Source organism: Acinetobacter sp. YH12112 (assembly GCF_013418945.1).
GTDB lineage: Bacteria > Pseudomonadota > Gammaproteobacteria > Pseudomonadales > Moraxellaceae > Acinetobacter > Acinetobacter indicus.
Genome location: NZ_VPBA01000023.1, coordinates 1 through 55,664, shown reverse-complemented (window position 1 = coordinate 55,664; position 55,664 = coordinate 1). Strand labels below are relative to the sequence as shown.

The 55,664-nt window shown below is 48.2% G+C and carries 50 protein-coding genes, 1 pseudogene and 1 riboswitch; of the genes and pseudogenes, 28 read left to right on the top strand and 23 right to left on the bottom strand.

The window, feature by feature from the left end:
• Positions 1 to 170 precede the first annotated feature (170 nt).
• Positions 171 to 791, bottom strand: coding sequence for a TIGR00730 family Rossman fold protein (locus FTU50_RS09890; RefSeq protein WP_005181508.1), 621 nt, complete (start codon positions 789 to 791; stop codon positions 171 to 173).
• Between the two features lie 337 nt (positions 792 to 1,128).
• Here FTU50_RS09890 and FTU50_RS09885 point away from each other — a divergent pair, with 337 nt between their 5' ends.
• The 6 genes and pseudogenes from FTU50_RS09885 (at position 1,129) to FTU50_RS09860 (ending at position 9,726) form a co-directional block, all read left to right on the top strand.
• A complete protein-coding gene (locus FTU50_RS09885) occupies positions 1,129 to 2,706 on the top strand; it encodes a TerC family protein (RefSeq protein WP_180062689.1) in 1,578 nt (525 codons plus the stop codon).
• Positions 2,707 to 2,785: 79 nt separating this feature from the next.
• A pseudogene (locus FTU50_RS09880) lies at positions 2,786 to 3,251 on the top strand (YchJ family protein).
• 63 nt (positions 3,252 to 3,314) lie between these two features.
• Positions 3,315 to 3,959, top strand: a complete 645-nt coding sequence (locus FTU50_RS09875; RefSeq protein WP_005181518.1) for a trimeric intracellular cation channel family protein — start codon at positions 3,315 to 3,317, stop codon at positions 3,957 to 3,959.
• Between the two features lie 144 nt (positions 3,960 to 4,103).
• Positions 4,104 to 5,423, top strand: coding sequence for an MFS transporter (locus tag FTU50_RS09870; RefSeq protein WP_104505595.1), 1,320 nt, complete (start codon positions 4,104 to 4,106; stop codon positions 5,421 to 5,423).
• Positions 5,424 to 5,680: 257 nt separating this feature from the next.
• Positions 5,681 to 7,900, top strand: coding sequence for a DNA topoisomerase IV subunit A (parC, locus tag FTU50_RS09865; protein ID WP_180062690.1), 2,220 nt, complete (start codon positions 5,681 to 5,683; stop codon positions 7,898 to 7,900).
• 149 nt (positions 7,901 to 8,049) lie between these two features.
• Positions 8,050 to 9,726, top strand: a complete 1,677-nt coding sequence (locus FTU50_RS09860) for an AMP-binding protein (RefSeq protein ID WP_180054870.1) — start codon at positions 8,050 to 8,052, stop codon at positions 9,724 to 9,726.
• A 36-nt stretch (positions 9,727 to 9,762) separates the two neighbouring features.
• Here the strand turns inward: FTU50_RS09860 and FTU50_RS09855 are convergent, their stop codons facing one another.
• On the bottom strand, positions 9,763 to 10,149 hold the full coding sequence (locus FTU50_RS09855) for a hypothetical protein (protein ID WP_016659719.1): 387 nt from the start codon (positions 10,147 to 10,149) through the stop codon (positions 9,763 to 9,765).
• 103 nt (positions 10,150 to 10,252) lie between these two features.
• On the opposite strand from FTU50_RS09855, the gene FTU50_RS09850 reads away from it, so the two are divergent.
• Both FTU50_RS09850 and ppa read left to right on the top strand, forming a co-directional pair.
• Positions 10,253 to 10,654, top strand: a complete 402-nt coding sequence (locus FTU50_RS09850; protein ID WP_005181530.1) for an MAPEG family protein — start codon at positions 10,253 to 10,255, stop codon at positions 10,652 to 10,654.
• 117 nt (positions 10,655 to 10,771) lie between these two features.
• Positions 10,772 to 11,296 carry an inorganic diphosphatase gene (ppa, locus tag FTU50_RS09845; RefSeq protein WP_005181532.1) on the top strand — a complete coding sequence of 175 codons (525 nt, stop codon included), beginning with the start codon at positions 10,772 to 10,774 and terminating at the stop codon, positions 11,294 to 11,296.
• A 107-nt stretch (positions 11,297 to 11,403) separates the two neighbouring features.
• On the opposite strand, the gene FTU50_RS09840 is transcribed toward ppa, so the two are convergent.
• On the bottom strand, positions 11,404 to 12,744 hold the full coding sequence (locus tag FTU50_RS09840) for an OprD family outer membrane porin (RefSeq protein ID WP_163143147.1): 1,341 nt from the start codon (positions 12,742 to 12,744) through the stop codon (positions 11,404 to 11,406).
• A gap of 758 nt (positions 12,745 to 13,502) precedes the next feature.
• Between FTU50_RS09840 and FTU50_RS09835 the strand changes: the two genes are divergently transcribed.
• A complete protein-coding gene (locus tag FTU50_RS09835; protein ID WP_180054872.1) occupies positions 13,503 to 14,264 on the top strand; it encodes a TorF family putative porin in 762 nt (253 codons plus the stop codon).
• A gap of 73 nt (positions 14,265 to 14,337) precedes the next feature.
• Here the strand turns inward: FTU50_RS09835 and FTU50_RS09830 are convergent, their stop codons facing one another.
• Together FTU50_RS09830 and FTU50_RS09825 are read right to left on the bottom strand one after the other, a co-directional pair.
• Positions 14,338 to 15,828 carry a YifB family Mg chelatase-like AAA ATPase gene (locus tag FTU50_RS09830; protein WP_127801552.1) on the bottom strand — a complete coding sequence of 497 codons (1,491 nt, stop codon included), beginning with the start codon at positions 15,826 to 15,828 and terminating at the stop codon, positions 14,338 to 14,340.
• A gap of 69 nt (positions 15,829 to 15,897) precedes the next feature.
• Positions 15,898 to 16,125, bottom strand: a complete 228-nt coding sequence (locus FTU50_RS09825) for an accessory factor UbiK family protein (RefSeq protein WP_005181545.1) — start codon at positions 16,123 to 16,125, stop codon at positions 15,898 to 15,900.
• 276 nt (positions 16,126 to 16,401) lie between these two features.
• On the opposite strand from FTU50_RS09825, the gene glnK reads away from it, so the two are divergent.
• From glnK to FTU50_RS09790, 7 genes are all read left to right on the top strand, one after another.
• Positions 16,402 to 16,740, top strand: a complete 339-nt coding sequence (glnK, locus tag FTU50_RS09820; protein WP_004650081.1) for a P-II family nitrogen regulator — start codon at positions 16,402 to 16,404, stop codon at positions 16,738 to 16,740.
• A 62-nt stretch (positions 16,741 to 16,802) separates the two neighbouring features.
• Positions 16,803 to 18,206: an ammonium transporter gene (locus FTU50_RS09815; RefSeq protein WP_180054874.1), complete on the top strand. Its 1,404-nt coding sequence runs from the start codon at positions 16,803 to 16,805 to the stop codon at positions 18,204 to 18,206.
• A gap of 139 nt (positions 18,207 to 18,345) precedes the next feature.
• Positions 18,346 to 18,804 carry a transcriptional regulator NrdR gene (nrdR, locus tag FTU50_RS09810; protein WP_005181550.1) on the top strand — a complete coding sequence of 153 codons (459 nt, stop codon included), beginning with the start codon at positions 18,346 to 18,348 and terminating at the stop codon, positions 18,802 to 18,804.
• Between the two features lie 23 nt (positions 18,805 to 18,827).
• The gene (gene ribD / locus FTU50_RS09805; protein WP_180046561.1) at positions 18,828 to 19,916 is read left to right on the top strand and encodes a bifunctional diaminohydroxyphosphoribosylaminopyrimidine deaminase/5-amino-6-(5-phosphoribosylamino)uracil reductase RibD; all 1,089 of its coding nucleotides are present in this window, start codon (positions 18,828 to 18,830) and stop codon (positions 19,914 to 19,916) included.
• Entirely contained in the window at positions 19,913 to 21,202 is a 1,290-nt protein-coding gene (locus tag FTU50_RS09800) for a DNA adenine methylase (RefSeq protein WP_005181555.1), read from the top strand. The genes ribD and FTU50_RS09800 overlap by 4 nt, the downstream gene beginning before the upstream one ends.
• 27 nt (positions 21,203 to 21,229) lie before the next feature.
• Positions 21,230 to 21,889 (top strand): riboflavin synthase, encoded by a 660-nt coding sequence (locus FTU50_RS09795; protein ID WP_104489123.1) that lies wholly within the window; start codon positions 21,230 to 21,232, stop codon positions 21,887 to 21,889.
• A gap of 112 nt (positions 21,890 to 22,001) precedes the next feature.
• Positions 22,002 to 22,547: a VTT domain-containing protein gene (locus FTU50_RS09790; protein ID WP_168384664.1), complete on the top strand. Its 546-nt coding sequence runs from the start codon at positions 22,002 to 22,004 to the stop codon at positions 22,545 to 22,547.
• 82 nt (positions 22,548 to 22,629) lie between these two features.
• On the opposite strand, the gene FTU50_RS09785 is transcribed toward FTU50_RS09790, so the two are convergent.
• From FTU50_RS09785 to FTU50_RS09770, 4 genes are all read right to left on the bottom strand, one after another.
• Positions 22,630 to 22,848 carry a hypothetical protein gene (locus FTU50_RS09785; protein ID WP_005181560.1) on the bottom strand — a complete coding sequence of 73 codons (219 nt, stop codon included), beginning with the start codon at positions 22,846 to 22,848 and terminating at the stop codon, positions 22,630 to 22,632.
• 208 nt (positions 22,849 to 23,056) lie between these two features.
• Positions 23,057 to 23,677 (bottom strand): hypothetical protein, encoded by a 621-nt coding sequence (locus FTU50_RS09780; protein ID WP_005181562.1) that lies wholly within the window; start codon positions 23,675 to 23,677, stop codon positions 23,057 to 23,059.
• 23 nt (positions 23,678 to 23,700) lie between these two features.
• Positions 23,701 to 24,108: a DNA polymerase III subunit chi gene (locus FTU50_RS09775; protein WP_075167829.1), complete on the bottom strand. Its 408-nt coding sequence runs from the start codon at positions 24,106 to 24,108 to the stop codon at positions 23,701 to 23,703.
• Positions 24,101 to 25,549: a leucyl aminopeptidase gene (locus FTU50_RS09770; RefSeq protein ID WP_168400144.1), complete on the bottom strand. Its 1,449-nt coding sequence runs from the start codon at positions 25,547 to 25,549 to the stop codon at positions 24,101 to 24,103. Before FTU50_RS09770 ends, FTU50_RS09775 begins: the two co-directional genes overlap by 8 nt.
• Before the next feature lie 158 nt (positions 25,550 to 25,707).
• On the opposite strand from FTU50_RS09770, the gene lptF reads away from it, so the two are divergent.
• The 4 genes from lptF (at position 25,708) to FTU50_RS09750 (ending at position 30,739) form a co-directional block, all read left to right on the top strand.
• Positions 25,708 to 26,808, top strand: a complete 1,101-nt coding sequence (gene lptF, locus FTU50_RS09765; protein WP_180062691.1) for an LPS export ABC transporter permease LptF — start codon at positions 25,708 to 25,710, stop codon at positions 26,806 to 26,808.
• A gap of 1 nt (position 26,809) precedes the next feature.
• Positions 26,810 to 27,880: an LPS export ABC transporter permease LptG gene (gene lptG, locus FTU50_RS09760; protein WP_005181568.1), complete on the top strand. Its 1,071-nt coding sequence runs from the start codon at positions 26,810 to 26,812 to the stop codon at positions 27,878 to 27,880.
• A gap of 118 nt (positions 27,881 to 27,998) precedes the next feature.
• On the top strand, positions 27,999 to 29,546 hold the full coding sequence (gpmI, locus tag FTU50_RS09755; protein ID WP_005181570.1) for a 2,3-bisphosphoglycerate-independent phosphoglycerate mutase: 1,548 nt from the start codon (positions 27,999 to 28,001) through the stop codon (positions 29,544 to 29,546).
• Between the two features lie 23 nt (positions 29,547 to 29,569).
• Entirely contained in the window at positions 29,570 to 30,739 is a 1,170-nt protein-coding gene (locus tag FTU50_RS09750; RefSeq protein ID WP_180054879.1) for a S41 family peptidase, read from the top strand.
• A 16-nt stretch (positions 30,740 to 30,755) separates the two neighbouring features.
• Here the strand turns inward: FTU50_RS09750 and FTU50_RS09745 are convergent, their stop codons facing one another.
• The 3 genes from FTU50_RS09745 to FTU50_RS09735 all read right to left on the bottom strand — a co-directional run bounded on the left by FTU50_RS09745 (position 30,756) and on the right by FTU50_RS09735 (position 34,401).
• Positions 30,756 to 32,111 (bottom strand): sigma-54 dependent transcriptional regulator, encoded by a 1,356-nt coding sequence (locus FTU50_RS09745; RefSeq protein ID WP_171526345.1) that lies wholly within the window; start codon positions 32,109 to 32,111, stop codon positions 30,756 to 30,758.
• A 71-nt stretch (positions 32,112 to 32,182) separates the two neighbouring features.
• Entirely contained in the window at positions 32,183 to 33,751 is a 1,569-nt protein-coding gene (locus tag FTU50_RS09740) for a PAS domain-containing sensor histidine kinase (RefSeq protein WP_104489117.1), read from the bottom strand.
• 14 nt (positions 33,752 to 33,765) lie between these two features.
• Positions 33,766 to 34,401 carry a response regulator gene (locus FTU50_RS09735; RefSeq protein ID WP_005181577.1) on the bottom strand — a complete coding sequence of 212 codons (636 nt, stop codon included), beginning with the start codon at positions 34,399 to 34,401 and terminating at the stop codon, positions 33,766 to 33,768.
• A 222-nt stretch (positions 34,402 to 34,623) separates the two neighbouring features.
• Here FTU50_RS09735 and FTU50_RS09730 point away from each other — a divergent pair, with 222 nt between their 5' ends.
• Positions 34,624 to 35,706, top strand: a complete 1,083-nt coding sequence (locus tag FTU50_RS09730) for a serine hydrolase (protein WP_180062692.1) — start codon at positions 34,624 to 34,626, stop codon at positions 35,704 to 35,706.
• A gap of 92 nt (positions 35,707 to 35,798) precedes the next feature.
• On the opposite strand, the gene thrC is transcribed toward FTU50_RS09730, so the two are convergent.
• From thrC to xerD, 4 genes are all read right to left on the bottom strand, one after another.
• Positions 35,799 to 36,944, bottom strand: a complete 1,146-nt coding sequence (thrC, locus tag FTU50_RS09725; protein ID WP_005181581.1) for a threonine synthase — start codon at positions 36,942 to 36,944, stop codon at positions 35,799 to 35,801.
• A 57-nt stretch (positions 36,945 to 37,001) separates the two neighbouring features.
• Positions 37,002 to 38,306, bottom strand: a complete 1,305-nt coding sequence (locus tag FTU50_RS09720) for a homoserine dehydrogenase (RefSeq protein ID WP_171499819.1) — start codon at positions 38,304 to 38,306, stop codon at positions 37,002 to 37,004.
• Between the two features lie 122 nt (positions 38,307 to 38,428).
• On the bottom strand, positions 38,429 to 39,241 hold the full coding sequence (locus FTU50_RS09715) for a DsbC family protein (protein WP_005181584.1): 813 nt from the start codon (positions 39,239 to 39,241) through the stop codon (positions 38,429 to 38,431).
• Positions 39,242 to 39,338: 97 nt separating this feature from the next.
• Positions 39,339 to 40,256 (bottom strand): site-specific tyrosine recombinase XerD, encoded by a 918-nt coding sequence (gene xerD, locus FTU50_RS09710; protein ID WP_005181586.1) that lies wholly within the window; start codon positions 40,254 to 40,256, stop codon positions 39,339 to 39,341.
• 168 nt (positions 40,257 to 40,424) lie between these two features.
• Between xerD and FTU50_RS09705 the strand changes: the two genes are divergently transcribed.
• The 5 genes from FTU50_RS09705 (at position 40,425) to ftsW (ending at position 45,527) form a co-directional block, all read left to right on the top strand.
• Positions 40,425 to 40,685, top strand: a complete 261-nt coding sequence (locus FTU50_RS09705) for a FeoA family protein (protein WP_005181588.1) — start codon at positions 40,425 to 40,427, stop codon at positions 40,683 to 40,685.
• Entirely contained in the window at positions 40,682 to 42,535 is a 1,854-nt protein-coding gene (locus FTU50_RS09700) for a ferrous iron transporter B (protein WP_104487721.1), read from the top strand. Before FTU50_RS09705 ends, FTU50_RS09700 begins: the two co-directional genes overlap by 4 nt.
• A gap of 25 nt (positions 42,536 to 42,560) precedes the next feature.
• Positions 42,561 to 42,809, top strand: a complete 249-nt coding sequence (locus FTU50_RS09695) for a DUF6587 family protein (protein ID WP_016659699.1) — start codon at positions 42,561 to 42,563, stop codon at positions 42,807 to 42,809.
• A gap of 154 nt (positions 42,810 to 42,963) precedes the next feature.
• Complete coding sequence (gene murD, locus FTU50_RS09690; protein ID WP_180062693.1) at positions 42,964 to 44,316, top strand: UDP-N-acetylmuramoyl-L-alanine--D-glutamate ligase; 1,353 nt, start codon at positions 42,964 to 42,966, stop codon at positions 44,314 to 44,316.
• A gap of 14 nt (positions 44,317 to 44,330) precedes the next feature.
• Complete coding sequence (gene ftsW / locus FTU50_RS09685) at positions 44,331 to 45,527, top strand: putative lipid II flippase FtsW (protein WP_180062694.1); 1,197 nt, start codon at positions 44,331 to 44,333, stop codon at positions 45,525 to 45,527.
• Here ftsW and FTU50_RS09680 read toward each other — a convergent pair.
• The 7 genes from FTU50_RS09680 to FTU50_RS09650 form a co-directional block, all read right to left on the bottom strand.
• Positions 45,516 to 45,776, bottom strand: coding sequence for a zinc-ribbon domain-containing protein (locus FTU50_RS09680; RefSeq protein ID WP_005181597.1), 261 nt, complete (start codon positions 45,774 to 45,776; stop codon positions 45,516 to 45,518). The genes ftsW and FTU50_RS09680 overlap by 12 nt on opposite strands.
• Positions 45,777 to 45,827: 51 nt before the next feature.
• Positions 45,828 to 46,748, bottom strand: a complete 921-nt coding sequence (gene gluQRS / locus FTU50_RS09675; RefSeq protein ID WP_163143125.1) for a tRNA glutamyl-Q(34) synthetase GluQRS — start codon at positions 46,746 to 46,748, stop codon at positions 45,828 to 45,830.
• Between the two features lie 2 nt (positions 46,749 to 46,750).
• Complete coding sequence (gene dksA / locus FTU50_RS09670; protein ID WP_016659695.1) at positions 46,751 to 47,278, bottom strand: RNA polymerase-binding protein DksA; 528 nt, start codon at positions 47,276 to 47,278, stop codon at positions 46,751 to 46,753.
• A gap of 214 nt (positions 47,279 to 47,492) precedes the next feature.
• Complete coding sequence (locus tag FTU50_RS09665; RefSeq protein WP_180046573.1) at positions 47,493 to 48,296, bottom strand: metallophosphoesterase; 804 nt, start codon at positions 48,294 to 48,296, stop codon at positions 47,493 to 47,495.
• A gap of 21 nt (positions 48,297 to 48,317) precedes the next feature.
• Positions 48,318 to 48,926, bottom strand: coding sequence for an NUDIX domain-containing protein (locus FTU50_RS09660; protein ID WP_005181612.1), 609 nt, complete (start codon positions 48,924 to 48,926; stop codon positions 48,318 to 48,320).
• A gap of 77 nt (positions 48,927 to 49,003) precedes the next feature.
• On the bottom strand, positions 49,004 to 50,899 hold the full coding sequence (gene thiC / locus FTU50_RS09655; protein ID WP_005181616.1) for a phosphomethylpyrimidine synthase ThiC: 1,896 nt from the start codon (positions 50,897 to 50,899) through the stop codon (positions 49,004 to 49,006).
• Between the two features lie 84 nt (positions 50,900 to 50,983).
• A riboswitch (TPP riboswitch) is annotated at positions 50,984 to 51,114 on the bottom strand.
• Positions 51,115 to 51,174: 60 nt separating this feature from the next.
• Positions 51,175 to 52,197, bottom strand: coding sequence for a hypothetical protein (locus FTU50_RS09650; RefSeq protein ID WP_218949220.1), 1,023 nt, complete (start codon positions 52,195 to 52,197; stop codon positions 51,175 to 51,177).
• Between the two features lie 348 nt (positions 52,198 to 52,545).
• Between FTU50_RS09650 and FTU50_RS09645 the strand changes: the two genes are divergently transcribed.
• Positions 52,546 to 53,886: a TolC family outer membrane protein gene (locus FTU50_RS09645; RefSeq protein WP_160241695.1), complete on the top strand. Its 1,341-nt coding sequence runs from the start codon at positions 52,546 to 52,548 to the stop codon at positions 53,884 to 53,886.
• A 124-nt stretch (positions 53,887 to 54,010) separates the two neighbouring features.
• Positions 54,011 to 54,733 (top strand): phosphate signaling complex protein PhoU, encoded by a 723-nt coding sequence (phoU, locus tag FTU50_RS09640; RefSeq protein ID WP_005181619.1) that lies wholly within the window; start codon positions 54,011 to 54,013, stop codon positions 54,731 to 54,733.
• Positions 54,734 to 55,664 lie beyond the last annotated feature (931 nt).

Below are 55,664 nucleotides of genomic sequence, written 5' to 3'. Positions count from 1 at the left end.
CATGAAATACGGTATTCTGATGTGACAAAACCTGAATCCTGGTCGTTAAAGTGTTTGTTTACACTCATATTTTAACTGTTAGGACTCAGGTTTTTTTATTTAAAGCAAACTATGGGACAGCAGTGGCTTCGGCTCGCTTTTTTCTTTCTGGACTTTTGGGTTCAAGCGCTTTAAATGGCAACGTGCTGTGGGGCATCCAGATTATGTAATGCAGTCAGGATTTCATCGGCATGATTGCAGATAATCAGCTTGGCGCGGTGCTGCGGCGGCAGGAAGCCTTCAGTCACGGCATGGTCAAGTTGGGCAATTAGCGCATTATAGAAGCCATTGACGTTATACAGCATCATCGGTTTTTGATGCTGGTTCAACTGGCCCCAGGTGGCAATTTCCAGAATTTCCTCAAAGGTGCCCAGTCCGCCCGGCAAGGCCACAAAGGCGCTGGCACGTTCGGCCATGAGGGCTTTACGTTCATGCATGCTGTGTACAATATGCAACTCGGTCAGACGATGATGGGCAATTTCATAATCCAGCATAAATTCCGGAATCACGCCTACAGTTTCACCACCGTGATCAACCACGGCATCGGCGACCTGACCCATTAAACCGATACTGGCGCCGCCATAGACCAGACCAAAGCCATTTTCCGCCAGACGGCGTGCCAGTGCCACGGCCTTTTCCTGATACACTGGTTTATTTCCAGAACGTGAGCCGCAATATAAAGCAATTAAAGGTTGTGTTGTTTTAGGAGAGGGGTGTTTTAAATTATCAGTCATTTTTACTACGCTATTCATGATTCTTGTTTCACCTTAACATGTTCTTTTTGTCTGCTCTAGCTTATGCAAAAAATATGACAAACAATGCCAGCGCCGTGCAGTGTGATTGCAAAGAATTGTTAAAGCATGCAGCACAACCGTGACCAGGCCAAAAAAAGAGTGATTCTGGCGCCAATCTTTTCTATACTGAAATTGTGTTTGACAACAATAGAACCGTCATGGGTAGTGGACACTATCGCACCATACAACAACAGCCGCTTTTAATCTCTTTTCTTTTTCCCTTTCATTCCCCAGGTTTTGAAACAGCCGGTCTTGGCTGTCGCACAGCCAAAACGATACTCGTGGAGCATCGCCCATGATTTTTGAATGGATGTCTGATCCAGCCGCATGGGTGGGTTTGCTGACCCTGATTATTCTGGAAATTGTGCTAGGTATTGATAACCTGGTGTTTATTGCTATTCTGGCTGAAAAATTACCACCGGAACAGCGTAACGCCGCACGGGTGGTCGGGCTGATTCTGGCTTTGGGCATGCGCCTGATTCTGCTGGCGTCAATTGCCTGGGTGGTGACCCTGACCAATCCGCTGTTCCATATTTTTGATCATCCCTTCTCCGGTCGTGATCTGATCTTGCTGTTTGGTGGGGTGTTCCTGCTGTTTAAAGGCACCATGGAGCTGCGTGAGCGTATTGAAGGCAAGCCGCAACTGAAAGAAGAAAATCCGGTACACGCCACTTTCTGGATGGTGATTGTGCAGATTGTGGTACTGGATGCGGTGTTCTCGCTCGACAGTGTGATTACCGCGGTGGGTATGGTCAAAGAGCTGTCGGTGATGATGATCGCGGTGATCATTGCCATTGGTATTATGCTCTGGGCCTCTAAACCGCTGATGGACTTTGTTAACAAACATCCAACTGTGGTGATTCTGTGCCTGTGTTTCCTGATGATGATCGGTTTCTCGCTGGTGGTGGAAGGTTTCGGTTATCACATTCCAAAAGGCTATTTATATGCCGCGATTGGTTTCTCGGTGATGATCGAGTTCCTGAACCAAGCCATGCGCAAAAACCAGGAAAAAATGGTCACCACCACTGACCTGCGTTATCGCACTGCTTCCGCGGTAATGCGGATGCTCGGCGGCAAACCGAACGGGCCGGAACCGGAACATCCAAGTCCGGAAGAAGTGCTGGCCACGCGTGCTTTTGCTGATGAAGTCTTTGCCGAAGAGAACAGCGTTTACCATACCGTGATGGTGCAGGGTGTACTCAGTCTGGCCGAGCGTCCGGTAAAATCGGTGATGACCCCGCGACCGGAACTGGAATGGCTGGATTTAGATGAAGACCAGGACAGCATTCAAGCCCAGCTGATGAATACCTCGCATTCACGTTCAATTGTGGTGCATGGCGAGCTGGACAATATTGCCGGGGTGGTGCTGACCCATAAGGTCATGAATGAATTTATTGAAACCGGTGTGCTGGATTTTGAAAAACATCTGCGCGAACCGGTGATTGTGCATGAAAATGCGCAGGTATTGATGGTGATGGAACAGCTGCGTCAGGCGCCGCTGCAAATGGCAATTGTACTGAATGAATATGGCTCGATTGAAGGTGTGGTCACCCCGATTGATGTACTGGAAGCCATTGCCGGTGAATTCCCGGATGAAGATACCCTCGACGCGGTTGCAGAAACCCTGGAAGATGGCAGCCTGATGCTGGATGGCTCGACTGATATCCGCCATGTCTCGTTATTGCTCGGTCGTGATCTGGTCAATGAGCTGGAAGAATATTCGACCCTGTCGGGTTATATCCTGTTCCATCTCGGCCGTTTGCCGGAAAATGGCCAACGTCTGTTGGCTGATGATCATATTTTTGAAGTGGTCACCATGGACGGGCATAAAATCGAGAAGGTGCATGTGCTGCCACAGCCGCCAGCCGAGTAGCACTCAGAATATTCCTGTTTTCCGATTCAGTTCCGTTAAAATAGCCTGCATTGTCAGGCTATTTTTTTGGAAAATATTTATGTCAGAACAGCCTTGTCCTTGTGGCGCTGGGTTTTATCACAGTTGTTGCCAGCCTTTGCATTTAGGTCAGCAGCAGGCCCAAACTGCCGCTCAGTTAATGCGTTCACGCTATAGTGCCTTTGCCTTGCAGCAGATTGATTATATTGTCAAAACCACCGCACTTGGTCAGCAGCAGGCTCTGGATGTGGCCGCTATTCGGGACTGGAGCAGCGCCAACCAGTGGTTAAAACTGGAAATCGTAAGTGCTCAGGAAAAGCTGGACAAAAGCCATGCCCAGGTCGAATTCAAGGCCTATTATCAGGATGGCAACCAGCCGCAGATACATCATGAAGTGTCGCATTTCGTCAAACATCAGGGTGTGGTATTTTCTTGATCCGACTACCGATCAGCAGATCACCATGAAACAGCCCTGTATCTGCGGTTCGGGCAAGAAATTTAAGCAATGTTGTGCGCAATTTTTATAACATTTGCCGTATTTTCGCTTATGATAACGCGCATCAATTCCCCTAGTGAAAGAAGGGCAGTTCATGTTGCTGTTGGTCATTTATATTATTGCCATTACTGCAGAAGCAATGACAGGTGCATTGTCGGCAGGACGGCGAAGCATGGACTGGTTCGGGGTGACCCTGATTGCCTGTGTCACCGCACTGGGCGGCGGCTCGGTACGTGATGTATTGCTGGGCCATTATCCTTTAACCTGGGTCAAGCATCCGGAATATCTGGTGCTGACCTGCGCGGCAGCCTTTGTCACCATTTTAATTGCCAAATGGATGCGCCATCTGCGTTCCATCTTCCTGGTGCTGGATGCTTTGGGCCTGATTGGCTTTACCATTATTGGCTGCCAGATTGCGCTGGAAATGGGCCACGGTTTTGTGGTGTCGGCAGTGGCTGGTGTGCTGACCGGCGTCTCGGGCGGGATTCTGCGTGATATTCTGTGTAATGATGTGCCGCTGGTGTTCCGCCGTGAGCTGTATGCCAGTATCTCTTTTGTATCGGTAATCTGCTATTGGGTCTGTATTGAAATTGGCCTGTCGCTAGAACTAACCGTTATCGCCACGCTGATTTTTGGTTTTACCTTACGTTTAATTGCGATCTATTTTGGTCTGGAAATGCCAAAATTCATTTATAAGGATGATGATGAGCAGTCGGCCTCATCCAAAGATGCCTCCTAGCCACAAATCTCCTATAAATTAAACGGCATGACCGCTATCCAGATAGCGGTCATTGTCTTTAAAATCAAAGCTGATTGCTGTTGTCATAACAATAACCAGGCGCGCCATCCGCGTTTTCCTCTCCACCCTGTCAGAGCGTTTATTATGGATCTAGTTTCTCGTGTACAACGCTTACCGATTGGTAAGTTTCACTATACCTTGCTATGGGTCATCGGACTGGGCTGGATGTTTGATGCCATGGATACCGGTTTAATCTCCTTTATTCTGGCCAAAATGGCGGAAGACTGGCAAATGAGCCCGGCAGAAAAAGGCTGGGTGGTGTCAATTGGTTTTGTTGGCATGGCCATTGGTGCGGTGTTCTCCGGTGGTCTGGCTGACCGGATTGGACGTAAAACTGTATTTGCCACGACCCTGGTGATTTATAGTCTGGCCACAGCGGCCTGTGCCTTTGCCCCAAATTTAAGCTGGTTACTGTTTTTCCGTTTTATTGTCGGTTTAGGGCTGGGCGGGCAGTTGCCGGTTGCGGTGACTTTGGTCAGTGAATATATTCCGGCGCATGTGCGGGGCCGCTTTATTGTGCTACTGGAAAGCTTCTGGGGGCTGGGCTGGCTCTGCGCGGCGCTGGTGTCTTATTTTGTGATTCCGACCTTTGACTGGCATATGGCCTTTTTAATTGGTGGCTTACCGGCGCTCTATGCCTGGGTCATCTGGAAAAAAGTACCGGAATCGGTGCCGTATTTAATTAACCGCGGCCGGGTCGAAGAAGCGCACAAACTAGTACAAAGTTTGGAACGTCGCTGCGGCGTCGAGGTGATTGAACAGCTGGAAGTGAAACCGGTGGCAGCCAAACAGAATATTTCCTTTGCCCAGCTGTGGTCGGGGCCATTTGCACGCCGTACCCTCATGCTGTGGCTGATCTGGTTCGGCATTGTCTATTCCTACTATGGCATTTTTACCTGGCTGCCAAGCCTGCTGGTCAAGGAAGGCTATACCATTGTGCAGTCCTTTGAATATGTGCTGATCATGATTCTGGCGCAGTTGCCGGGTTATATTGCGGCGGCCTGGCTGGTGGAAAAACTCGGCCGCAAAGCCACACTGGCCGGCTTTATTGGGCTGTGTGCGGTATCGGCTTACTTCTTTGGACAGGCCAGCAGCGTCGGCATGATCGTGTTCTGGGGTTGCCTGATGTCCTTCTTTAACCTAGGCGCCTGGGGTGTGCTGTATACCTATACGCCGGAACAGTATCCAACCAATATCCGTGCCTTTGGTTCCGGCTGGGCTTCGGCGGTGGGCCGTATGGGCGGTATTGTTGCACCTTTGGTGGTGACCCAGATGATGGTGATGCGCAACGGCTTTAGCTATGTATTTATGATGTTTACCGCGGTGCTGCTGGCCGTGGCACTGGTGATTGTGCTGCTGGGTGAGGAAACCCGCGGCAAGACCCTGGAGTCGATTGGTTTATAAGCAGCCGCTCATACAGACAATGCAAGATGCGCTGGCTATTGTGCCGGCGCATCTTTTTTATTTCTGGAATATGTTTTTCAACGTGCAGTCAGACTTGTGTATTTTTCAGTTGATTGACGCGCCTAAAATGGATATTTTTACGCCATAAGACATAAATTGTCGCAGAGTGTGATCGGCTACCCTTGTGCTGGCCGCGGCTGCGGCATAGCATAAGAACGTCAAAACTATAACGCATTAATTTAGGATTACAGGTTGTTATGACAAGCCTCGCGCATCATGCGACAGAAAACCGTTCCGTAGCAGAATTTACTGAACAAGCATATCTCAGCTATGCCATGTACGTGATTATGGACCGTGCATTGCCTCATATCAGCGATGGCCTGAAACCGGTACAGCGCCGTATCGTCTATGCCATGAGCGAGCTGGGTCTCAAGCCAAGCAGTAAACCAAAGAAATCTGCACGTACGGTCGGTGATGTGCTGGGTAAGTACCATCCGCATGGTGACTTGGCCTGTTATGAAGCCATGGTGTTAATGGCGCAGCCGTTTAGCTATCGTTATCCATTTATTGAAGGGCAGGGCAACTGGGGTTCACCGGATGATCCGAAATCCTTTGCCGCAATGCGTTATACCGAAGCCAAATTATCCGCATATAGTGACCTGTTACTGTCTGAACTCGGTCAGGGCACCTGCGACTGGCAGGACAACTTTGATGGTTCCCTAAAAGAGCCAGTGACCTTGCCGGCACGGGTTCCAAATATCCTGCTCAATGGCACCACCGGCATTGCCGTGGGTATGGCCACCGATATTCCGCCGCACAACTTGCGTGAAATCATTAAAGGCACCATCGCCCTGATCCGTAATCCGAATTTAAGCGATAGCAAGGTTGCAGAATATATTCCTGGCCCGGATTTACCGACCCGGGCTGAAGTAATTACCCCGCCAGATGAACTGTTAAAGATTCAGACCACTGGACGCGGCAGTTATCGCATGCGTGCGGTGTATACCATTGAAAAAAATGAAATTATTATCAGTGATTTACCGTATCAGGTCTCTGGCTCAAAAGTCATTACCCAGATTGCTGACCAGATGCAGGCCAAAAAGCTACCACTGGTGACCGATGTACGGGATGAGTCGGACCATAAAAATCCGACCCGTCTGGTGATTGTGCTGCGTTCCAACCGGATTGATGCCGATGCGGTGATGAGCCATCTGTTTGCAACCACCGATCTGGAATCAAGCTATCGGGTCAACATGAACATGATTGGTGCCGATGGTCGTCCACAGGTGAAATCGATTCGCCAGATTTTATTGGAATGGATCGAGATTCGTAAACATACCGTCACACGCCGCCTGCAATATCATCTGAACAAGATTGAAAAACGCCTGCATATTCTGGCCGGCTTGCTGATTGCCTATTTAGACATTGATACCGTGATCCGCATTATCCGCGAAGAAGATCATCCCAAAGCAGAGCTGATGGCGCACTTTGGTATTGATGAGATTCAGGCTGAAGCCATTTTGGAACTCAAGTTGCGCCATCTGGCCCGACTGGAAGAAATGGAAATCCGTCGCGAACAGGAAGAACTCGAGGCCAAAGCTGCCACAATTCGTGAACAGTTGGCCAATCCGGAATCATTAAAAAACCTGATTATTACGGAGTTAAAAGACGACGCCAAAAAGTTTGGTGATGACCGCCGTTCACCAATCGTGCAGCGCGCTGAAGCCACTGCCATTAATGAACAGGACATGCTGCCGGCTGATCCGGTAACCGTGGTGCTGTCTGAAGCTGGCTGGATTCGCTGTGCCAAAGGCCATGATGTCGATGCCGAAAACCTGAATTTCCGCGCTGGTGACCAGTATTTAAGTCACGCCCAAGGCAAATCCAACCAGCGTGCCTATGTGCTGGATGACACCGGACGCAGTTATGGTGTAGCCATTAACAGCCTGCCATCGGCACGTGGTTTGGGTGAACCGCTCAGTTCACGTTTATCACCGGCCAGCGGGGTCGGCTTTAAACAGGTGTTTGTGGCAGAAGATCAGGCTGAAATTCTGGTCATGAGCAGCAAAGGTTATGGCTTTAAAACCCAAGCCAAACAGCTGGATACCAATGCCAAAGCCGGTAAGGCTTTCCTGAGCCTGTCTGAAGGCGCCAGCGTGATGAATCTGCAAACTATTGAGCAGTTCAGTCATGTTGCGCTACTCAGTTCTGCCGGCCGTTTACTGATTGTTGATCTGGCAGAATTACCGGTGCTGAACAAAGGTAAAGGTAATAAATTGATACAACTTGAACCGAAAGATCAGATTGTATCCATGACAATGCTAAATTTAGATGAAATAATTCAAGTGTTTGCAGGACAACAGCAGTTAAAATTAAAAGGTGATGACTTGCAGAAGTATATCGGTAAGAGAGGAACCAAGGGACAGCTTTTACCACGGGGATATCAAAAAGCAAATAAACTGTTGATTCAGAGATAAGACTAGCGTTGTTTACATAAAATACGTTATATATGAATCGAATTCGTGAAAATGGATCCACTGCTGTACATAAACAAGCCAAAAAATGAAGTGCGGCAGTGTATAAAACAGTTGAATACTAAGGATTACTGATTGGAGAGATTGGCATTATGGAAAAAATTTGGTTTGAAGAATACCGAAAGACAGGGATTCCAGAAACTGTAGAGTTGCCACCGGAGAATACGTCACTGGTTGATATCTTTGAACGTAATTTCCAGAAGTTTGGTTCACGTGATGCCTTTATCTTTATGGATAAAGTGCTGACCTTTGCTGAACTGGAAGAAGCAAGCCGCAAATTTGCAAGCTATTTGCAAGGTCTGGGCTTGGCCAAAGGCACACGTGTTGCAGTGATGATGCCAAACGTTCTTCAATATCCAGTGGTGGCGTTGGGTGTATTCCGTGCCGGTCTGGTGCTGGTGAATGTAAACCCGCTGTATACCTCACGTGAACTTGAGCATCAGTTAAATGACTCTGGCGCAGAAGTGCTGGTGATTATTGAAAACTTCGCTTCAGTATATCAGGCGATTCTGGGTAAAACCCCAGTCAAGCACGTCGTGGTTGCCTCTGTGGGTGACATGCTAGGCACCTTAAAAGGTACGTTGGTGAACTTTGTCTTACGTTCAGTGCGTAAACAGATTCCGGCGTGGGACCTTCCGGGTCATGTCAAGTTTAATGCGGCCATGTCGAAAGCCAATATCAGCAACTACAAGCGTCCAAGCCTGACCCTAAGTGATACGGCAGTACTGCAATATACCGGTGGTACGACAGGGGTATCTAAAGGTGCAGAACTGACCCACCGTAACCTGGTGGCCAACCTGATGCAGTGTGATGGCATTTTCCAGAGCAAATTCGGTGCACAAGATGGCCAGCCAGATGACCGTATTTTCTGTGCTTTACCGCTTTATCACATCTTTGCTTTCATGGTGTGCGCACTATACGGCATGTACAAAGGTCAGGCGAACATTCTGATTCCTAACCCGCGTGATCTGCCTGCGGTGATGAAAGAATTACGTAAATACCAGCCAACATTCTTCCCTGCTGTGAACACGCTGTTTAATGCGCTTGTAAACAATGAAGAATTCAAGCAACTGGATCATAGCCGTTTAAAAATGGCGATGGGCGGGGGTATGGCGGTTCTGCCTTCTACTGCGGAAGCTTGGAAGAAAATTACTGGCACTAACATCATTGAAGGTTATGGCCTGTCTGAAACTTCTCCAGTGGCAACTGCAAACCCACCAGCATCTGAAGAATTCAGCGGTACGATTGGTATTCCGTTACCTTTGACTGAAGTTGCAATTCTGGATGATGACGGTAATGAAGTTGCACTCGGTGAGCAGGGTGAAATCTCAATCCGTGGTCCACAGGTGATGAAAGGCTATTGGAACCGTCCGGATGAAACCGATAAAGTGATGGTAAATGGCTTCTTCCGTACCGGTGATATCGGTGTTATGGATTCACGTGGTTACATCAAAATCGTTGACCGTAAGAAAGACATGATTCTGGTCTCTGGCTTCAACGTTTATCCTTCTGAAATTGAAGAAGTCGTGGCGAAACATCCAAAAGTACTGGAAGTGGCTGCAATTGGTGTACCAGATGAAAAATCAGGTGAAGTGCCAAAACTGTTTGTGGTGAAGAAAGATCCATCGCTGACCACAGAAGAAATTCTGGCATTTGCGAAAGAAAACCTGACCGGCTATAAACGCCCACGTTATGTTGAATTTATGGATGAATTACCAAAATCTAACGTAGGCAAAATCCTGCGTAAAGACCTACGTAAGACTGCATAAATTCTGCAATAAAAAAAGCGCCTAAGGGCGCTTTTTTTAATTCTCTTTTTTCATTAGCCAGCGGTCGAAGTAAGGACGTCCGACTCCCATCACCCCGAGGAAAATAAACATCGAACCAAACTGACGGCTAAAACCGGAGGAATGGAAGCTGCCATAACTTAAAATATTATCAATCAGGCAATACACCAGAATTACGGTCACCCAGTGCCATAAAGGCAGACGTTTAATTCCCACCGCATACAGGGCCACCCACAGCACCACAAAGGTAAACAGGGTCGACCAGATATTCAAGTTGGAACAGATGACCGTTAATAAAAAGGCCACAATGGGAATCACAATTTTTAAGGCCCGATCGACTTGCAGCTGATGCTGGCGCTGTTTTTCAAGTACATCGAACATTTCTTTTTGATCAGGATTGACCATCATGAATCCTACACAATGAATAAAAACACCCTATTTAACAAAATTTATGCTTAAAACACCATGCTATGATAAAGTTTTGAAGAATTCCGACGAGAAAAAATAGATGCAAAGTATTAGTGGAATCGTCTATCTGATTCTAATCGCCTGCCTGTTGCCTTATTTATTTGCAGTAATTGCAAAAATGGCTGGCGGCTTTAAATCTGAAGATAATCAAAATCCACGTTCTTTTTTAGCCAATACTACCGGTCTGGCGGCGCGTGCCAATGCTGCCCAGCAAAACAGCTTTGAAAGTCTGCCGCTGTTTATTGCCGCCATTTTACTGGCCGAATATATGGTGATTCCGCAGTTTATTATTATGACCTTTGGCATTGCCTATCTGGTGTTTCGTCTGCTGTACGGGCTGTGTTATCTGGCCAACTGGGCGACGTTGCGCTCGATTATCTGGTTATTATCGTTACTTTGCCCGATCTGTTTATTGCTGCTGGTGATTAAACTGACTGCGTGATTGCACAGCAAAATATCTATTTTTATGTCATGAATGTATAATCGCGAAGTCATTAATAGCCGAAACCCGTTATAATTGACGCGGTTTAAAAAATTTAATTTGTGAAAGAGTGATGCCATGAGCTACAGCAATATCCCAGCGGGTAAAGATGCGCCAAATGATATCTATGTAATCATTGAAATTCCTGCCAATGCAGCGCCAATCAAATACGAAATTGATAAAGATTCTGATGCGTTATTTGTAGACCGTTTCATGGGTACTGCAATGTTCTACCCAGCAAACTACGGTTATGTACCAAATACTTTGTCTGAAGATGGTGACCCATTAGACGTATTGGTGGTAACACCACATCCGGTTGAACCAGGTTCAGTAATTCGTTGCCGCCCGGTCGGTAAATTGAACATGGAAGATGACGGTGGTATTGATGCGAAACTGATCGCGGTACCGCACGACAAATTGACTCCAATTTACAAAGACGTGAAAGAATATACCGATCTTCCACCGTTACTGATTCAACAGGTTGAACACTTCTTTGCCCACTATAAAGATTTAGAGCCAGGCAAATGGGTGAAATTGACCGGTTGGGAAGGCGCAGACGTTGCCAAAGCTGAAGTATTAAAAGCGATTGAAGCTGCAAAATAATACGGCTTTTCCCCCCCCCCCTCACTGATCTGTCTTGTTTAGTGAGGACGTCATAAAAAAACCTGCACAGTGTGCAGGTTTTTTTGATTTAAACCATCGTCAGGACATTAGAATAATTTCACCGGGATGTCTAGGAATAAACGCCATTCATTGGTGTCACCAATGTAGCTTCCTTGGTATTCATCACTCGCACGGTAGTAAGAATGACGTACACGTAAGCTGGCATCTTTAGCAAAACCAGATTGAACGGTGTATTTCACCTGGTTAAAGAATTCACGTTCAGTCGCGTTATCCACTACGAGTTCACGAGCAACAATAGCTGAGTTTGGATCAGCTGGATTTGCACGTACTGCACGGTTTGCATCAATATCCCAACCATACACAAATGCGCTGGTCCAGTTCAGGCCAGGAACACCGTATTGATCAAAGTTTAAAGAATATTGAAGCTGTACAGATTTCTCATCGTTACCAATGAAATCAGACAGGTAGGAGTTTGGCATATAAATGGTTTGGCCACCATCTGCAACACCCGCACCCAGGTTATAGTCATAACCTGCATTACCTGTATTTTGCTGGTATGCCAACATGATGTTGTGTGGACCAGTGTTATAAGCGGTTGAAATCGCCCAGATCGAGTTCTGGAATTTATCATCAGCCGAGCCAATATAAGAATACAGGCTGCCATTTGCTTCACGATCCCAATCAGTGTGGTAACCGCTAAAATCAAAGGTCAGGCTGCTTTGGTTTGCCAATGGAAGCTTATAGTTAACATTGGCATAGTGACGCTCTAAACGGTCTTTATTGTCTACACCAAAATACGCTGTATTCAGCTGATCATTCACCTGATAACGTGCACCCCACACAATGGCACGATCTAAATCATTTTGATCGGTGGCAATCTGGTCAGAGAACTGGTTTTTGGTAAATTTACCGGCAGTTAATTCCAGGCCATCAATTTCACGGCTCGTGGCTAAAACACCAGTGAAATATTCTGGAACTAAACGCGCCGTATTGCTGGCCAATACCGGCAGGTCTAGAACTTGGGTACCATAACGTACTTCAGTATTGGAAATACGTGCTTTGACATTGACACCACCACGAGCCCATTGGTCATATGGTTCGCCATTGTTGTCATGTGGAATCATGTTATTGCCAGCGTTGTTATTGCTGCCCAGTTTAAATGACCAGTCGCCTACGGCACCGACACCCACGCCTACAGTGCCTTGGGTATAACCAGATTCAAGTTGAACAATTGCGGTTTGTGCATAAGAGCTTTGATCTTTTACACCGTTAGTTTTGTCACGGTGAATAAAACCAGTACGGAATAATACCGAACCTTCTGCACCTTCAACAAAACCTTTAGCTTCGCTTTGCTCGCTGGCAACAGCTGTAGAAATTAAAGCAGCTTGTACCAGTACTGCTAATGTTAATTTTTTCGCGTTTAGCATTGGGAGAGAGCCTCATCCAGAATGTTATGTTTCAATTTGTTTAAAAAGAACCCAGAAACCGGAAGAATTTTATAGGGAATTTGTAAAAAAGATACCGTTTTATCCATTTTTCTTTGAGAAAAATGCAAACGCTAGCGTATACAGTTTCAATCCTTGCTCTTGTAAAACACCCTTCCTGGGTCATATTGCAGAAAATTTGCTTCTCAAAACAGGAAGGCAATTTTCGCGCTTTAATGTACTGTGTTTATACTTTTTATTCAAAAAATAATTTGTGATTATGCGGTTTTAGACAGTGTGAAGATGTGGAAAATTTGGCACTTTACAGGGAGTAAAACGTACATACAAGATTTATCTCGCTGAATTTTTTATGCATTTCGTTGAAGCTATGATTAGAACTATCTCATGAATCAGTGCATTTTAGTGGAATGCAAGATTGCACTTTTTTTAAGCAGCAAAAAGCTTTTGAATGATTAAGCGACTCAAAATAGCGCATGATGTAAGCAAATATAAATGATCTGGTTTATCTCCCAACGCAGCGAAAGGATCAGCACATCAGTGGGATTGAAAAAGTATCATGCTGTTCTTAAGTTTTTATCTGATATTAAAAGTTTATATAAAATAATAGGTTGAAACTAGTTAAAAGAAAATTGAAATTATTCTTTTTGAACAGATGCCAGTGTTGGCATAGGGATTGCTATCTCCTGTGTGAGTGAAACAAATACACAAAAGCATTGAAATATGCAGCAGGGGATCAAACAATGAAATTTTCTATCAAAACACTTTCACTGGCGCTTGTTGCCGTAACTGCCAGCTTCAGCGTGGCTGCAGCAGAAGACTCTTCGGCATCTGCTTTATCGTTTAGCGGTACTGCAGCGCTGACTTCAGATTACCGTTATCGTGGTCTGACCCAAACCTTTAATGATCCTGCAGTACAAGCTGGTTTCGCACTGTCACATGCATCTGGTGTATATGCCGGGGTGTGGGGCTCGAATGTCGATTTCGGCGGTACGGCCCATTTAGAGCTGGACCCATATATCGGTTATGCCACAACCTTAGATGGGTTTGCGAGCAAGCCATTACTGGATGTGGGCTTATGGTACTACGCTTATCCAAGTGAAAGTGATTTAAACTGGTTAGAAGCCTATGCAAAACTTGGCTTTAATGATGTGCTGGTCAAAGATGCCAGCTTGCTCACCGCAGTGAACTACAGCAATGACTTTTTAGGCGCAGATTTAGATGCCTGGTATTTCAATGCTACCTATAGCGTGCCTTTTGGTGCGACCGGTTTTGGTGGAGTGGCGGCTTTAGGCTATACCGTGGCAGATGAAGAGATTTTTGGTGATGATGACAGCTATGTGGACTGGAAATTGGGCGTAACTTATGCCTTTGCCGGTGTTGAAGGCTTAACTGCAGAACTGGCTGCGGTGGGTTCAGATATTGACTATGGTCCAGGCACACCAGATGTGGTTGAACGTGGCGTAGAAACAGGCGCAGTCGTGACATTGACCAAGACATTCTAATTTAAGACTTCACATAAAAAAATAGCCCATTTGAAATGGGCTATTTTTTTATACTCGTTTTTAATGACGCGTTTTATGGGCTGGGCTGCGCCCGATAAGACAGCGCTTCCGATAAATGAGCGGTCTGAATTTCGCTACTTTCGGCCAAATCGGCAATACTGCGCGCCACCCTTAAGACCCGATGATAGGCGCGAGCCGACAGGTTTAAGCGCTGCTGGGCCAGATCCATCATGTTCTGTGCTGGAGTGGCTAAGGCAGCAAACTGTTCCAGCTGTTTTGGACTTAAGTTCATATTCAGCATACCTTGGCGTTGCATTTGCCGTTCATAGGCCTGAATCACCCGCTGGCGAACCGTATCTGAGTTTTCCACCGCAGTTTTATCATGTAACTCATGGGCCTGTAATGGTGGTACATCAATATGCAAATCAATCCGGTCCAGGAGTGGGCCAGAAATCCGGTTCTGGTAGCGTTTAATACTTTCTGCGGAACATTGGCAGCGAATATCCTGATTAAACGCATAGCCACACGGGCAGGGGTTCATCGCGGCAATCAGCTGGAAACTGGCCGGAAAGGTAATCTGCCGTGATGCCCGGGAAATTACAATTTCCTTGGATTCCAAGGGCTGCCGCAATACTTCCAGCACTTTACGGTCAAACTCCGGCAGTTCATCTAAAAACAGCACACCTAAATGGGCCAGGGTAATTTCGCCCGGTTTTGGATGTGAGCCACCACCGACCAGCGCAATCGCTGAAGCGGTATGATGCGGGGCGCGAAATGGCCGCTGTCCAAAGCGATGCGGGGTATTGGCAATTGAATAAATACTGGCAACTTCAAGATTTTCCTGCATATTCAGGGGCGGCAAAATACTGGCCAGACGTGAGGCCAAGAGAGTCTTGCCTGTACCGGGTGGACCTTTAAAGAGCAAGGAATGGCCACCGGCAGCGGCAATTTCCAGGGCACGCCGAGGTCGCAGCTGTCCTTTGACATCCGCCAGGTCAAAAGCATAGCGTTCCAAGCGGGTTTCCGAGCTTGCTGCAAAAGGCTGTAGGGGCGCAGCCTGCGCCAGATGCTCACAGACCTGTTTCAGATGACTGGCCGCAAACACCTGAAAGTCGGGCAATTGTGCGGCTTCCTGTGCATTGGGTTCCGGTAATACCAGTTGATGGCCGGCCGCCTGACAGGCAATGGCAATACTTAAAGTGCCGGTGACCGGGCGTAACTGGCCATCCAGCGCCAGTTCACCAATAAATTCCAGGTTTTCTGCGGCCTGTTCGGGCAATTGTCCGGAAGCAATCAGAATGCCTAAGGCAATCGGTAAATCCAGACGTGAGCCATCTTTGGGTAAATCGGCCGGGGCCAGATTAATGGTCAAACGTTTGGTGGGAAACTGAAAACCACTGTTAATAATGGCCGAGCGAACCCGGTCTTTACTTTCACGGACCGCGGCTTCGGCCAGACCGACAATGGTTAAGGAGGGCAGACCCTGACTTAAATGGACTTCAACTTCAATGGACGGGGCATTCAGTCCAAGCAGACCCCGCGTATAAATTTTGGCAAAAGACATTGTTGTTATGTTCCGTTTTGGTGCGTTATTTTTGGTCGTTATGCGTCTTTTGTTGCACTAAGAAGGTGCTTATTCTTTGTTCAAAATCTTTTGTTCGAGTGCTTCTACCTGCTGCAGCAGTTCATTTAAACGAAGATTGGCATTATTCAGTGCAGTGCGCTGACGGTCCAGCTCTTCTTTGGACACCAGATCCATTTTGCTGACGGCTTCGCTTAGCAGGGCACGCAGGTTATGTTCTAAGTCTTTTTTCGGTTGATCGACCTGTTCTAAGATGGCCTGTAATAAGGTTTCTATCATCATAAATTCCATTCCAGTGGACTGAAAAGCGCAGTGTAGCATTGCTCTGGCCCAGACTATAGTGTTTCAGATGAAATATGGTTTTATTCGATGCCGGAGATCGTAAATCTCTACAGAAAAATGTTTATTTTTTGAAGATTGGTGCATGAGAAAGGTATAAAATAAGATATAAATAAATCACATGCCGTAACTTCTAATTTCCCCCGACCTTAGGAGTTTTGGCATGAAATTTGAACATAAAACCTTACTGGTGAAATAAGCCGAAGGAAAACACACATGAAGCTCGTAACTGCAATTGTAAAACCCTTTAAATTAGATGACGTGCGTGAAGCACTGTCAGAAATTGGTGTTCAAGGGATCACTGTCACTGAAGTCAAAGGCTTCGGTCGTCAGAAAGGTCACACTGAACTGTATCGTGGCGCAGAATATGTTGTTGATTTTCTACCAAAAGTGAAAATCGAAATCGCCATTAGTGATGAGATGGTGGATTCAGTGATTGAATCAATCACCCGTGTAGCAAGCACCGGCAAAATCGGTGACGGTAAAATTTTTGTGACGAATCTGGAACAGGTCATCCGTATTCGTACAGGTGAAACAGGTGCAGATGCTGTTTAAGTAATTGGCACGAAGTTTGCTGAGTACCTAATAACTCACAAAAACTAGGTTGGGGGATACGAATGAAAAAAATGCTACTTGCGCTCGGCCTGTCCGGCGCGCTTTTGGGTGGTTCTGTTACTTGGGCTGAAGAAGCCGTAACAGCGCCAACTCCTTCAGAACAAATCACAGTAAATGATACTGTGGAACCTGCGCTTATTGAATCAAGCGATATCATCACTACAGAAACTGCTTTACCTGAAGTGGCAGCGGCTGAAGAAGAAGCCGTGTTAGACACTGGTGATACCGCTTGGATTCTGGTTTCAACAGCACTTGTCCTACTTATGACCATTCCGGGCTTAGCCCTGTTCTATGGCGGTATGGTGCGCAAGAAAAACGTCCTCAGCACCATGGCGCACAGTTTTGTTGCGGCCGCAGTGGTCAGTCTGGTCTGGGTAATTATTGGCTATACCTTGGCCTTTGGCGAAGGCAATGCCTTTATTGGCAGCCTGGACAAGTTCATGCTGGCCGGTATTACCACCGATGCCTTAAGTGGCACCATTCCTGAAATCCTGTTTGTGATCTTCCAGATGACCTTTGCGATTATTACCGTGGCGATTATCAGCGGTTCGATTGCAGAGCGGATGAAATTTGGGGCCTTTGTTGCGTTTATTGCCATCTGGGTGGTGGTGGTCTATGCACCTATTACCCACTGGGTCTGGGGTGGCGGCTGGTTAGGCAATGATGGCGCGCTGGATTTCGCTGGTGGTACCGTGGTACACATTAACTCTGGTGTAGCCGGTCTGGTGGCTGCCTATATGCTGGGCAAACGTATGGGCTTGGGCCGTGAATCGATGGCACCGCACAACCTGACCTTAACTGTGGTGGGTGCAAGCTTGCTGTGGGTAGGCTGGTTTGGTTTCAATGGTGGTTCTGCGCTGGGCGCCAATGGTTCAGCAGGTTATGCTTTAGTGGTGACTCAAGTTGCCGCAGCTGCAGCCGCACTGGCCTGGTTAGTGACTGAAAAAGTGGTCCGTGGTAAAGCCTCTGTATTAGGCGGTGCTTCAGGTGCTGTGGCCGGTCTGGTGGTCATTACCCCGGCAGCAGGTTTTGTCACCGTCGGTGGTGCCTTAGCCATGGGGCTGATTGGTGGCGTGGTCTGCTTCTGGGGGATTACTGCACTGAAACGTGCCCTGAAAGCCGATGACTCTTTAGATGCCTTTGGCCTGCATGGCGTGGGTGGTATTGTAGGTGCAATTTTAACCGCCTTCTTTGCCAGCGAATTCATTATGGGCGATGCGGCACCTGCTAGCCTGATGGGTCAGCTGTGGGTGCAAGTGGAAGGTGTGATTGCCACCATTGTGTACTCTGGAGTATTAACCTTCATCATCCTGAAAGTGATTGATCTGGTAATTGGTATCCGTGTTGAATCTGATGATGAACGCATGGGTCTGGATTTAAGCCAGCATGGTGAACGGGTTGAATAATCTTTCAGCAGCATAATCAATATATTGTGTAAAACAGCCCAAAAGGGCTGTTTTTTTTCTATATATTGCGTAAAACTCTACAAAATCCTGTTTTTTTGCTACACTCTCAAATCAACTGGATTTGTTCAATTAAACCACTATGCATTGTCCATTTTGCAACGCCGCAGACAGTAAAGTGATTGATTCACGGCTGGCAGCTGAAGGCTGTCAAATTCGCCGACGTCGTGAATGTATTAGCTGTGGTGAACGTTTTACCACCTTTGAAAGTTATGAAGTGGTGATGCCACGCGTCATTAAATCGGACGGTAAAAATGAGCCCTTTGATGAAGCCAAACTGCGCCGTTCATTGATGCATGCCTTGCAAAAACGTCCCGTGACTCAGGAACAGATTGAAACGGTACTCAGTGATATCCAGCTGCAAATCCGCCGTCTGGGCGAACGTGATGTTAAATCACGCACCATCGGGGAAATTGTCATGCAGTCTTTATTCTCGCTGGATCATGTGGCCTATGTGCGTTTTGCTTCGGTGTATCAGGACTTTCAGGATGTGGAAGCCTTCCGCCGTCAAATTGAACAAATGCAGCAACGTGAATACTAAGCTCAACGCGCAAGAGTGGTGACATGTCCGAGTTAACTCAAGACCAAATCTGGATGCAGCGTGCCATTGAACTGGCACGACTCGGACAGTACTCGACCAAACCGAATCCGAATGTGGGCTGTGTGCTGGTTAAAGACGGACAGCTGGTGGGTGAGGGCTATCATCCGCGTGCCGGACAGCCGCATGCCGAAGTATTTGCCTTACGTGATGCCGGCGATGCCGCCCGCGGTGCAACCGCTTACGTGACTCTGGAACCTTGTGCGCATTATGGACGTACCCCGCCCTGTGCCAAAGGTCTGGTCGAAGCCGGTGTGGCCAGAGTGGTGGTGGCTTGTCCTGATCCGAATCCGCTGGTGGCCGGTAAAGGCGTGCAGATTCTGCGCGATGCCGGAATTCAGATTGAGGTAGGCGTGCTGGAACAGCAGGCGCATCAGCTGAATCTGGGCTTTTTAAAAGCCATGGCCACGGGTCAGCCTTATGTCCGTTTAAAAGTGGCGTCGAGTCTGGATGGGCGTACTGCCATGGCCTCCGGTGAATCGAAATGGATTACCGGCAATTCGGCGCGTCTGGATGTGCAGCACTGGCGTGCGATTTCAGCAGTGGTGATTACCGGGATTGAAACCGTGCTGGCCGATGACTGTCAGCTCAATGTCCGCCAGCTGGCGATACATCAGGACATCAGCAGCATTGCCCAGCCGAAACGGCTGGTGCTGGACCGTCAGGGACGCTTACCCTTAACCGCCAAACTGCTCGAGCAGCCGGACAGTGTGATGGTGATGGGTCCGTATCGGGCCGAGCTGGAAGCGCTGGGCGTGATCCAGCTCGAGGTTCAGCCTTTGGATCAACTACTTCGAACTTTGGTGCAGCAGTATCAGCTGTATGATGTGCTGATTGAAGCCGGTGCAACATTATCGACCGCCTTTTTACAGCAGCAATTGGTCGACGAAGTGATCAGTTATGTGGCTCCGACCCTGTTAGGCCGGTCTGCACGTGCCATGTTTCAGGCAGAATTTGAGCGTATGGCACAACAACTTCGATTTAAACTTTGCGACGTCACTCAATTCGGTGATGATGTGCGCTTAAGGTTAACCCCTTCTCAAGAGACGTTATGAATTCAGAGTCTACGGTTTATCACAAACGTCGTCACGCCGCACGTACGACAGATGAATATCTTTTCCATCAGCTGGTTCCTTATCTGGGGAATAAACGTCGTCTGTTACATCTGATTCTGGAAGCGCTGGAGCAGACCGGCACCCTGAACAAAGGCGGCCGCGCCCCGATCTTCGCTGACTTTTTTGCCGGTTCAGGCGTGGTTTCACGTCTGGCCCGACAAAATGGCTATCGGGTAATTGCCAATGACTGGGAACCGTATAGCCATGCGCTGAATCATGCGATTTTGGCTTGTGTGGAAGCGCCGGCGTTTAAAGAGCTGGGCGGTTATCAGAAAGCAATTGATTATTTAAACCGTTTGCCAGAAGTCAAAGGCTGGGTCACGCATAACCTGTGCCCACGCAATGATGAAATTTATGATCCGACCCGCGACCGTTTATTCTTTAAACGCCGTAACGGGATGCGTATTGATGCCATCCGCCAGCAGATTGCCACCTGGCAGGCGCAAGGCGCGATTGATGATGTCGAGATGAGCGCGCTGCTGGCGCCTTTGTTGTATTCGGCCAGTTTTGTCAGCAACACCTCCGGGGTCTTTAAAAGTTTCCACCATGGCTGGGGTGGTAAAACCCAGACTGCACTGGAACGGATTGAATCTTTGTTGTGGTTAACCCCAAGCCGCTTCTGTGAAATTGGTGATCCGAAACGTCCGGCTGCCGAAATGTGGTGTGTTGATGCCCAGCATCTGGCCAACCAGATGAGCGGTTTTGAAGTGGATGTGGCGTATTTAGATCCGCCGTATAACCAGCATGCCTATAGCAGTAACTATCATGTGTTAAATGCCTTAACCTTGTGGGATCAGGTTGATTTACCAACCCCGGATACCAAAGGCTTTAAGAGCGGCATTGACCGTGCTTGGCGCAAAGAGCGTCCGAGTCCGTATAACTCGTCCAAGCACGCCAAAGAAGCGTATGAGAAACTGTTAGAAACCATTAATGCACGTTATATCCTGACCAGTTACTCCACCGATGGCAATATCAGTGCAGTGGATTTGTTGCAGGCCAATTTAAAACGTGGCCGGGTCAGCCTGTTAACCCAGGATGTACCGCGTTACCGGGTCAGCAAGCAGCGTCAGTCTGAACGTGCACGAGTACTGGAATTTATTGTGATTACCGATACTCATGCCAAGTCTGGCCCGCCAATCCGGCAGTTGCTGGGGCAGTTGCATCACTTTGCCGAGCTGGGCGGGGTCGATACCAGCGGTGTCAGCACCCAACTGGCCTTGTGGTAAGCACTAGAGACAATAAGAGAAAAGACTATGTTTACAGGAATTATTGAAAGCGTGGGCAAAGTGGACAGCCTGCAAAGTGTCGGTGGTGATGTCCGCCTGCGTATTCAAACCGATCTGGATATGTCCGATGTGCATCTGGGGGATTCGATTGCCACCAACGGCATCTGCCTGACCGTGATTGAGTGGGGCGATAACTGGTACGCGGCCGATGTGTCACGGGAAAGTTTAAACCGGACTACCTTAGGTAACTGGAAAGTTGGCCAGCCGGTGAATGTGGAAAAAGCCATGTTACCGACCACCCGTTTTGGCGGACATATTGTCAGTGGTCATGTCGATGCCGTGGGTGAAATTACCTTGGTGCGTGAAGATGCGCGTTCTTTATATTTTGAAGTGACTGCACCGGCTGAAATTGCCAAATATCTGGCCGAAAAAGGTTCAGTGACTGTAGATGGCATTAGCCTGACCATTAACCATTTGCGTGGCAGTGTAATCAGCCTGAACCTGATTCCGCATACCGCAGAGCGTACCAATATTGGCACCTGGAAAACTGGGACTAAAGTCAATCTGGAAGTGGATGTTTTGGCGCGTTATATCGAGCGTTTACTGCTCGGTGAAAAAGCTGCAGAAACCACGGTACAATCAAAAATCAGCATGGACTTTCTGGCCGAAAATGGGTTCTTAAAATAAGTCCTGACGCTGCTGTACAGAACAGTCTGATTGAAAAAATTAGACTGTTTTTTTATTTTTAGCGATAATTCAGGCTGCGCGAAACAGAGTAACTTACGTTGGTTAAGTGTAGATGATTGATTTTTTGCTAAATTTTGAACAGTGGCTGCCTGTGTTGCTCAACAACTATGGGGTCTGGATTTATGCAATTTTATTTTTAATTATCTTTGCGGAAACCGGTTCGGTATTTATGTTTTTTCTGCCGGGAGACAGTCTGCTGATTGCCATTGGCGCCTTATGTTCAACCACCGACGTGGTGCATTTGCACTATATGGCGATTTTGCTGTGCCTGGCCTCCATTCTTGGCTATAGCGTGAATTACTATACCGGCAAGGTCTTGGGGCTGAAGTTTTTTAATGACCATTCGCGCTATTTCAAACCGGAATATATCGTCAAAACCAACCGCTATTTTATGAAGCATGGCGGTAAAACCATTCTTATTGCCCGATTTATTCCTTTTGTCCGTTCTTTCGCGCCGTTTGCCGCCGGTTCCGGACATATGCCCATCGCCAGCTTTACGGCCTATAACATTGCCGGTGGTATTATCTGGATTGTGTCTTTATTGGTCATCGGTTACGGGCTGGGTAATATCCTGTCGTGGCTGGGGCATATTTTTTAATAGCAACAGTGCAGAGAAACCGCATGCACAAAAAAGCCCACGCGGGGTGGACTTTTATCTTGCGGGGAGAAATTCGCTGACCTTAGTGCTTGATCACTGTGACAGAGGTACCGCCTAAACGTGGACTGGCTTCGGCAACCGGTGCTAAAGAAAATGTACCTTTTTCAGCTTCTTTGGTCAGGTAAATATAAAGCGACTGGAAATCTGCACGGCTGATTAATAAATCCTGAGCAGTAATATGCCATTGTTCACCACTATGCAGATGATCAATTTTACTCGATATTTGTGTCAAGATACCCATTTTAAACCCTAATTATAAAAATAATTTTTACTTTAAAAGGCAGCAGTACTGCTATTCAAAGTATGACTATCTTGTGACAAAAATATTTCACTTTCATGACACTTGGGCGAGAAATTCTGCCTCACACCCGATTGATCTTTCAGATGGGCCGGTTTAAATCTGCATTTACTGACACCGTACCGGGTTTTTCACGCCAGAAGGCCGACATTTAGGTCTCTTTGGAAAATTGGGAATGTTTTAAAATATATTCAATTTCTTCCTGGGCAGCGGCCTGTAACTGGCTGCGGAACTGTTGTACTGCTTCTTCAATCCGGGTTTCGGCTTCCAGTTCCAGACGTACCCGGACACTGTCGAGTTCCGACAGAATCTGCTCGTCGGCTATACGCACGCCTTTGGCAAAATTGAAACTGCCATTTTCCGGATTTTTTTGATAACGTGCAGTGTAATCCAGAATCTCCTGGTCCAGCTGGGTGCGTAAACTGGCCAGGGTTTCGGTCTGCGCGGCAAACTGTTGCAGTTCATCCTGATACAGGGCCTGTGCATACGCGGCCTGATCGGCGCGTTGTTGGGCCAGACGTTGCTCCAGCATCTGCTGGCGGCGAATACGCGCTTCTTCAATTAACTGGATTTTCAGTTCGGCATAGGCCTGATCAATTTTCTGAAAGGACTGTTGCTGTTGCTGCTGATCGTACTCCACCCAGCGTTTGAGGTCGCTGTCCGGTTGCAGCACCTCACTAATCCGATGCAGGTCATCAATAAAGGTCTGACGCACAGCTTCAGGCGCAGTTAACCAGCGCTGTTTAAAATCTGGACCAACATTTAATGCCACGCTGCATCTCCTTTGGGGTGGTTCTATAATTTGTGGGTTTGCGGCTCAATGCCTAAACGACGATATTGTTTATATTTTTCCCGACCAAGTTGTTTGGCGGTTTCATGATTTTCAATGATTTCGATAATGTGACTAAATTTGGCGAACTGTTCAAGAGCCTGTTCGTTAAAATTAAACACAATCCAATCATTTTCAGTTGGCAACTGCGCTGAAATACAGACCTGGGCCGTAGGCTCATCAATACCATGTGGAATAAAACTGCTGGCATCAAAGCTCCACAGCCGTTCATCCAGCGCCTGTTGCAATGCCGGGTCTGCGCTATACAGCCAGATGCGCTGTGGTTCACGCAGGATTTTCCGGCATAAACGGCAAGTGCTGTCCACTTGCCGTTCAGGACTTTTTTCAAACAGATAAAAGCTGACTTTAGCCATGCTGCTCTGCACGGTTAGCCAGGAATTGCATCAGTAGCGGTACCGGACGGCCTGTGGCACCTTTATTGGTTCCTGAATTCCAGGCAGTCCCGGCAATATCCAGATGCGCCCAGCGATAGTCACGGGTAAAGCGTTGCAGGAAGCAGGCTGCAGTGACAGAACCGGCTTTTGGACCACCAATGTTGCCAATATCGGCAAAAGGTGAATCTAATTGTTCCTGATAGTCATCAATCACCGGCATACGCCATACGCGGTCAAAACTCTGCTGGCCCGCCTGGGTCAGTTCCTGTGCCAGTTCATCATCTGGTGTGAACAGACCGGTTAACACCGAACCGAGCGCAATCACACAGGCACCGGTCAGGGTCGCCACGTCAATGACCAGTGCCGGGTTAAAACGCTGGATATAGGTCAGGGCATCACACAGCACCAGACGGCCTTCGGCATCGGTGTTCAGGATTTCGACAGTCTGACCGCTCATGGTGGTGACAATATCGCCCGGACGGGTGGCTTTGCCCGATGGCATATTTTCCGCTGCGGCAATGGCTGCCACCACATGAATCGGCAAGCGTGATTCACACAGCGCACGTACGGTCCCCAAGACTGAGGCTGCACCGCACATATCGAATTTCATTTCGTCCATGCCAGCACCCGGTTTCAGGGAAATACCGCCGGTATCAAAGGTAATACCCTTACCGACCAGTACAATAGGTGCCTGCTCAAGATTGGCCTTGTATTCCAGGGTAATCATGCGGCCCGGACGCTCGGAACCCTTGCTGACCGCAAGGAACGCACCCATGCCCAGGTCAGCCATATGCTGTTCATTCAGCACGGTTACTTTGAGTAAATCCGGGAATTCTTCTGCCAGTGCCAGTGCCTGATCAGCCAGATATTCCGGGAAGCAGATGTTCCCCGGACGGTTGCCTAAATCGCGGGCAAAATTCTGACCAGTATGTACCGCTTCAATAAATTTCAGCTGATGGGCAGTTAACGGGCTTTGTGTGGCAATCAATTGAATCTGCTCTAATACAAATTCATTCTTTTTGGTTTTAAATTCATCAAAACCGTAGGCGGCCTGGGTCAGGCTCAAGGCAAAAATATAATGCAGTTCTTGTGGCAGGACTGATAGATCTACCGCAATACTGCTAAATTTCTTCTGTGCGGTTTTTACAATGGTTTGCGCCAGTTTGGCCAGTTTAGCCGGCTGTAATTCGCTGCTTGAACCAAGGCCAATCAGCTGGCTGAATGCCGGCAAGTTGTCCTGTGCTGTCAGGCTTAAGCTTTCATTAAAGCCGGATTTAAATTGTACGGCCTGGGTGATGCTATCTAAATTTTTGATTTTATAGTGATCTGCGGTTGTACGAAGGGTATTGGCATCGACCAGAATAAATAAAGCAGCTGCGGTGACATTGTCTTGGTATGTCGGATGAATCGTCAGTTTCATATGCGTTATATAGGCCTTTTAAAATTTTAAAACCATTAAACCATTGAAACATTTTCATGAATAGAGTTTCAATGTGAAACAACAGTATAGGTTTTATATTTTCAACATTCGGGTAAACTATCGCTAGTTTTATTCCCTCGTTTTCTGGAAGCATTAATTTGATTATTCGGCGTTATCTGGTCAAGCAAGTTGTGTCGACATCCTTGGTTGTGATTGCCTTATTGACCTTGATCATGATGGGTGGCCGGCTGATCAAGTATTTTGGCGTCGCCGCGCAGGGGCGTCTGGATGCGGGGATTCTGTTTAGCATTATTGGCTACCGTCTGCCGGAATTTTTAACCCTGATTTTGCCACTGGGCTTTTTTATTGGCCTAATGCTGGTGTTTGGCCGGCTTTATGTCGACCATGAAATGGCAGTATTAAACGGCAGCGGCGTCAGTCGTAACCAACTGGCACGTTTATTAGTCCCGATGACGGTGGTATTTCTGGCGGTGCAGGCCATGCTGATGGTTTGGGCAGCGCCGTGGGGGATTCGCCAGTTTGAAGAATTGACCACCAATCAGGCGGTCCGTACCGGTTTCGATCTGGTGCGGCCAAAAGAGTTTATTTCTTCGGGGCCATATACCATTTATGCCGGCGACCTGTCAGAAGACCGGCGTAATCTGAAAGATATTTTCTTCTACCAGCGTGCTGACCGTCCGGGCAAACCGGATATCATGATTCTGGCCAAAGAGGCGACCCGGATTGAACTGTCCAATGATCCGGCCAATGTGGTCGATCTGGTCGAAGGTCGCCGTTATGAAATTTATCCGGATCGTCCGCAATATTCTCAGGCTGAATTTGCCAGCTATCGCTTACGTCTGGAAAGCGATCAGGAAGCCAAATTCCAGAGTACAGAAGTGGAAGCCCTGCCAATCGGGCATCTGTGGGATAACCGTCAGGACCCGGTGGTGGCCAGTGAACTGGGCTGGCGAATCTTTGTGCCGTTTTCAATTCTGGTGGCACTGCTGCTGGCCGTGGCTTTATCTGAAGTCAGTCCGCGTCAGGGACGTTATTTAAAACTGTTTCCGGCCCTGCTGATTTTTGCCAGCCTAATTGTGGCGTTAATGGCGGTCAAAACCCGGATCAGTAAAGAAGAAATGGGTATCTGGGCCTATCCGCTGGTGCTGATGGTCTATGCCATTGCGGCGGCGCTGTTCTCGCGTAAACAGAAACTGGCACCCAAAATCAAGAAACAGATTCAGCGAGTGAGGTCTTAATATGTTCGCACGTCGTATAGTGGCCAAGCATGTGACCAAAACGACCGCACTGGCGATGTTGGGGGCAACCGCGGTGTTGTCCGGTTTACAGGTATTATTTACCTATCTGGGTGAACTCGGTTCCCTAAAAGAAGGCTATGGCGCGCTGGATGCGCTATGGCATGTGCTCTGGGGTGCGCCCGGTTATCTGTATGAAATTCTCCCGATTGCCGCATTAATTGGCGCAGTGCTGGGTCTGGGTACCTTGGCCTCAAACAGTGAGCTGATTGTGATGCGTGCCGCTGGTATCAGCCTGTGGCGGATTGTCGGCTGGGTGGTGCGTTCGGCACTCATTCTGGTGGTGCTGTCTTTTGCCTTAAGTGAATGGGTGATTCCCTATACCAACGAGCGCGCAGAAAGCGTCAAGAAACATCGTAGCGTGGCTGAACTCGGTGAAGTCAAAGGCTACTGGACCCGTGAAGGGCAGCGCTTTATTTATATTGACTATGCCAACTCGCAGGGCACACTGAAGAATATTCAGGTCATCGACTTCGATGATAACTTCCGCTTACGCGGTACCTTAAATGCCGAGCAGGGCCAGTTTGTCGAAGATGGCGCCTGGTCACTGCAAAACAGCCGCCAAATGGACATTCTGCCAGAGGGCAATGCTATTGCTGATCAGCAGGCCACGCAGCCTTTATCGCTGGCCTTGCAACCAAAATATGTACACATGGTCACCATCGACCCGGAAGATTTATCACCCAGCCAGCTGGTCAGCTTCATGAGCTATATGCATGAGTACAGTCAGGTGCCGAAAAGCTATCAGTTGGCTTTCTGGCAAAAAGTTGGTTCTCCATTTGCCCTGATTGCGCTGGTGCTGATTGCCTGTTCCTTTATTTTTGGACCGCTGCGCCAGCAGTCGATGGGTTTCCGTCTGGTGATTGCCTTATTTGTCGGCCTGGGCTTTTTCTATTTACAGGATTTCCTCGGTTATGCCAGCCTGATTTATGCGCCATCTCCAGCCTGGTTTGTGTTTATCCCGATTATTCTGATGTTTGTGGTGGGTGGTTATCTGCTGCAACGTGCCCGATAAGCCGGCAATTGAACAAAACGATAGTGTGGCGCGGTTGAAACCATCAGCCGTGCATGGTGTCCGAACTGAAAATTCGGTAAGATATGCGATTAATTTGTAGACTAAAAGAGTGTGAACTATGACGGATGCAACTGCAGGCAAAATCCCTCACGTACTGGTCATTATGGATGGTATTGGGCATCGTGAAGCTGTTGAGGACAATGCGTTCTTGGCGGCACAACGTCCAAATTTGACCGCTATGCAGGAAAAGCATCCGCATGGGTTGATTTCAGGTTCAGGTGAAGATGTGGGCCTGCCAGATGGTCAGATGGGTAACTCCGAAGTGGGCCATATGAACCTGGGTGCCGGCCGTGTGCTATATCAGGACTTTACCCGCATTACCAAAGATATCCGTACCGGTGCTTTCTTTGAACATGAAGTGCTGGTCGATGCAGTCGAGAAAGCCAAAGCTGCGGGCGGTGCCGTGCACTTAATGGGCCTGCTGTCGGAAGGTGGCGTGCACTCACATGAAGACCATATTGTGGCAATGGCGGAGCTGGCGCTGAAACGTGGTGCAACTGTTTATTTACACGCATTTCTGGATGGCCGTGATACTCCGCCAAAAAGTGCGCAGCCCTCTTTGCAAAAACTGGATGCCCTGTTTGCCCAATATCCAGGCCAAGGCCGGATTGCCAGCATGATCGGCCGTTATTTTGCCATGGACCGCGACAACCGTTGGGACCGTGTAGAACAGGCTTATCGTCTGTTAACAGAAGGTGAAGCAGTCCGTACTGCAGCAACCGCCGTAGCTGGTCTGGACGCAGCTTATGCAGCCGATGAAAGCGATGAATTTGTTAAAGCTACCCGTATTGGTGAGGTTGCGGCAATTCAGGATGGCGACAGCGTGGTGTTCATGAACTTCCGTGCAGACCGTGCCCGTGAACTGACCAAAGCCTTTGTGGAAACCGACTTTGCCGGTTTTGAGCGTAAAGTGGTGCCGCAGCTGGCCAAGTTTGTGATGCTGACCCGTTATCAGGCCACCATTGATGCACCTGTGGCTTATATGCCAGAAGCACTGAAAAACTCGCTCGGTGAATATCTGTCAGACCTGGGTAAAACCCAGCTGCGTATTGCCGAAACCGAAAAATATGCACACGTGACCTTCTTCTTTAGTGGCGGCCGTGAAGATGAATATCCGGGCGAAAAGCGCATTCTGATTCCATCACCAAATGTAGCAACTTATGATCTCAAGCCAGAAATGAGCGCGTATGAAGTGACAGATGAGCTGGTGGCAGCGATCAATTCAGGTGAATATGACTTGTTGGTGGTCAACTATGCCAATGGCGATATGGTGGGTCATACTGGTGTATTTGATGCAGCGGTGAAAGCGGTAGAAGCGGTGGATACCTGTCTGGGCCGTGTGTATGAAGCTGTAATGGCCAAGCAGGGCCATATGCTGATTACTGCCGACCATGGTAATGTCGAGCAGATGCAGGACTATGACAGTGGTCAGGTCCATACCCAGCATACTACCGAGCTGGTGCCGTTTATTTATGCCGGCCCGACCCAGGCGGTGATTGCAGAGGGTGGTGTTCTGGCCGATGTAGCACCGACTTTACTGAGTCTGATGCAACTGCCAATTCCTGCAGAAATGCAAGGGCGTAATTTAATTACCCTGACTCCATAAACTGCCAACAGATAGGTGAAAGGATGGTTCCACACTGGAAACGCATGCTTGTTGCAACAACATTGATGATGTGTGTGAACCTGCCTGTCTGGGCGGCAGAAGATCAAGATCCGCTGGCACTGGAAGAAACCACTGAGCAGGACTATGTGGAAGTGCCGGTCGAATCGATCCAGCAGTTTGTCAAAATTTATGGGCTGGTCAAAGCCAATTATGTCACGGAAAAAAGTGACGAAGCTTTGTTTGCTCAAGCCATTCAAGGTCTGGTTTCCGGACTGGACCAGTATTCACGTTATCTGAATGCCGAAGATTACCGTGCCTTGGTGCAATATACCGAAGGCGATCTAGCCTCGGTCGATTTTAATTTACGTTACGATGCCCAGCAGCATCAATGGCAGATTCATAATTTAAGACCCGATGCCGACTCGGCCAAACAGGGCCTGCGTAATGGTATTTCGGTTTTTAAAATCGACAATCAGGAACTGCAAAAGCTCAATCAGGATCAGGTCAATGCCTTGTTGATGGGCGCGGTTGGCTCCAATATCACCTTGCAACTGACCGCAAGCGCGCAGCCGATTCGTCTGGTACGCAACAGAAAAGTCGAAACCGATATTCAGGCGCAGATGCTGAGTAATCAGGTACTACTGATTAAAGTCAAAGTCTTCCAGCAAGATACTGCCAATGAAATCAAGGAACTGATCGAACAGTACAGCACATCACGGTTAAAGGCGGTACTGTTTGACCTGCGCAATAACCCGGGCGGTTTGCTGTCCTCGGCAGTCGAATCGGCCGATCTGTTCTTGAATCAGGGCGTGATTGTTTCTACCAAAAGCCGCGCTGAAGGCGACCAGCAATTTCAGGCTTTGCCGAGTTTTGAATTCCAGAACCTGAAAGTCGGTGTGCTGATTAACCAGAGCTCAGCCTCGGCTGCAGAAGTGTTTACTGCCGCCTTAAAAGATCATGGCCGTGCTTGGGTGATTGGTGAAAAAAGTTATGGCAAAGGGGTGGTACAGAAGCTGTTTCCGCTGTCAGATGGCACCGCCCTGCAAATGACCGTTTCCCACTATTACACCCCGCAAGGCAAAATGATTGAAGGGGTCGGGATTGAACCGAACCAGCGTTATGCACTGCAACAGGATATGAAAGAAGACAATTATCTGGACCATGTTGCAGAGCTGTTGTTAAGTCATAAATAGGCGCAGGGTTCGCACCTTATTCATCGGTATCCAGCCCGAACTTCTTTAGTCGATAACGCAGGGAACGAAACGACATCCCCAGTTTTTTCGCAGCCAGGGTCCGGTTCCAATGGGTCAGATTCAGTGCATTCAGCAAAATCTCTTTTTCGATTTTCTCCAGAAACAGCTCCAGTCCTTCTTCCGGCAGTTTACGCGGAGCAGCGGGCAGGGCATCAGCTGTAACCGGTGTTGCCGGGTCAGCTTCTGGCTCGGCCAGCGGTGCCATTTTGCGTAAGGGTGCGGTCTGCAGATGTGGCAGATCAATCACATCATCATCACTCAAGGTCATGGCGCGTTCAATGATATTGCGTAGCTCACGCACATTACCCGGATAATACTGTTCCAGCAAAAACTGCTGGGCACGTTCTGACAGGGTTTTGCTGTGTATATCCCATTCCTGGGCAATTTTCTGAATAAAATGCTGGGCCAGCAATAAAATATCCTGACCACGCTCACGTAGCGGTGGCAACACAATATCCATCACATGAATCCGGAAGAACAGATCCTGACGGAACCGGCCTTGCTGGACTAACGCTTCCAGGTCCTGATGGCTGGCACTAATAATCCGGAAATCAACATCAATTTCCGTATCGGAACCGACCGGACGAATCCGTTTTTCCTGCACCGCGCGCAGCAGTTTTACCTGCATATTGAGCGGCAGTTCGGCAATTTCATCCAGGAACAGGCTACCGCCGTGTGCTGACTGAATCAGGCCCTGTTTGTCCTGCGCTGCACCGGTAAAGCTGCCTTTTTTATGGCCGAAGAATTCGCTTTCCATCAAATCGCCCGGAATCGCGCCACAGTTGATGGCAATAAAAGGCCCGTCACTGCGGTTGCTGAGGCGATGCACCAGATTGGCCACCACTTCTTTCCCGGTGCCCGATTCACCGCTAATAAACACCGGTGCCTGCGAGCGGGCAATTTTTTTCAGGGTGGTGCGCAGTTGCTGAATCGGTAGAGATTGCCCGATCAGCATCCGCTGTTCCAGCTGGTCCGCTTCCTGACTATGTGCTTTAAACAGCGGCTGATTCAGTGCTTTTTCCAGCAATTGTTCGAGGTGTTTCTGGTTAATCGGTTTGCTGACAAAATCAAAGGCCCCGGCTTTGAGTGCGGCAATGGCAATTTCCATATTGCCATAGGCCGTCAGCACCGCAACCGGCAGCTGCGGAAAATGCTGGGCAATCAGCTCGACCAGTTGCAGGCCATTGCCATCAGGTAAATTCAGATCGGTGATGCAGGCGTCATAGTGATGACTGGACAGCAGCTGACGTGCTTGCTCCAGCCGGTGTGCCACGTGTGTTTGAATCCCCATGCGCGCCAATGTCATTTGCATGAGCGTGCATAAATCTTCCTCGTCATCGACGAAGAGAACGAGTGGTTGTTCCACTAAACTTCCCCAAAAAACTATTTATTTACGTCAACAGGTGAGCATTCAATCCTGAAACATGCTCCTTGTTTTTGTTCTACATAGCGCAACTTGGCCCGATTGGCCTCGCAGAAACTATGTGATAAGTATAATCCTAAACCAGTTCCACTAATTTCGGTACTAAAAAATGGTTGAAACAGGTAGCGAATATCATGTGAAGCCACGCCGCTGCCATAATCTTTGACATCCATATAGACCGTGTCCTGCTGGCGATAAAGTTGCAGTTCAATCGGATGATCCGGCGCATTGTGGCGCTGGGCATTACGGATCAGGTTAATCAGCACCTGACGCAGCTGGGATTCATCAAACAGAATCTGCAGAGGTTCGGGCTGGCTGACCTGAATCTGGCTGGCCAGATCGGCCAGATCATCCTGGATCAGCTGCGGAATAAAACGCGCCAGATCAATCTGCACCGGTGTGGTTTCCTTATTTTTAACCATGCTCAGGGTGTCATCAATGATCTTGTCAATGCGCTGCGACTGCTTGTCAATCATCTGGCTCAGCATCTGCTGCTGATCGGTATCGCTGCCAGCCAGCAGGCGATTGGCCTGGACAATGGCCGCCAGCGGATTACGGATTTCATGGGCAATACTGGCCGAAAGCTGGCCCAGTGCTGCCAGTTTCAGTTGCTGCACACGCTGGTTGATTTGCCGTGCATCCTGCAGCACCAGCAAGGTTAAGGTCTGCTGCGGCACCACCAGCTTTTGTACCTGAATCTGGATCAGGAAATGACTGAGCTGCGATTCAAACTGGAATTTTTCGCCGTTAGAGAGCTGGTCAAACTGCAATAATTGAAATAGGTCGGGCTGTACTTTATACAGTGGATATTTGTCGAAAGCATACAGCGGATTAATACCCAGCAAATGGCAGGCGGCCGGATTACTGACCATAATATGGCAGTTTTCATCCAGCACCAGATAGCCCATATCGGTCTGTTCCAGAATATAGCGGTTAATATTCTTTAGCCGGTTCAGTTCCAGTGATTGAGAAAAGTTCAGGTGCTCCAGAATCTGGAAACGGCGGACGGCAATCTGGCCAAAACGGTAAATAATAAAAAACAGGAACGAGAGCAGGGCACTTTGCCCGATGCGATCTAGAGAGGAAAAATCCAGTAATGTGCCAACAAAATGCTGATAGGTGACACAAATCATTGCCACCAGAGTAATGAACAGCGCCTTGCTTTTTTCCAGCAATAACGTCGCGGCGAAAATCGCAATCACAAACAGCAGGCTTAAATGCAGGCTCGGTCCATCCAGCGCAAAGGTCAGGCTGCTGAGCACCAGTACATCAACACTGAAAATCAGCGTGAGTTGTAGCGGAATCCTGTGCCGGACATAGCGAAAATACAGCAGCTGGGCACAGCTAAAAATAAAATACAGCACCAGACTGGCGGCATACAGCCGTGGATGCTGATAATCATGATTGAGAGTTTGAGTGGTGAGTAAATAAATCAGCAGCAAACAGAAGGCAATTATCAGCCGATACGCCCCGTACCATAGCCCGAGATGGTACTGGTTCAGTTCAGCTTGCGTACGGCGGATATCCATGAGGCTTAAACCGCTTAAGGTTTAATTAATCCGTAGCGAATGGCCAGATGGGTCAGTTTGACATCACTGTCGATATTCAGTTTTTCAAAAATACGGTAGCGATAGGTGTTTACGGTTTTCACGCTGACGAACAGCTTGTCAGCAATTTCCTGCGCGCTAATACAGTTCACCACCATCATTGCCACCTGCATTTCACGTTCCGACAGGCTGTCGAACGGTGATTGCTGGGTGTCTGACAGGTAGGAACTGGCCAGTTGCTCGGCAATATCGGCACTAAAATATTTACCGCCCTGCATGACTTTTTTAATGGCACGCACCATTTCCGAGACAGGTGCACCTTTGGTGATATAGCCTTTGGCACCGGCTTTGAGTAATAAAGAAGGATAGGGTTCTTCGGCCAGACCACTGACCGCCAATACCTTGGTTTCCGGGGCAGTCTGTAATAAACGGCGCGTGGTTTCCACCCCGCCAATACCCGGCATGTTCACGTCAAGCAGGACCACATTGGGATGATGCTGGCGCACCAGATTAATGGCTTCTTCCCCAGATTCAGCTTGTCCAATGACCTGAACATCGGTGTGGTCTTCGAGCATACGGCAGATGCCGGTACGAACCAATTCATGATCATCTACCACTAAAACTGTGATCACCTAGACTCTCCCTCTCACTAAAATCATCTTTTTTGTTACATATAGCAAAATTAGCTTGCAATCAACTGACAAAATTGGCCATCCTATTCTTAACCTAAAGTGAAAAATTCTGCACAATGTCATGTCGGAGGCTAAAATTGGTTCCGTGCTGTGTTGTAAATGTAAGGCATATTTGAGGTAATACGCAAATGTATCTTACCTCCCTGAGTTGAGTAAGCAATAGTGAAAAATTCTAAGAAGTTATTAATGCATGTGCTGGGAGCATCGGTTCTGCTCGGCATGAGTTCAGTCAGTACTGCTGAAATCGTCATGAACCCTTCCTCGGGGAGTAACGCCCAGGCAACGCTAAGCTGGTCATCTGAAGAAGCCAACCAGCTGCTGAATGGCGATGTGATGACCACCGCCACGACTTCTGTGACCGAGCAGGTGGTGGAACCATCACCACAAGGCTCAACCAAAATTACCACCACGGTCCGCAGTTCCAGCACACCGGCGCCAACCAGCACGGTTAGCAGAACCAGCCCGATTCTGGATACTGCATCCTATAGCAACCAGCCCACTGTGAACGCACGTGCCGCACTGGTGATGGATGCCAATACTGGTGAAGTGCTGTACAGTAAAAATACCAATACCGCGTTGCCGATTGCTTCAATTACCAAAGTGATGACTGCGGTAGTGACGGCGGATGCGCGTTTAAATATGTCTGAGCAAATTACCTTGCAGCAGATTGATTTTGCCGGTGCAGCAGGCAAGAACTCGAGTTCGACCCTGCGTGTGGGCGACAAGATGAACCGTGCTGAAGCCTTATTATTTGCCTTAATGAAATCAGAAAACCCGGCCGCAGCAGCGCTGGCACGTACCTATCCGGGTGGACGCAGTGCATTCGTGGCCGCCATGAACAACAAAGCGCGTGAACTGGGCATGCATTCAACCCGTTTTACCGAATCAACCGGTTTGGACCCGCGCAATGTGTCCTCGGCGCGTGATTTAGGTATTCTGGTCAGTACCGCGTCACAATATGGCCTGATTCGCCAGTTTTCGACCACGCCAAGCTATGACTTTAACCTAGGTTATCGGGTGCTGAAATCGAACAATACCAATTCGCTGGTGCGTAATGGTGGCTGGAATATTAACCTGTCTAAAACCGGCTTTATTAATGAAGCAGGGCGTTGTCTGGTGATGCACACCACTTTAAATTCACGTCCGGCGGTGGTGATTATTTTAGGGGCCAGCAATACCCAGGCGCGTAATAACGATGCCACCCGTTTAATGTCCTGGACCAGCCAGTTACCAAAACGGATTTAAGCTGAACTGTTCTGTGCGAAATCGTGCAGAACTTAAAACCTCAGCCATAAAAAAATCCCTGCATGAGCAGGGATTTTTGTTTCAAACCGGAATTATTGATCCATGTTTGAAAGGATAGAATCACGAACCTGATCCATGGTAGCGTCAATCGACAGCATCACCGCATCCTGGCACTGTTTCATTGCAGTGTCTGGGTCTTTCAGACCGTTACCAGTAACAGTACATACAATTACTGAACCTTCTGCAATTTTACCGGCTTTAATGTCACGCATCGCGCCGCCAATGGATGCTGCAGATGCAGGCTCAACAAATACGCCTTCGTACATGGACAGCATGCGCTGAGCTTCCAGAATTTCCGCATCGGTCAGTTCATCGAACCAGCCTTGTGAATCACGAACTACAGCTTTGGCATGGTTCCAGCTTTGCGGGTTACCAATACGGATTGCAGTGGCTACAGTTTCCGGGTTTTCAACTGGCGCACCACGTAAGAATGGTGCAGCGCCAGAGGCTTGATAACCGACCATAACTGGTAAACCTTCCGGTTTTGGACCAGTAAAGGCATCCGTTGCTGCATCATACACCACTTGTTCAAACTGGTCTGCGGGCTGGTTAGCCACAGCTTCGGTATAACCCATCCAGTGTGCAGTAATATTGCCCGCGTTACCAACTGGCAGGCAGTGGTAGTCTGGGGCACGGCCGAGTTCATCCACGATTTCGTAGGCAATGGTCTTTTGACCTTGCAGACGGTACGGGTTGATCGAGTTTACGATGGTTACAGGAGCCTGATCGGCCACTTCTTTCACCAGACGCATACCATCGTCAAAGTTACCGCGAATCTGCATGGTGATGGCACCGTACATCATGGCCTGTGCCATTTTACCCATGGCAATTTTGCCTTCAGGAATCAAGACAAACGCTTTGATACCAGCACGCGCTGCATAGGCTGCTGCCGCTGCAGAAGTGTTACCGGTAGAGGCACAGATAATGGCTTTTGAACCCTCTTCAACCGCTTTGGTTACGGCCATGGTCATACCACGGTCTTTAAATGAACCTGTCGGGTTTAAGCCTTCATACTTCACATAAATTTCAACGTTCTTGCCAATAATACGTGGAATGTTCTCAAGCTTGATTAGCGGGGTATTCCCTTCACCGAGAGAGATTGCACGTGTAGTTGCAGACACTGGTAAACGGTCACGATAACGGTCAACTAAACCAGTATAACGATTGGCATTCGACATGATGATGTTCCAATTGTGTGTAGAGCTTGGCAAGGGGAAATATTCCCCTTGACCCGATTAATTATCAAGCGATTCTAAACGAATTCGTACAATTTCGCCATGAATCACAGGCAAAGCTTGAATTTGTTGTAACGCTTCATCCATTTTTGATTCCTGAACTGGGTCAGTTAGAATCACGATAGGAATAAGGTCTTTTAAGCGAGATTGCTGCATGATGGCATCAATACTGATACCGGCACGGCTTAAAATAGTGGTGACATCGGCCAGTACACCGGTCTGGTCTTCGGCATTAATGCGAATATAGTAACCCGTGGTCATCTGTTCACGGCTTAAAATTGGCAAGTCGGTTAAGGCTTCGAAGGCCAGTTGCGGAATTGTCCCTGCACCGTCTTCGGTATAGGAGATGTCACGGACAATATCGACCACGTCAGCAACCACTGCTGAAGCGGTTGGGCCTGCACCGGCACCGGCGCCATAATACAGGGTTGGACCCACTGCATTGGCCTGCACCAGCACCGCATTTTTCACGCCATTCACATTAGCAATCAGTTCTTCTTCAGGAATTAAGGTTGGATGCACACGCAATTCAATACCGGCATCGGTACGGCGTGCAATCCCTAAATGCTTGATGCGGAAACCTAAATCTTCGGCATATTTGACATCTTGCGCGGTAATTTTGCTAATGCCTTCGGTATACACCTTGTCAAATTGCAGCGGAATACCAAATGCACATGAGGCTAAGATAGTCAGCTTGTGTGCTGCATCAATACCTTCAACGTCGAAGGTTGGATCGGCTTCGGCATAACCCAGTTCTTGCGCTTCTTTCAGCACATCGGCAAAGGCACGGCCTTTTTCACGCATTTCGCTTAAGATGAAGTTACCGGTACCGTTAATGATACCTGCCAGCCATTCAATCTTGTTCGCGGCCAGACCTTCACGGATCACCTTGATGATTGGAATACCACCAGCTACCGCAGCTTCATAGGCGATCTGAACGGCATGATCATCCGCGGCTTTAAACAGTTCGTTGCCGTGTTCAGCCAGCAAGGCCTTGTTTGCGGTGACAATATGTTTGCCGTGTTTCATCGCTTCCATAATGACTTCATATGCAGGATGAATCCCACCCATGACTTCAACCACGACATCTACATCCGGTTGACGGACAATGTCCAATAAGTCAGAGCTTTGCTTGACCGATTCAGGTAAGTTTAAGTCTGGACGCGGACGACGGGTGCCGACATAGGTAATTTCAATTTCACGACCGGTGCGACGTTTAATCTCAGCAGCATTTTCTTTTAATAGTTTAAGGGCACCACCACCCACAGTACCAAGACCGAGGATTGCCAGACGAACTGGTTTCACGTCACACTCCATATTTAATCAATTTTAAGCGAGCTTAGATCATAGCTAAAAAAAGCTGAAGACTCTAGCGTAGAAATCACTTTCTCTTGATCTATAAAAAACAGTAATTTAACCCATTAAAATTAGTTATTTAAACGCTTCAGCAATTCGCTTGGCGACAGATAACCACCAAGGTAAACCCCGTCTGCACTATAGATTGCCGGGGTACCGTTCACCCCGATATTCAGACCCAGCTGATAGTGTTCACGTACTGGCGTTTTGCAGCTGGCGGCAGGCAGTTCAGCACCGGCAATGGCCTGATCAAAGGCCGCATGGCGGTCTTGGCTACACCAGACGCTTTCCATGGCCGGAATAAACTGTTCGCCACGTGGCCAGGCAATATAGCGTACTTCAATGCCTTGGCTGTTCAGCTCATCCATATGTTCATGCAGCTTGTGGCAGTATGGGCAGCTGACATCGGTAAACACATAAATGATGTGTTTGGTTTCACCCTTGGCTTTATAGATCAGCAGATCCTGCTCTTTCAGGCTGGCAAAAATCTGTTTATTGGTGCCGGCTTGCAGGCTCTCACCGACGTTATGTAGCTGTTTGTCGCCTAAACGGATCACATCGCCTTGGAAAATGTATTTGCCATCGCTGGTGGCATAGACCGCAGACATGCCTTCCAGGCTGACCCAGTATAGATTCGGGACTTCCGTGGTTTTAACTTCCGTGATTTTGGCCTGAATGCCAGCAGTTTTAAAATGCTGTTCCAGGGTTTTGACCAGACGCTGCTGGGCATTACGTTCAGAAAGGGTAGAGGCTTCCCCGGTTGCCGGTGCACTGGCCGTAAGCGTGGTTTGTTTTTTCTCATCATTATTGCTCGAGCATGCCGTCAGGCCCAGGCCTGCAGCAAGTGTCATGGCCATTACAATTTTCGCGCGGGTAAATGTCATTGCTAACCCTTTTCTTATCGATATAAAAACAAGGAGGCTAGCATAACAAAAAAAAATGACCGATCGAAAACTTCTTGGTCGTATTTCGGCAGTGCGGTTAAGCGCGAGGATGATGGGTCGCGTGCAGCTGCTGCATGCGAATCTGCGCGACATGGGTATAAATTTGTGTGGTCGACAGGTCGCTATGCCCCAGCAGCATTTGCACCACGCGCAGGTCCGCGCCATGATTGAGCAGATGCGTGGCAAAGGCATGGCGTAAGGTATGCGGCGATAATTCGGCCTGAATCCCGGCCTGTAGTGCATAGCGTTTAATCGCATACCAGAAGTTCTGCCGGCTCATGATGCCGCCATGCTGGGTCAGAAATAAATAATCGGTGCTGGTTTTATATAGCTGCGGCCGCGCCTCTTGCAGATAGTGTTCTACCCATTCACAGGCGACCTGGCCTAAAGGCACCAGACGTTCTTTATTGCCTTTGCCGACAATGCGCAAATAACCCTGTTTCAGGTTAATCAGCTCCAGACGTAAATTCAGCAATTCAGACACCCGTAACCCACAGGCATACAGCACTTCAAACATGGCCCGGTCACGCAGGCCCAGCGCTGTATTGACATCCGGTGCCTGAATTAGCGCTTCAACATCGGCTTCGGACAGATCTTTGGGCAAGGCCCGGCCCAGTTTTGGGGTTTTATGTGCGGCGACCGGATTGTCGGCGCGCAGTTTCTGTTCACGCAGAAATTTATAAAAAGCCCTTAAGGCCGATAGGCAGCGGGCAATCGAACGTGGGCTTTTTTGCTGTTTGGTCAATTCAATCAGGACATCGGAAATATCATCATGACTCCAGTCCAGCATCGAACTGGGCACGCAGGCACTGCATAACATTAAGTCGGACAGATAGGCATTGCGGGTATGTGGACTGACGGTTTGTGCTACTAGATGATCGCGAAAGCCCTGCAAATAGCTTAAATGTTCCGGAATGGTGACAGGTGCAGGAATGCGGGGCTTTTTATTGAGCATGTGGATCACTTTAATTTAAGAATTCGATCAAGATCATTGGAATTCTCCAATGTAGAGTAATTTTTCCGGGCTGTCGATGTGATATAAGAACGGAAACGTAATCAATCCTTATTTGTTAATTATTCTCATTTGTTTGTATACTATTTAAAAGAGCTTAGGAATTTCACAGTGCGTTTATCAGAGTTAAAGGTAAAGCAGACGGCCATTATCCGCCAGATTATCCGGCAGGATGAGGGGGGCGAGTCACACAATGACTTGGTGGCCAGCCGTCTGGAAACATTGGGGTTTGTGCCGGGCACGCGCGTTCAGGTCATTACCAAAGGTGTTTTTGGCGGGGACCCGATTCTGATTCAGGTCGGTTTTACCCGTTTTGCCTTACGCAAAAATGAAGCAGAGAAAATTGAAATTGAAGATGGAGTCACTACATGAGTGATGCCTTACGTATTGCCCTTGTAGGGAATCCTAACTGCGGTAAAACCTCATTATTCAACCATTTAACTGGTACACGCCAGAAAGTTGCCAACTATGCCGGCGTAACGGTCGAACGTAAAGTCGGTCATTTTAATTTACCTTCAGGCAAGCCGGTACGGGTGCTGGATTTACCTGGCACTTATAGCTTGAATGCTGCCAGCCCGGACGAAGCCATTACCCGTGATGTGGTACAGGGCAAACTGGCAGAAGAAGGCCAGCAGGATGCTTTCCTGTGTGTGGTTGATGCCACCAATCTGAAGCTGCATCTGGGTCTGGTACTGGAAATGATTGAACTGGGTCGTCCAATGTTGCTGGTGCTGAACATGATGGACGAAGCGCGTCGTCGTGGCATGCAGATCAACACCCAGAAACTGTCTGAGCGCCTCGGTGTGCCGGTGGTAGAAACCGTGGCCGTACGCCGTTCCGGGATTGAAAACCTGATGAATGCGCTGGATCAGGGTAAATATGCGCTGCCACATACCGAATTGACCGGTCTGAAAGGCGATGCCCATCAGAAGGTCGAAACCCTGCTGAATGATGTGGTGCAATACGTCGATCAGGAAGATAAACGTTCCGATTTCCTCGATAAGGTGTTCCTGCATCCGGTGCTGGGTCTGGTCAGTCTGGCGGTCATGATGTTTATCATTTTCCAGGCGGTCTTTGCCTGGGCAGCCCCATTTATGGACGGGATTGAAACCTTCTTTGGCTGGCTGGGTGAAGTGATTGGTGGCAGTATTGCTCATCCTTTACTGAACAGTCTGGTGGTGGACGGGATTATTGCCGGTGCCGGTGGTGTGGTGGTGTTCCTGCCGCAAATTCTGATTCTGTTCTTCTTTATTCTGGTTCTGGAAGAATCGGGTTATTTACCGCGTGCCGCATTCTTGCTGGATAAACTGATGTTTAAAGCCGGTTTAAGTGGCCGTGCCTTTATTCCGTTATTGTCCAGCTTTGCCTGCGCGATTCCGGGGATTATGGCAACGCGCAGTATCAGCGACCCGCGTGACCGTTTAACCACTATTTTTGTGGCACCGCTGATGACCTGTTCCGCGCGTTTACCGGTGTATGCGCTGTTAATTGCCGCCTTTATTCCGGAACAAACGGTATGGGGCCTGTTTAACCTGCAGGGTCTGGTGCTGTTTGCGCTGTATATGGCTGGTATTTTAAGTGCGCTAGGCGTGTCTTTTGTGCTGAAGTTTTTCCAGAAAGACAAGTCCGATCACATGCTGTTGATGGAACTGCCAAGTTACCGTTTCCCGGACATCAAAAACGTCTGGATTGGTTTGCTGGATCGCGCCCGAATCTTCCTGAAACGGGTCGGTGGCATCATCTTTGCCCTGTCGATTCTGCTCTGGTTCCTGTGTACCTTCCCGCAGCCGCCAGAAGGCGCGACCATGCCGGCGATTGATTATACCTTTGCCGGGATGCTGGGCCATATCATGCAGCCAATTTTTGCCCCACTGGGCTTTAACTGGCAGATCTGTATTGCCTTGATTCCAGCAATGGCAGCCCGTGAAGTGGTGGTGGCTGCACTGGGTACCATTTACGCCCTGTCAGGGGACGAAGATGCCATGGCCGATGGTCTGGCCAGCATCATCAGCAGCGGTGGTGACTTGGGCTGGTCATTGGCGACCGGTTTATCGCTACTGGTCTGGTTTATTTATGCACCGCACTGTCTGGCGACGCTGGCCACGGTACGCCGTGAAACGGCATCGTGGAAAACAGTGGGCTTTATGACCGTGTATCTGTTTGGTCTGGCCTATTTGATGTCATTCCTGACCTATCAGATTGCATCCAACCTGTTGGCTTAAGCCGAAACAAAAAAAGGAGACTGAAATGATTGAAGTATTGATTGTGGCGGTATTGGTGATGTGGAGCACGCTGGTGGTCTTCAAAAAGGTATTCCCGAAGACTTCAAATTCAGTCTTTCTGAAGTTGTCGGATGCCTGTACGGCAAAAGGCTGGCACACGCTGGGCAAATGGTTCAGACCGAAAATGGCTGCCGGTTGTGGCGGTGGCTGTGATTGTCCGGTGTCGGAGCAGGCCAGCAAGAAAACTGAAGTACAAGGGGTCAAGTGGAAGTAAGCCCTTGAGCATCAAAAAAGCCGTCATCTCTATGACGGCTTTTTTACGCACTGACACAAAATTTTTTCCAGAAACTGCAAACAGAAAAAGCATTCAAAACCCCAAAGTGCTAACATTTCCGCAGTTTAAAATCCAAATCATTGATGGAGCTCAAATGTTAATACAACGCGGTGGATTAAAAGTTGTGGCAGGTCTTGGCATTTCAGGTGTTGCAGCAGTCAACTTCTTGCATGATCAGGGCTACCGCGTTGCCGTAACAGACTCTCGAGCGACACCCCCCGGCTATGACCAGATTCCGGCCGAGGTTCAGACCAGTTTTGGCCAGTTTGACCAGGAACTGCTGTTGTCTGCTGAAGAAATTATCATCAGTCCGGGGCTTGATCCAAAACTGCCAGAAATTCAGGCGGCAATGGCACAGGGCATTCCGGTGGTCAGTGAAATCCAGATTTTACGCCGTGCCACTGACAAGCCAATTGTGGCCATTACCGGTTCCAATGCCAAAAGTACCGTAACCACACTAATTGGCCTGATGGCTGCCGATGCTGGCAAGAAGGTCGCGGTTGGGGGCAATCTGGGCCGTCCAGCGCTGGATTTAACCAAAGATGATCCGGAGCTGTATATTCTGGAACTTTCCAGCTTTCAGTTAGAAACCACGTCAAACCTGAATGCTGAAGTGGCGGTGGTGCTGAACATGAGTGAAGACCATCTGGACCGTCATGGTGACATGCTCGGTTATCACACCGCCAAACACCGTATTTTCCAGGGCGTGAAACAGGTGGTGTATAACCGTGATGATGCACTGACCCGTCCGCTGGTGCCAGATACCACCCCTATGCAGAGCTTTGGCCTGAACGCACCAGATATCAACCAGTTCGGTATTTTAAAAGAAAAAGATGGCACCATTTGGCTGGCGCGTGGCCGTGAACGTCTGCTGAAAAGCAGCGACATGTATATTCAGGGTACGCATAATATTGCCAATGCCTTGGCCTGTCTGGCGCTGGGTGAAGCGATTGGCCTGCCGATGGACAGTATGCTGAACACCTTAAAAAGCTTTAAAGGTCTGGAGCATCGCTGTGAATTCGTCGAAGAGGTCGCAGGCGTGCGTTATTATAACGACTCCAAAGGCACCAATATTGGTGCCACCCTTGCGGCACTGGAAGGCTTGGGTGCAGCAATTCAGCCGTATGGTGGTCAGGTGGCCATTATTTTAGGCGGGCAGGGTAAAGGCCAGGACTTTAAGGCACTGCGTCAGGCGCTCAGTCAATACGCCAAACTGGCAGTGTTGATTGGTGAAGATGCCGCGCTGATTGAAGCGGCGGTACAGGGCACTACCACGCTGCTCCATGCCGACAGTCTGCAACAGGCGGTCACACTGTGCCAGCAGCATACCCAGCCGCAGGATGTCGTGTTATTGTCACCTGCATGTGCAAGTTTTGATATGTTCTCGGGCTATCCGGAACGTGGTCGTCAGTTCGTGGCTTATGTCAACGAACTTGGTCAAGAATAATAAGGATTTGGGATATGGCTGGCTTTGCTCAGACAACGATCAATAAAATCAATCAGGTCTATGAGCGCTGGTTACCGCGGTTACCGGCCGAAGTGAATGTGCGCAATGTGCTCATTTTTAGCGTATTGGCCTTGCTCTGTATCGGCTCGATTATGGTGGCATCTGCCTCAATGCCCTATGCCGAGCGTATGCATGAAAATGCCTTCCATTATGTACTGCGGCATGGTATTTCAATTGCGGTGGCGCTAGCTGCCGCCTATACCGTGTATAAAGTTCCCTTAAACCTCTGGTTCAATAACACCTTCTTTTTATGGATTATTACCATTGCCTTGCTGATTGCAGTACTGGTGGTTGGCACCGAAGTCAATGGTTCCAAACGCTGGATTCGGGTGGCCGGGTTTACCTTGCAGGCTTCAGAAGTGGCCAAGGTGATGATGGCGATTTTTACCGCCGACTACGTGGTACGTCGTGCCGAAGAAGTGCGTAATAATATTAAAGGTCTGGTACGGCTGGCAGTGATTATGGCGGCGACTGTGGGCCTGATTACGGCAGAACCGGATTTGGGTGCGACTGTGGTGATTGCGTTGACCATGCTCGGGGTGTTCTTCCTGGCCGGTGCACCACTGATTCAGTTCGGGATTGCCTTGGGTGCGATGCTGGGTGCGTTTACCTTCCTGGTGGTGTTTGAGCCCTACCGTTTTGAACGTTTAATGTCTTTCTCTAACCCGTGGAATGATCCGCTCGGGGCCGGTTATCAGCTGTCAAATGCCTTAATGGCTTTTGGCCGGGGTGAATGGGCCGGGGTGGGGTTGGGGCATAGTATCCAGAAAATGTCCTATCTGCCGGAAGCGCATACCGACTTTATGCTGGCCGTTTTAGGCGAAGAATTTGGCTTTTTTGGTATCCTGGTGGTGCTGAGCCTGTCTTTCACCATGCTGGTCTGCTGTATTCGCATTGGTCATCGTGCCTTGCGACATCAGTATTTACGTGCTGGTTATCTGGCCTATGGCATCAGCATCATCTTCCTGTTACAGATTCTGGTGAATGCCGGCATGAATATGGGCATGTTGCCGACTAAAGGGCTGACCCTGCCATTTATCAGTTATGGTGGTTCATCGCTAATTATGTGTGCGGTGATGGTCAGTCTGATTCTGAAAATTGAAAGTACTACCCAGCAGACCAATCCAAGCCGTGAGGAATCAAGCTTCTAGATTGCTCTGCTGAAATGGATCTGGCTGAGCATGGTGCAACACTGTGCTTGGCATTTCCGTTTTACAGTTCAGACATTTGACAAAGCTGCCTTTGGCTTTGGATAGCGGAATTAAAGGAATAAAAAATAAGGAAAAATAATTGCGCTGCTGCTTCAGTTCATAGCTGGTGCGGGTGCGACAGACCGGACAGACAAACTGGTTTTTCTCCAGCACTTTGGTTTTTGGACCAATCCCGAAAATAAAAAACATAGTAATCCCATCTTGCAGTTATTTTTTTCTAGATTAGCGCAAATTGTGTAGTTATGCGTAGCTGCCCTGTAGCTGAGTTGTATGTGGAATGGCGTCAATTGACCACTGGGCAATGGCTTGCTGCAGCATACGTGCCGGGGTATCTAAAACTACCGGGGGTTGGTGCAAAGCCGTGAGCGCCTGTTGTAATAGCAGAGGAGCCTGATTTAAATCCAGCGGCTGGGCCAGGTTCTGCTTGGAGAGTTTTTGCCCCTGATCATTCATGGCCAGCGGCAAATGCAGATAGCGCAGTTCCGGATAGCCCAGCACCCGCCCAAGCCAGATCTGTCGTTCGGTATTGTCCAAGAGGTCTGCGCCGCGGACCACATCGGTAATGCCTTGCAGATAGTCATCGACCACCACGGCCAGCTGATAGTTAATAATCCCGTCACGGCGTTTTAAGACAAAATCACCCAGATCTTGTTGCAGGTTGGAGCAATGTCGGCCCTGCAAGCGGTCTTCAAAGCAAATGTCTATATCGGTCACTTTCAGGCGGATGGCCTGCTGTGCAAAGGAGAGTTGCAGATTGCGGCAGGTGCCAGCATAAATATGATTGGAACCGAGCATTTTACGCGTGCACTGACAGGCATAGACCCAGCCTTGCTCGGCGAGTTGCTCAAGAACGTCTTCGTAAATGGCCAAACGGTCTTTTTGAAACAGAATCTCGCCATCCGGCTCGAACTGAAAGGCATCTAGAGAACGCAGGATATGCGCTTCACTGCCGGGATAAATACGGGGAATGTCGGTGTCTTCAATACGGACCAGCCAGCGCCCATGCTGGGCCTTGGCGTCACAATAACTGGCCACCGCAGTAATGAGGGAACCAAAATGCAAAGGGCCGGTTGGCGATGGCGCAAACCGGCCCACGTAATTCTCTTCAGCTTTCCCTCCCTTTATCAAAGGGAGGGGCAGGGAGGGATTACGAATAGACATGCTTAACCGTTATTTTGCTTCTCTTTGATTTCTGCCAAAGTTTTGCAGTCAATACATAAAGTCGCAGTTGGACGCGCTTCTAAACGGCGTAAACCAATTTCGATTCCGCAGGTTTCACAGAAACCGTAGTCATCGTTTTTAATGGCTTCAATGGATTGTTCAATTTTACGGATCAGTTTGCGTTCACGGTCACGGGTACGTAACTCGATGGCAAACTCTTCTTCCTGAGTGGCACGGTCGTTTACGTCAGGCAATGCAGTATTTTCATCTTGCATTGTGTTTAGCGTACGATCAACTTCAGACATCAGCTCGGCTTTCCAGGCCAAGAGAATCTGACGGAAGTGCTCAAGCTGGCCCTCAGACATATATTCTTCATTTTTTTTCGGCTGATAAGGCTCAATACCAAATAAGCTAGCAGTAGAACCACCTTCTGACGCCTTTGGCTTTGTCTTACGCACGCGCTTTGTAGATTTTTCCTCTACAACATCTGTTTGTTCGTCCAAGACTTGATTTTGGTTGTCATTCGCCATGTAGGGCATTCCTCATCATATACGTATTATCTATACGCAAAAAATATGGTGATATGCAAGTGTTTTTATCCACTCCCAAGGAGAAGATTATCCCTTCGGGGGTCGTCATCATATAGACTTTTTATGTATATTGATAGTCTTTGATGTTTGGATTTCGTCGTATCACGTTTTCCTTCGCAGCCATAACTTAAAGCAAAAAGATTAAAATGAAAAGTTAATAACCTGAAATTTCATTATTTATTTGACCGACTAAATTTTCAACACGATGTACCTGTGTGTCGAACTCGCCATTGTCCTTTAAATGCAAGACCCGATAGCCCGGTGCTTCCTGTCCCAGGGCAAAATCATCACTGTGCGGTTTAAACTGCACTGAAGTCGAAGGTGTTGAATAAAAAGGAATATTGTTCCAGATGTTCAGCGAATCCTGATGCACGTGACCAAATAAAACCGCTTTAATATTCTGATGCTTGGCCATCACTTCAGTCAGATCTGCGGTATTTTTCAGTTTGTGCTGATCGACCCAATGCGACTGCATGGCAAAAGGATGATGATGACAGGCCAGAATCACATGCTGGCTGGCATGTTCGGTTAACAGCTGGTCCAGTTGCGCGAGCTGGGAGGGTTCAATCCGGCCATCAATCTGATTCTTGACCGCACTGTTCAGCAGCATGATGGTCCAGCGACCCAAATGAATGGCATGTACCCGGTTTTGCTGCTGGTGAAACGGAAAATACTCCACCTCATCATGATTGCCCGGAATCTGATAAAACGGAATATTTAGGCGGTGCATAAATGCCAGATAGCGCGCATAGGTCGCCGGCACTGGCACCTGTGCCAGATCCCCGGTATGAACAATGGCATCCAGCTCAGGATAACGTTGCTGAATATCACGCATGATGCCATGAAAGCTGTGTTCCGGATTCATCTGCACAAATTTAAGGTCTTCCTGATCCATTAAATGTGTGTCTGAAATCTGGACGATGGTCCAGCTTTGTGTATTTTTGCTTATAAAAGTCATGCCTGACCCCTTAGACATTCCTTATGGTTTAATTTGTTGTTGTAACCATTGCAGGGCGATGATCAGCGGCGCATTCCTGAGCCGACCATTGGCCAATAAGATCGGTAAGTGCTCATACTCAAAAATATGCAATTGAATATTTTCGCCTTCCTCACTGAGACCAAACACACCGCCTTGTTCAGGCAAATTTACTTTCGCACTATATAAATGAAAGATTTCCGCACAAGCTCCTGCAGAAGGATAGAAGGTAAACAGATGCTGCAGTTCTTCAACTTCGCAGCCTGATTCTTCTAGGGTTTCACGGCGAATGCAGCTTTCCGGTGACTCATCACCATCAAGTACGCCCGCAATGACTTCAAGTTGCCAGGGAGAATCCTGATCATCCATTGCCCCAATACGAAATTGTTCTATTAATGCAAATTTATGTTTTTTTTCATCATATAACAATACACCGGCTGCCTCCGGGCGTTGAATCAACTCCCGATGAATGACCGGTGTATAGTGGTTTTGATTAAACAGGCGATGGCTCAGACTGACTTTTTCAACCTGAATAAAGCCACGAAACAAGAATTCACGCTGTTGAATGCGCAGTTCATTTCGACCATAGGTCGCCTGTTTAAGTATTTCCATAAAACATCATACGGATGAAGAACATCAGTTTTCATCCTAACTGAGATTAAATGGAACACAAACTCTTTTTCGATAGTTTAGACGTCGTGGTACAATTTTTGACCAGTCTGCTGATAGGTCTCCTTCATGGCTTTGAGACCTTCCGCAACCTCTGTATCACTTTGCATGGCTTCTTTAGCAAGATTCTGATTTTGCGCATAATCTCTCACATTTTGGGTGATTTTCATGGAGCAGAATTTCGGTCCACACATCGAACAGAAGTGCGCTGATTTGTGTGCTTCTTTCGGCAAGGTTTCATCATGCATACTGCGCGCCGTATCCGGGTCCAGACTCAGGTTAAACTGATCTTCCCAGCGGAATTCAAAGCGGGCTTTGGACAGGGCATTGTCACGCGCCTGCGCACCCGGATGACCTTTGGCCAGATCGGCGGCATGTGCAGCAATCTTGTAGGTGATAATACCGTCTTTAACATCTTTCTTGTTCGGCAGACCTAAATGCTCTTTTGGCGTCACGTAGCACAGCATGGCCGTGCCATACCAGCCAATCATAGCGGCCCCAATGGCCGAGGTAATATGGTCATAGCCCGGTGCAATATCGGTGGTTAGCGGACCAAGGGTATAGAACGGCGCCTCTTTGCAGACTTCCAGTTGCAGATCCATATTTTCCTTGATCATATGCATTGGCACATGGCCCGGGCCTTCAATCATCACCTGCACATCATGTTCCCAGGCGCGATGCGTTAACTCGCCCAAGGTGCGAAGTTCGCTGAATTGTGCTTCATCATTGGCATCCTGGATACAGCCCGGACGCAGACCATCGCCCAGACTGAACGACACGTCATAGGCTTTCATGATTTCGCAGATTTCATCGAAGTGGGTATACAGGAAGTTTTCTTCATGATGCGCCAGACACCACTGTGCCATGATTGAACCACCACGTGACACAATACCGGTGAGGCGGTTGGCGGTCAGCGGTACATAACGCAGCAGTACCCCAGCATGAATGGTGAAGTAGTCCACACCTTGTTCGGCCTGTTCAATCAGGGTGTCTTTAAAGATTTCCCAGGTCAGGTCTTCTGCTACGCCGTTAACTTTTTCCAGCGCCTGATAAATTGGCACGGTACCAATTGGCACCGGCGAGTTGCGGATAATCCATTCGCGGGTTTCATGAATATTTTTCCCGGTCGATAGGTCCATGATGGTATCGGCGCCCCAGCGGGTGGCCCAGGTCATTTTCGCCACTTCTTCGGCAATGTCGGAACCCAGTGCCGAGTTACCAATATTGGCATTAATTTTCACCAGGAAATTACGGCCAATAATCATCGGCTCAATTTCAGGGTGGTTAATGTTGGCGGGAATAATGGCGCGGCCGGCAGCGACTTCCTGACGTACAAATTCCGGGGTAATTTCACGCAGGTTTTGTGCACCAAAGTTTTGTCCCGGATGCTGGCGCATATCGACGCCTTGCTGTTGGCGCAGGTTTTCACGGATAGCGATGTATTCCATTTCCGGGGTAATAATGCCCTGTTTGGCATAATGCATTTGGGTCACGTTATGCCCGCGTTTGGCCCGACGCGGTTTCTGGATATGGGCAAAACGGATGTCGGCGGTGCGGATATCGCGCAGGCGTTCCTGACCGAATTTAGAACTGAGCTGATCCAGAATTTCAGTATCGTTACGCTCTTCAATCCAGCGTTCACGCACATTCGGTAAACCCTGGTTCAGATCAATATTGACTTCCGGGTCGGTGTAAACGCCAGAGGTGTCATAGACCATTACCGGCGGATTGTGTTCACCGCCTAAACTGGTTGGGGTTTCGGTCAGTTCAATCTGGCGCATCGGGACACGGATATCCTCACGTGAGCCCTGAATATAGACTTTGCTCGAAGCGGGTAAAATACGGGTGAGGTCTTTGGCATCTTGCTCGTGTTGAGCAGAAATAGCCTCGGAAGAAAGATTCGTTAATTGGTTCATACCATGATCCTTATGAAGAGCATCAACGAATCAAGCACGACCAAAACGAAACGGATTTATCCTGAATAATAAATCGAAACTTAAGGTTTAGTTGCGCTTGATTCCTACGCAGGTGTTAACCTGATCAGGTTCAACGGTACTTGTGCTTAATCATCTATACGGTTAGACAATTACACAATCTCAGCGAGGATTTACTCGCGCTCCGTCAAGCTGCTTAAATCTTAACAGGTTGGCTTAAAAAGGCCAGTGATAAAACTGCCAAATTGGTGGGTGGCTTAGTTATTCTGATAAGGCATACAGACCGCATCGCTAAAACAGTCACGGGTCGGGCTTAAGCCGTTTAGCGGTAAATCCAGATAATGGGACAGCTGCTTTAGCGCCAGGGTATTGGCACGTTCATTATTTTGTTCCTGTGCAGTCAGGCTGACTGGAATGCGGTTACGCCGTTCCTGTGGCGACATCTGCACAAAGCTGCGGAATTTACGCGCCTGATCTGCCAGTCGCGACTGCTCCAGCTTGGCCAGCTTTTCAATTTCATACCAGACACTGGGCTGAATCGCATATTCTGCTTCATAGCTGTCTGAAACCGGGGTATTTAAGGTGCCTTTAAACAGGAACGTACGATAGACCTGATCCAGATAACGCGCATCGCGGATATAGCTGCTGTCAGGATAGTTTTTGACATAATCTTCCCAGAACAGGGCACGACGCACCACTTCCTGGGCATCAATGGTCAGGCCGCCATCACGAATCGGACGCTGCATATTCTGCTCGGCCAGATTTTCAATAAAAATCCGTTCGGCATCGGGCAGATAAGGCGCAAAGATACGGGCCAGATACTGCGGATTACGCCGATAGACCAGTTGGCCTTCACCGGCATCATACAGGTCGACATAGGCCTGACCTTTGTGTTTCAGCAGATACTGGTCGCGTAAGGCAAACTGTTCGAAATGGCTTTGCTGAATGGTGGGATGCTGGGCCAGATCAAAGGCATACTGATCAAAAGCGGTCTGCTGCTGGGCGGTACGTTCGACTTTCAGAAAATTCTGGTACATCTGGGCAGACAGTTCCAGCAGATGCTGCTGGTCGGGGAAATCCATTAGTGGCAAACAGACTTTTAAATCCTGGTTAATCTGTTCCAGGGCAAAGGTGGTGCGCTGCTGGTTAATCTCGCGCATTTCCTGTTCAATGCCGCGGCAGATCGACTTTAAATCGACTGCCTGTTCAGCCACAGCCTGCTTCGGCTTCTGTTCAATGACCACAGGAGGTTCTGGCCTTTGACACGCGGTCAAAACCATTGCAGAACATAAACTGAGCAGTAAAGTACGCCAGCGGGGAGAAATAAGCTTCACGATAACCCAATTAAAAAAAGCAGCAAAAAACAACAAGTGCGGAATGTATGGCGCTATTGTAACCAGCTTCGGGCCGGCGAATTGTAGCGTTGTGCTGAAGTTTGGTTACATGGCTGTGAGTGCGCTCCTGGCTCAACTCAACTGGACAGCTTGCTGCTTGAGTTAAAGCGGTAAAATATAAAAAAATAATCAAAAACATACGAAAAAAATGCGATAAATCGCTACTATGGAGCAAATTGAGTCAATGCTTGACTAAGACATGGCCATTTTGGCGAGATGAGTTAAACGAATAAAATGAAGAAAAAAATATGTGTATTGGGCCTGCTGTTGTTTAGCCCTTGGGCGCAAGCCTTGGATCTGGTCGAGGCCTATGAGCGTGCCAAAGCCACCGATCCGAACTGGCAGGCCAATCTGCTGCAATATGAAGCCGATCAACTGAATTTAGGCATTGCCAAAGGCAATTTGCTGCCGACCGTGACTGTGTCTGGCAATATCACCCGGCGCAGTCAGGACGCCAATACTGCGACAATTCCAGGTTCTCCAGTCAGCTCTGAAAGCCTGTCACCTTCAGCAACCACCACCCGTCAGGTGAGTGTCACCGCACGCCAGCCTTTATTTCGCTGGGATGCCTGGGAAGGCCTAAAACAGGTCAAAACCTCACTCAGTCTCAGTGAAGTCACCTTAAGACTGCAAAAGCAGGAGCATATCTTAAATGTGGCCGAGGCCTATTTTAATGTGCTACGTCAGCAGTCTTTAACCACCGCCTATTTACAGGAAGAGCAGGCACTGCTGGAACAGCTGAACATGATGAATGCCAAGCTGCGCGAGGGACTGGTCGCGCGCAGTGATGTCAGCGAAGCCGAGGCGCAATATCAAAATGCCAAGGCCAACCGGATTGCTACCCATGTGCAGCTGGTGCTGGCACAGGAACAACTGGCGCAGCTGATCGGGCCATATCGTGAAAATCTGGCGGTACTGCGAGATGACTTTCAGTTCCAAAAGCCTGATCCGGCCAGTTTAGAGGCATGGACCGAGCTGGCACAAAGTCAGAACCTGTCCATTTTGCAGGCCCGCTTGCAGCAGCGTTATGCCGAAGACCAGAAACGGGTGGAGCAGGCCGCGCGTTATCCGCAAATTGAAGCGGTCGGTACTTATGGCTATAACAAGCAGACGCCACAAAGCCCGATTTCTCAGAATGGCCAGTTTGATCAGGTCGGCATTGAAATGAACTGGAATGTATTTACTGGCGGGCGTACCCAGCGCAATATCCAGAAAGCAGCGGTGAATGTCGATAAAGCCGAAGCCGAGCTGGATGCGGCGATCCGTAAAGCCAATACCGATGTAAAAAGTGCCTATTTGCAGGTGGAAACCGATCAGTCCAAATTACAGGCACGACAGGCGGCCATGCAATCGGCAGAACTGGTATCGCGCGCATCGCGTGCCCAATATAATGAAGGCCTAAAAACCATGGTCGATGTCCTGCTGGCCCAGCGTAATGCTTTTTCGGCCAAGCAGGACTATTTGAATGCCAAATATGATTATCTGATTAATATACTTCGCCTCAGGGCGTCGGTGGGGCAACTCAGTGAAAAAGATCTGGCCGAGATGAACTTGTGGTTAATAGAAAAACCTTAAATTTCAATAAAATAAAATGATGCAATCGGGCACTTGTTTAAATTGTCATAAAAGCTTAATGTTTAATGTGATTTAATAATCAATGATCAAATAAGTCCGTTATTACTGCATTGGAGTACATCTCTTGAGTCCAAATAATCCTGTGTTAAATCACCATATTTCTTCTCAATTTAATGAAGATCTACAGGATGTCAATACAAAATTCATGACCATGGGTGGCTTGGTAGAACAGCAGGTGGCCAATGCGATTCATGCATTGCTGGACACAGATGCCGCGATGGCAATAGAGGTGCAATTTCAGGACAATGCGGTGAACCGTCTGGAAACTGAAATTGATGAAGCATTAACCCTGATTTTGGCGCGCCGTCATCCTGCAGCAATTGACCTGCGCATGGTGATTGCCATGAGCAAGGCCAATACCGACCTGGAACGTATTGGTGATGAAGCGGCTAAAATTGCCCGGATTGCACAAAGCTTGTGTGAAGAAGGTGGCTCGCCGCGCGGTTATATGGAAACCCGTCATATTGGCAACCAGGTGCGAGTCATGATTCATGATGCGCTGGATGCTTTTGCCCGTTTAGATGTCGATCAGGCTTTACGCGTACTGCTGGCCGATGCCGATATCGACCGTGAATACCAGTCGGCCACCCGGACTTTAATGACCTATATGATTGAAGATCCACGTCATATTTCCCGCGTCATCAATGTAATGTGGGTACTGCGTTCCCTAGAGCGGATTGGTGACCATGCGCGTAATATTTCCGAGCAAGTGATTTATATGGTCAAAGGTCTGGATGTGCGTCATACCAGCATGGAAGAAATTGAACAGAAAGTTCAAGAACGCTAAGTTTGAATACCATAAAAAAGCCTGAAATAATTTTCAGGCTTTTTTTATGGATTACGCAAAAAATGGATAAAAAAAATCCCAGATTTTGGGGGAAATCTGAGATCGAAATCGGGGATATTTATATCTATTATAAGAGATGCTTCCATCTCCTTGATTGCTATTATAGGAAGATGGTGGGCGGAAATCTTTAAGCTTATTGTAGTCTAATGTTGAGTTTTATGAACAAATGTATCGGCCAGTTACAATACTAATCGGTTAAATAGGTTAATTTTAATCTAAATTATAAACCCCTGATTTTGGTGAAGTAAAACTTTATAGTTATCCAGATACACTATCAATTCAACAAAAACAGATCACCTCAACGCTCGCTGAAAATAGGGAGCTCGCGGCTGGAAAACAACAGAGTTCATCTACTTTTTCAGTGCCAAGCCTGAAATGGGTGAATGAAGAGGGATTCATTTTTTATCGATGAAATTTTTGTGGATTAAAGGCTAAAAGCATCTTCCGAGATAGAACTCTATGTGCAGTGATTGATCTTGGGTTTGGATAGAGCAAAAGAAAAGCTCCATTTCTGGAGCCTTTCAAATTTAAGCCCACGCGCTTCGCTTGTCTTGCGTAATTTGTATAACCGTGCATAAAAAAGAATCCCCAAAAAATGGAGATTCTTTTTGCATGAAAGCCTACGCGGACTTCGTCCTTGTCTTGCGTAAAACTTAAAGCAGCGCTTTCTTTTTTACTCGAAGCACAGCTTCTCGTCTTGCGGCGTGGCGGAGCAGTATCGAGTATAAAAAAGGAGCCTCTTCAGCACTGCTGTCCCATAGTTTGCTTTAAATAAAAAAACCTGAGTCCTAACAGTTAAAATATGAGTGTAAACAAACACTTTAACGACCAGGATTCAGGTTTTGTCACATCAGAATACCGTATTTCATGA

What these genes read in the sequence shown, in the direction of transcription:
- FTU50_RS09695 (WP_016659699.1), top strand. Translation starts at nt 42,561, where the DNA reads ATGATTGAAGTATTGATTGTGGCGGTATTGGTGATGTGGAGCACGCTG.
- FTU50_RS09835 (WP_180054872.1), top strand. Translation starts at nt 13,503, where the DNA reads ATGAAATTTTCTATCAAAACACTTTCACTGGCGCTTGTTGCCGTAACT.
- parC (WP_180062690.1), top strand. Translation starts at nt 5,681, where the DNA reads ATGACAAGCCTCGCGCATCATGCGACAGAAAACCGTTCCGTAGCAGAA.
- FTU50_RS09870 (WP_104505595.1), top strand. Translation starts at nt 4,104, where the DNA reads ATGGATCTAGTTTCTCGTGTACAACGCTTACCGATTGGTAAGTTTCAC.
- FTU50_RS09790 (WP_168384664.1), top strand. Translation starts at nt 22,002, where the DNA reads ATGATTGATTTTTTGCTAAATTTTGAACAGTGGCTGCCTGTGTTGCTC.
- FTU50_RS09885 (WP_180062689.1), top strand. Translation starts at nt 1,129, where the DNA reads ATGATTTTTGAATGGATGTCTGATCCAGCCGCATGGGTGGGTTTGCTG.
- dksA (WP_016659695.1), bottom strand. Translation starts at nt 47,278, where the DNA reads ATGGCGAATGACAACCAAAATCAAGTCTTGGACGAACAAACAGATGTT.
- FTU50_RS09890 (WP_005181508.1), bottom strand. Translation starts at nt 791, where the DNA reads ATGAATAGCGTAGTAAAAATGACTGATAATTTAAAACACCCCTCTCCT.
- glnK (WP_004650081.1), top strand. Translation starts at nt 16,402, where the DNA reads ATGAAGCTCGTAACTGCAATTGTAAAACCCTTTAAATTAGATGACGTG.
- FTU50_RS09715 (WP_005181584.1), bottom strand. Translation starts at nt 39,241, where the DNA reads ATGACATTTACCCGCGCGAAAATTGTAATGGCCATGACACTTGCTGCA.
- FTU50_RS09650 (WP_218949220.1), bottom strand. Translation starts at nt 52,197, where the DNA reads ATGGTTTTGACCGCGTGTCAAAGGCCAGAACCTCCTGTGGTCATTGAA.
- gluQRS (WP_163143125.1), bottom strand. Translation starts at nt 46,748, where the DNA reads ATGTCTATTCGTAATCCCTCCCTGCCCCTCCCTTTGATAAAGGGAGGG.
- FTU50_RS09750 (WP_180054879.1), top strand. Translation starts at nt 29,570, where the DNA reads ATGGTTCCACACTGGAAACGCATGCTTGTTGCAACAACATTGATGATG.
- lptG (WP_005181568.1), top strand. Translation starts at nt 26,810, where the DNA reads ATGTTCGCACGTCGTATAGTGGCCAAGCATGTGACCAAAACGACCGCA.
- FTU50_RS09665 (WP_180046573.1), bottom strand. Translation starts at nt 48,296, where the DNA reads ATGACTTTTATAAGCAAAAATACACAAAGCTGGACCATCGTCCAGATT.
- ppa (WP_005181532.1), top strand. Translation starts at nt 10,772, where the DNA reads ATGAGCTACAGCAATATCCCAGCGGGTAAAGATGCGCCAAATGATATC.
- FTU50_RS09875 (WP_005181518.1), top strand. Translation starts at nt 3,315, where the DNA reads ATGTTGCTGTTGGTCATTTATATTATTGCCATTACTGCAGAAGCAATG.
- FTU50_RS09680 (WP_005181597.1), bottom strand. Translation starts at nt 45,776, where the DNA reads ATGTTTTTTATTTTCGGGATTGGTCCAAAAACCAAAGTGCTGGAGAAA.
- FTU50_RS09775 (WP_075167829.1), bottom strand. Translation starts at nt 24,108, where the DNA reads ATGGCTAAAGTCAGCTTTTATCTGTTTGAAAAAAGTCCTGAACGGCAA.
- FTU50_RS09745 (WP_171526345.1), bottom strand. Translation starts at nt 32,111, where the DNA reads ATGCAAATGACATTGGCGCGCATGGGGATTCAAACACACGTGGCACAC.
- FTU50_RS09770 (WP_168400144.1), bottom strand. Translation starts at nt 25,549, where the DNA reads ATGAAACTGACGATTCATCCGACATACCAAGACAATGTCACCGCAGCT.
- FTU50_RS09800 (WP_005181555.1), top strand. Translation starts at nt 19,913, where the DNA reads ATGAATTCAGAGTCTACGGTTTATCACAAACGTCGTCACGCCGCACGT.
- FTU50_RS09785 (WP_005181560.1), bottom strand. Translation starts at nt 22,848, where the DNA reads ATGGGTATCTTGACACAAATATCGAGTAAAATTGATCATCTGCATAGT.
- FTU50_RS09855 (WP_016659719.1), bottom strand. Translation starts at nt 10,149, where the DNA reads ATGGTCAATCCTGATCAAAAAGAAATGTTCGATGTACTTGAAAAACAG.
- FTU50_RS09825 (WP_005181545.1), bottom strand. Translation starts at nt 16,125, where the DNA reads ATGATAGAAACCTTATTACAGGCCATCTTAGAACAGGTCGATCAACCG.
- ribD (WP_180046561.1), top strand. Translation starts at nt 18,828, where the DNA reads ATGTCCGAGTTAACTCAAGACCAAATCTGGATGCAGCGTGCCATTGAA.
- nrdR (WP_005181550.1), top strand. Translation starts at nt 18,346, where the DNA reads ATGCATTGTCCATTTTGCAACGCCGCAGACAGTAAAGTGATTGATTCA.
- gpmI (WP_005181570.1), top strand. Translation starts at nt 27,999, where the DNA reads ATGACGGATGCAACTGCAGGCAAAATCCCTCACGTACTGGTCATTATG.
- thrC (WP_005181581.1), bottom strand. Translation starts at nt 36,944, where the DNA reads ATGTCGAATGCCAATCGTTATACTGGTTTAGTTGACCGTTATCGTGAC.
- murD (WP_180062693.1), top strand. Translation starts at nt 42,964, where the DNA reads ATGTTAATACAACGCGGTGGATTAAAAGTTGTGGCAGGTCTTGGCATT.
- FTU50_RS09795 (WP_104489123.1), top strand. Translation starts at nt 21,230, where the DNA reads ATGTTTACAGGAATTATTGAAAGCGTGGGCAAAGTGGACAGCCTGCAA.
- FTU50_RS09740 (WP_104489117.1), bottom strand. Translation starts at nt 33,751, where the DNA reads ATGGATATCCGCCGTACGCAAGCTGAACTGAACCAGTACCATCTCGGG.
- xerD (WP_005181586.1), bottom strand. Translation starts at nt 40,256, where the DNA reads ATGCTCAATAAAAAGCCCCGCATTCCTGCACCTGTCACCATTCCGGAA.
- FTU50_RS09700 (WP_104487721.1), top strand. Translation starts at nt 40,682, where the DNA reads ATGAGTGATGCCTTACGTATTGCCCTTGTAGGGAATCCTAACTGCGGT.
- FTU50_RS09660 (WP_005181612.1), bottom strand. Translation starts at nt 48,926, where the DNA reads ATGGAAATACTTAAACAGGCGACCTATGGTCGAAATGAACTGCGCATT.
- FTU50_RS09850 (WP_005181530.1), top strand. Translation starts at nt 10,253, where the DNA reads ATGCAAAGTATTAGTGGAATCGTCTATCTGATTCTAATCGCCTGCCTG.
- FTU50_RS09815 (WP_180054874.1), top strand. Translation starts at nt 16,803, where the DNA reads ATGAAAAAAATGCTACTTGCGCTCGGCCTGTCCGGCGCGCTTTTGGGT.
- FTU50_RS09860 (WP_180054870.1), top strand. Translation starts at nt 8,050, where the DNA reads ATGGAAAAAATTTGGTTTGAAGAATACCGAAAGACAGGGATTCCAGAA.
- FTU50_RS09645 (WP_160241695.1), top strand. Translation starts at nt 52,546, where the DNA reads ATGAAGAAAAAAATATGTGTATTGGGCCTGCTGTTGTTTAGCCCTTGG.
- FTU50_RS09830 (WP_127801552.1), bottom strand. Translation starts at nt 15,828, where the DNA reads ATGTCTTTTGCCAAAATTTATACGCGGGGTCTGCTTGGACTGAATGCC.
- ftsW (WP_180062694.1), top strand. Translation starts at nt 44,331, where the DNA reads ATGGCTGGCTTTGCTCAGACAACGATCAATAAAATCAATCAGGTCTAT.
- FTU50_RS09840 (WP_163143147.1), bottom strand. Translation starts at nt 12,744, where the DNA reads ATGCTAAACGCGAAAAAATTAACATTAGCAGTACTGGTACAAGCTGCT.
- thiC (WP_005181616.1), bottom strand. Translation starts at nt 50,899, where the DNA reads ATGAACCAATTAACGAATCTTTCTTCCGAGGCTATTTCTGCTCAACAC.